The following is a 57,671-nucleotide window of genomic DNA, read 5'->3' as shown; positions in this document are numbered from 1 at the left end:
TGCACGAGCCACACGATGTCCTGGGTGAGCGAGCTCACCTGATCGGCCGTAAGCGCCACGCCGACGCTGAGGTTCATCGTCTTGGACACGTTCGAGGCGTTGTTCATCAGCGCCTGGTATTCGGCCAGGCCACTGGAGTAATCCGACAGGTACGCACGGCCGGTGAGCTGGGTCACCTGCTGGGTGACCAGCTGCTGTTCGTAGAAGCCGTCGCCCAGCCGCATCATGGTGCGCGAGGGATCGACGCCGAGGTGGTCGAGCAGATAGTCGCTGCTGATGAACTGGCTGTAGTCGGCGAAGCGTGCGTTCGTCTCGATCAGGTAGTTGCTGCTCGGCGCATGACCGAGCAAGGCGGTGAGATAGGCATTGCCCATCGACCCCACCGCGCGCGCCGACGCACCGCCGGCCGTGGCCGAGAGTACGCCGGCATCGACGCCATCTACGCCCACGCGCTGACCGCCGCCCGTGCTGCGCACGAGGTTGTCACCGGTCGGACCATCGACAGTGACCGTGCTTCCACCACCGCTGGCGCCAGCCAATGGCGCGGACGCACTGCCGCCATCCACGGCCACGCTCTGGCCGGCACCGGCCGCGCGTACCGAGTAGATGCCGCCCGTCGGCAGGGTCACCCCCGCCAGTGGCTGTCCCGCGCCTCCGAGCACCTGCGGCGCGTGACCGGTTGCAGGGTCCACCTGCGCGCCGATGGCGATGCCGCCACCGGCTTGCGCACCGCCCTTGTTCGCCGTCGACAGGCCGATCGCCTGCGCGTTGGGATCCAGACGCGCGTTGGATACGGAACGACCATCGCCCGTGACACCCCCGTTGCTGACATTCACACCCCCGATCGACACGCCCTGGCTGCCCGACATCACGGTGGGCAAGGCGTTGTAGTTGTCGTGGATGTAATGCGACGGATCGGTATCGGGGCGGCGCGTGTAGGACTCCTGCTCCTGGGTCGGCTGGCACAGGTCCGGCTCCCAGCCGCACCCGATGTGATGGGTCACGGCCACGGACTGGATCGTGCGGCCCAGCGCCAGCGACTGGTTGGCGACGTTCTCGTTGCCGGCAATCATGCCGGTGCCGCCGCCCGCGCCCGCCTGGTTGACCGCCAGGAAACCGGCCGCGGCGATCGTCGAGGTGTTGTTGGTCACCGACCCGTACAGCGAGATGTTGCCGCCGGCCACGATCTGCGACTGTGCGCTCGCCGCCACCACCGTGGTCTGCGAGATGGTGTGGTATTCGGTCCAGGTCTCGTATTCCTGCACCTTGTTGATGTTGTGCTTGTAGTCGGCAATCGGCAGCGGTTCGGAGGCGTCGTACTCCGCCTGCGTCAACGTATGGCTGTCGGTCTGCAACACCCGTCGAACGTTGTTGATCTGGTTCGCGGCAAGCAGGATGCTGCCCTGCGCCTGGATCGAGCCGGAGTAGTTATCCACCTGCCCGGCACGCGTGTCGAACAGGCCCTGGCCGTTGCGGCCCGCGCCTGCGATGTTGATGTTGCCGAGGCTGAACACCTGCGCATCGCGGTTGAGCAGGTAGTTCGTATAGATATCGACATTGCGCGTCGCCGCAATGGTGCCGCTCTGGTAGGCGGCGTTACCGGTCTGCGCGCCCATGTCGGCACCGTTGATCACGGTTCCCGCCTGCACCGTGACGTCGCCCCCCATGATGGTGCCGGTATTGTTCACGGTGCCGGCATGCAAGCCCACCGTGTCGCCCTGGATGCTTCCCGCGTTGGTGATCGTGCCACCCGTAGTGAGCTGGGTGTTCGCGGAGTTCAGCAGCGCGCCCGCGCTGTTGGTGATGTTCGCCGCACTGATCGAAAGGCCTTGTACCGCCTGGATGCTGCCGTTGTTGACGAACTGGCCGCCCACCGTGAGGTTGAAACCACCGTTCGCCTTGATGCTGGAGCCTGCGGCCTGGATGTAGTCGCCGACCAGGTGCATGCCCAGCGTGTTATTGGCAACGATCGTGCCCTGCCCGACGAGGTTGCGGATGTCGAGGGCGACATTGCCCACGCCACCCACGCCGTCGATGCCGGCTTGTACGGTGCCGCCGCTGTTCTCCAGCGTAAGCAGGCTGAGATTGAGCTGGCGCCCGGCGGTGATCTTGCCGCCCGCGTTGTAGACGGTCGCACCGCCGTTGTTGAAGGTGAACGTATTGCCGGCATACGCCGTGCCGTTGCTGTTGTCGAGCTGGCCGGTCGACAGCGTCATGTTGCCGGCGGCCACCAGCGTGCCGGCCTGACTGTTGCCGATCGACGACGCCGTGAGGTTCACGTCGCCCTGCCCACCCATCGTGCCGCCACGGTTGTCGATCGCGCCACCGGTGGCTACCTGCGTGACCTGTGCACTCGCATTGGCGATACGGCCGCCGATATTGGCCAGTGAACCGGCATTGAGCGTGGTGGCGCCGTTGCTTTCGATCCGGCCCGCGTTGTTGATGAGGCCGTTGACCGTGCGCAGGTCGAGGTTGCCGCGGCTCTGCAACAGGCCGCTGCTGTTGTTGACCGCGTCACCAACCTGCAGCCCGAGCGTACCGCCCGAGATCACGCCACTGACATTGCTCAGGCTTGCCGCATTGAGCTGCGCGGCCGCACCGGCCGCGATCGTACCGCCGCCGTTGTCGAGCGTGCTGGTGATACCGAGGTTCACGGTACCGTTGGCGGCCTGCACCGTACCGCCCGCGTTGGTCAGGCTTCCCGCGCCGACATGCGTCGCGCCCGACGTCGCCTGGAGCAGGCCGCCGCCGTTGTTCACCGCGCCCGTGACAGTCACGTCCAGGGTGCTGCCGGATATCGCACCGTTCGCCGTATTACTCAGCGACGCACCCGACAGCGACGTACCACCGTGCGCATTGATAAGGCCGCCGTCGTTGGCGATGCCACCGCCAGCCACGACCTGGGTCGTGCCATTGGCCGTGAGCGTGCCCTGTCGGTTATCGACGTCCTGGCTCACGTTGATATCGAGCAGGCCCGTTCCCGCCACCTGTATGTTGCCGCCGGTGTTGACCAGCCGGGTGCCGCGCAGGGCGAGGCCGGCGGCGTTGGTCGCGATCGTGCCGCCGGTGTTGTCGAGCACGCCGGTGGTCTTGATCGAGGTTGTCGCCGTACCGGTCTGCAGGAGCTGGCCGGCACCGTTGTCGAGGCTGCCGGTGGTCAGCGAGAGCTGTCCCGCCTGCATGCGTGCCGTGTGGCCATTGGCGCCGCGGTTGATCAGCTTGCCGCTGGTCTGCGCCGTCAGCACGCCGCCGATGGCGAGATCGCCACCCGTATGGTCGATGTCGCCCACGCGGGCCAGCAGCGTGGCATCGCTACCCGCGCGCTGCGTGCCGCTGGAAAGATCGAGCGCATCGGCCTGCACGTCCAGCACACCGCCAGCCAGCAGGCTGCCGTGCGCGGTGAGGGTCTTGCCGGCAAGCGTATGCAGCGTGCCACTCGTACCCAGTGAGCCATCCTGCTTCACACCCGCGCCGAGTATGCCGTCGACACCGATGGTCTGGGCGCGCACGGTCAGGTCGCCCGATGAGAGCGTGCGGCCGCTGTTGTTCAGGGTCGTAGCGTCGAGGGTGATACCGTTCGCGCCGAGGGTACCGTTCTGGCTCAGGATACCGCCGCTCTTCAGCGCAGCATCCTGCACCACGATATCGCCGGCGGTGGTCAGGTCGCCCGTGGCCGTCAACGAAAGGCTCGTGGCAGCCAGCTGACCGCTCTGGTGTAGCGCGGCGCTGGTCGAGGCATCGAGGCGCCCCGCAGACGACACCGTACCACCGAGGGCGAGATCGCCCTGCCGCGAGAGGATGGCGATGTCACCCTGCTGCGTACCAAGCATGCCGGTCGTCGCGACACTGCCTGCGCGAACGTCCATGCCCTTCGCAGCGACAAGGTTACCCGCGTTCTGCAAGGCACCTGCCACGTCGATAGCGAGGGTATCCGCTCCATAGGTCTGCGCCGCAGCGCCCTGATTGAACGCGGACGCACCGAGAGTCAGCGCCTTGCCGGCGTAGATCGTGCCCTGGTTGTCCAGGGTGCCGCGCGCGGCGAGCGCCAGTGTATCGCCCGTGGAAAGACTGCCCGTCGCTGCATTGGCGATGTTCGTGCCGGTCAGCGTCATCGCCGAGCCGGACGCCAGCTTGCCGGCATTGGTCATATTCCCGTCGGCATCGACGCGAAGCATGCCGCCCGCCTGCGTGGCTCCTGCCAGGGCCACGTTGCCATGCCCGGTCAGCTGCAGATCCTGGGCACTGGCCAGCACACCCTTGCTGTCGATACTTCCGGCCACGACGCTCACCGGGCCGTTGCCCTGCAACGTAGCGGATGCCGTCTGCGTGAACGCGCCCCCGATGTCGAGGGTCGCGCCTTCCTGCGCGCCGACCGCACCGCTGTTGTCGAAGCCGCCGCCGGCATGAACGCCGAGGCTCTTTCCTGCGTAGACGGTGCCGTTGTTGTGCAGCGCCGTTGCGGTGCCGAGGGTCATGCCTGCATGACTGGACGTGTCGCCGGCCAGGGTCAGATCCGCCGCCGATGAAAGATCCACCGCCGTTGCGCTCAGCGAGCCGGTCTGAGCCAGCGCGCCGGCCGAGGTCGCATGCAGGTTGCCCGCTGCGACGGTCGTGCCGGCGAGCGTGAGGTCGCCCTGCGTCGTCGTCAGGTCCACATCGCCCTGGGTAGTTCCCAGCTGGCCGGTGCTGCGCAGGCTGCCGGCACCAATCGTCACCCCATTGCCGCCGACGATACTACCTGCGCTGTCGAGCGCGCCGTTCAGGGTGATGGTGAGCCCGGTGTTGCCGGTGGCCTGTGCCTGTGTACCCTGGGCGAAGCTCGACGCGTCGAGCGTGAAGAGCTGGCCGGCGTAAAGGATGCCATCGTTGACGACATCCTGCGCCACGGTCACGGCGAGATTACGCTGCGCGCTGATTGCGCCATTGGCGAGGTTGGCCGCATGCGTGCTGCCGAGCATGACGTCTCGCGCGGCAACCAGGGTCGATGCGTTGCGCATTGTGTCGCCGGAGAGGCGCGCGTCACGCGCGGCCTGTACGCGCCCGGACAGATCGATCGACCCCGCGTTCAATATCGCATCGTTGCCCGCGTCGAGCGTCCCCTGCGAGGCAATCGACGCCGCATGGATCTGCAAGTCACCGCCGGCATGCACCACGCCAGCGGTACCGACGGCGACTCCCTGTGTCGCCGACAACGTTGCCTGGGTAGCGGACGACAGCGTCCCGTCCACGGTGAGGTTCGTGCCCGCCTTCAGTGTCGCGTCGGCGTCGCTGTATGTACTGCCCGACAATTGCACCGCACCCGAGGCATCGAGCGTCAGCGTCTTCGCGCTCAACGAACCGGTCTGGGCCAGGTCGCCGGCCGACGTGGCCTTGAGACCACCGGCCGATACGGTCGTACCGCCAAGCGTGAGGTTGCCTTGCGTCGTCGTCAGCGCGACATCGCCTGCGAGCGTGCCGAGTTGTCCGGTGCTGGCGAGGCTGGCCGCCGTAACGGTGAGGCCCTGTCCGGCGACGAGGCGTCCGGCGCTGGAGAAGGCTCCGGCCAGTACGAGGTCGATGGCCTGCGCGGCACTGATCTGTCCGTTCGCACCCTGACCCAGGCCATTCGTGCGCAACGAGAGGTTTGCGCCCGCATACAGGCTGCCGTCGTTCGTGAGATCGCCGCTGCCGGTCACGGCAAGCGCACGGGTGGCGGACACCGCACCGGTGTTTACGATCGTCGCCGCGCCCAGGGCCACATCGCGCCCCGCGATGGCTTGCGCGCCGTTCGTCAGTGTCGTCGTAGCGTTCAACGCCAGGTCGCGTCCTGCCTGCAGCGTGCCGCCGAGCGTCGTCGTGCCAGCCTGAAGGCTGAGATCCTGGCCCGCATCGAGCACGCCATGACTTGTCAGCGTGCCGGCCGACGCGCTCAGGTTCGTACCGCTGTGGATCGTGCCCGACGCGTCCAGCGTGGTGCCCGCATGAAACGAGAGGTCACCATCCGTATAGACGGTACCCGTGGACGTGAGCGACTGCATGGCATTGAATGCTGACGTGCCGGCGGCGTAGATCGAGCCCGCCAGGGCCATCGATCCGGCCGCGCCCATGTCGAGCGAAGCCCCACTGAGGGTGCCGTCGACGACGAGATTCTGCGCCGACCGGGCAATCAGCGCACCCGCGCCGGACGTAGTGCCGGTCAGGCGAACATCGCCCTGCGTGGAGGTGACGCCTACGGTACCCAACGTCGATCCCAGCGAGCCGCTGGAGTCGAGGCCCGCGGCAGTGACGTTCAGCGCCGTACCCGCAACGAGGCTACCGGCGTTGTGGAGATCCCCACGCAGGGTCAGTGTTGCGGTATCCGCGCCGGTCGCCGCGGCGGATGCGCCGAGCGAGACCGTGTTCGCATCCACGGTCAGGGCATGACCCGCATACAGCCTGCCGTTGTTCGCCACGTCACCTGTGATGGTCAGCGCGAGGTCGTTCGTGGCGGACAAGGCGCCCGTGTTCGTCAGGGTGGCCGCGTTGACACCGATGTCCCGGCCGGCGACGACCTGCGCATCGTTGTCCAGCGTACCGCCGGTGGTCAGCGACAGATCACGGCCGGCCTGCACGGTACCCGCCGTGTGGATCGCGTCCGCCGAAAGGCGCATGTCCCTGCCCGCGTCGATCTGCTTGCCGCTATCGATCGTGCGCGCCTGCACGCCCACGTCGTTACCCCCGTGCAGCGTACCGGTGTTGACCACGCTGCCGTCCGCGTTGAGCATCAGCGAACCATCACCATACAGCGAGCCGCTGTTGGCCAGGGTGTTCGATGTATGCACGGACGCGTCGCCACGACTGTAGATCGAACCGGTATTGGACAGCGCGACCGCATCCACATCGAGCGAGCCGGCGGTAAGTTGCCCCGTTTGCTGGAGGTTGCCGCCGCTGCGTGCGCGCAGTGCGCCGGCGATCACGGTGTTGCCCCCGAGGGTCATGTCGCCGGCGCTGGTCAACGCCGCATCGCCCTGCCGCGTACCCAGCTCCCCCGTACTGACGAGACCTTGCGTCGTCAGACTCAAACCGTTGCCACCGACCAGGCTGCCGCCATTGACCGTATCCCCGGATATCAGTGCCTGGACGTTGCCGCCGCCGTAGATCCGTGCCGTCGCAGCCTGGGTGAGCGCCGCCGCCGTCAGCGAGATGTCGCCGCCGGCATACAAGCTGCCCTGGTTGGCGAGCGCCCCTGCCGTGGTGACGGCAAGGGCGCCGGTGGCGGAGAGCACGCCCGTGCTTTCATTGCCGATGGAGGCTGCCTGCGCATCCAGACGACCGCCTGAGACGACGCTGGCCCGGTTGGCGAGAACGCCCGCACCTTGCAGGGAAAGATCACCACCAGCCTGCACGGCGCCGTCGAGCGTGGTGTCGCCACGGCTCGCCAGCGCCAGCGCACCGCCGGCATCGATGACTCCGAGGCTACTCGCGGAACCTGCATCCACCGACAACGCGTTACCGGCGTGCAGCGTGCTCGTGGCCGTCGTTTCCAGCGCGCCACCTGCCGAGGCGCGGCCGACGCCGGCCGCATAGATGATGCCGTCGTTGCGCAGACCCGTGCCTGTCGAGATATCGAAGGCCTGCCCGGTGTAGACCACGCCACTGTTACGCAGCGCACCGGACGTCGCGAGTGTCAGACCACTGCCGGCATTGAGCCGGCCGGATTGTTCGATGTCACCGTAGGCGCGCATGCTCAAGGCGTTGGCGGCAATGACGCTGCCGTGCAAGGCCAGCGCGCCCTGCGTGGTCAGGAGCACATCGCCCGTCTGTGTGCCGAAGGTACCGTCGAGCGTGACCGGGCCGGCCGCGTCGAGACCGAGCCGGTTCATCGCAACCGTCTTGCCCGTCAGGCGCACTTCGCCCGCGCTGCTCAGCGTGAGGTCGCCGGCTTGCGCGGCGATGACGCCACTGCTGACCACGCCGACGCCGGCCTCGGTACCCACCAGGCGGATCTTCTCCGCATACATGCCACCCAGCGCCGCGACGTCGATCGCCACGCCCGTGCGCGCCCCGGTCGCCTGACCCGCGCGGACGCTCGCATCGGTATAGCCCGCGTCGTTGCTGCCGGCGATGACGCTGAGGTCCTTCGCCCAGATCTGTCCGTTGACCTGGACCGCGCGGGCGATGAGGTCGGTGCGGTCGACGGCGGCGGTGTCCAGGCCACCACTGCCGATGGCGATGCTGCCACCGGTGACGTGGAAGGCATCGAGGCTGCCGCTGCCGCCGAACACGGGCGTGCCGGTGGTCAGGGTGAAGCGCTGGCTGTTGATGATGCCGCAGCCGTCGCAGGTGATACCGTAAGGGTTGGCGATGACCACCGGCGCGGCCTTGCCGCCCACCTCGACGTAACCGCGCAGGCTGCTCGGCAGGCCCGAGGTGACCTCGTTGAGGATCAGCGAGGCTTCGCCGTTCTTCAGATTGTCGTTGCCGGCAATATAGCCGCCGAGCTGGGTTCGCGAGATGGACCCGCTGTTGTTGAGGATCAGGCCGCGCTGATCAACGTCGAAGCGGCGGTACTTGTTATGCGAGACACCCGCCGCGTTGGGCGCGACGATATCGACGACGGGAACGCCGTTGGCGGCCGAATCCATCTTCGGCTGATGCGTGCCGGCGGCGGCATCGGGAACCACCTGCGCCCAGGAAACCACCGGGATACCCACCGCGGCCAGCGCCACGGCCAGCGGCACCGCGCGCAGCAGCACCTGTCCAGTGATTCGTGCGCCCTGCGGGCGGCCATTCGTATCCGTGTTCGTCTTCATGACATGTTCCCTGGATCGCCGTTCGACGGCGTCGTCCTGCGAATATTCAGAACTGGTAGATCAGCTGGAAGCCGGTCGCTGGCTGCTCGGTATCGAAACCATGTGGCGCGTGGAGCCGCCGTCCCGCGAAGAGATCCCAGCTCAGGCCCCGATAACTGCCGCGCACACCGACCACGGCGCCCGCCAGCTGCTTGTGGCTGGCCTGCGATCCTGGGCCGGAGATCCGGCCGATGTCCGCGCCGATGTACGGCGCAAGGATCCCGATGGGAAACGTCAGCGTATTGCGCAGGTAGCCGCCCCGCTCTCCGGCGAGGGTCTGCTCGCCGTCGAAACCGCGTACCGAGTAGCGGCCGCCGATGGTCAGCAGTTCCGCGGCCGGCAGATGGTCCGTCGAATGCTGCAGGCGAAGGCTGCTGTCCCAGATCACCGGCTGCCTGCCGAACTGCAAGGGCTGGCTGAGCGAGATGTCCAGCGTGGTCAGGCCGTAACGGTTGGTCGGGAAACCGATCTCGGGGTCGTACGCGTTCCACTGGCTGCCGAACCACGGCGTGCCGCGCTGGTAGCCCAGGCGCGCGTCCAGCTGTGCCTGGCCCAGGTAATGACGATGCACCAGGGCCAGTTCGGCACTTGCCACGCGCTGCCGCTGGATACCCACTTCCACGCCCTGGATGTAGCTGTGTGCGCTGCGCGTCGCCACGCGCGCCTCGATCGAGGTCTTGCTCGATGTGCCGCGCGTGAGCAGGCGCTGGATGGTCACGTCGCTTGACGTGGAGGTGCCGGTGGAGCGAAACCGGGTCTGGAAGCCTTCGATCCACTGCCGGTAACGGTACGTGGACACCGAGCCACTGAACGTCCACCAGCCCCACGGCACGCTATAGGTGGCGTTTTCGCTGAAGGTGCTGCCGCCATCCGCGTGCGTGGCCAGCGCGTGGCCAGCGCCGATCGAGAAGAGATCGTTCCAGCCCAGCGGATTGTCAAGCGACATGTTGAGGTTGCCCTGGTAGCGCCCGGTACCCTTCAGCCCGGCGTCGCCGGCATCGAGCACGACATGCCAGCGCCGCGTGGTATGCACGGTGAGCACCACGTCGGATTCCCCGACTTCCCCACCCGGCGCGATATCCATGCTGACGTCCTGCGAGGGCACGCGCTTGAGTTGCTCAAGCCCCTGCTCGATGGCATGCAGGTTCAGCAGATCACCCTCACGCAGCGGAAACGCCGTGCGCCAGTTCAGGACGGGCGAGCCCTCCGCAAAGCGGATGCGCCGGACCGTGCCCGGTACCAGCAGCATACGCAGCGTGCCCTGGGCGATGTCCTGCGCCGGCACGCCGACGCGCGTGGTAACGAAACCACGGGCGATCAGCTCATTGGAAAGGCGTCGCTGCAGGGCCTCGAGCCCTGCACGCCCCACGCACTGGCCAACGAAGCGATCGAGGTAGCGCTGCGCCCAGCCGAACTCGTCGGCCCGTTCGCCCTCCAGACGGAGCGCGTGCAGGTCGAAGCACGGTGATTCCTTCGGCAACGGCGCATCGAGCCGCTCGACGGCCGTCGGCGGCAAGGGTTGGAACGGCGTCTCCTGGCGCTCCGCCTCTTTCTGGTCCAACCGCTGCGCACGGCGCAGTGTTCCTGCTTGTCGAGGGTGGTCTGCCCCAGCGCCACCCCTGCTACGAGTACGGCGCCACCGACCAGCAGCGTCCGCCCCATGGCACGCCAACGGCGCGCCCCCTGAAAACCCATGCTGCCCACTCCACACTTCCGAATGTGCGGGAAGCCGACGCGAACGCGGCTCCTCCATGACTGGAACGCCCCCCTGTACAGGCGATCAGGGATGACATCGGCTGCCCTGCCGAAAACTTTAGGGCTGGAACGAAAAAAGATTCATGAACCGTCCGGTCGAAAATCGACCGTGAAACGGAGTATCGCCGGCCATGACACGGAGAGTGCTCTACGGGTACCCGATGTGCCCACCCCGGTGTGACGCCCGTGCCACTCCCCGAATCCGAAGAACGGAATCAATGAAGCATAACGATTTCGAACTTTGGTACAACAGCGATCCCTTACGTGGTGTCGCTTAAACCTCACGAAGCGGAGACTGCTCGCTTGCATGACACCAAAGACGCTTTGACGCAGGACGCTTTGACGCACGGCGCATTGACGCAGGATTGTGCCGTTCGCTGATCGGTGAGAGCACCATAGCGCGGACGACGATGGACAGGCAGTCACTTCGCCCCCACGAAGTGACGCTCACCTCTCCACCGCTTCCATGTGCTCAGTCCCCATAGGTGCGCAAGTGATTCTCCCCGATCAAGCGCTATTCCTCGCCCGGTGGCAGTTTGCCTTTACCGTGTCGTTCCACATCATTTTCCCGGCCATCAGCATCGGCCTGGCGAGCTTTCTGGCCGTGCTCGAAGGGTTGTGGCTGAAGACGGGCAAGCCTGTCTACAAGCAACTGTTCTTCTTCTGGTCAAAGATCTTCGCTGTTGGATTCGCCATGGGCGTCGTCTCCGGCGTGGTGATGAGTTACGAGTTCGGCACCAACTGGGCCGGATTCTCGGCGGTGGCCGGACCGGTCACGGGCCCCCTGCTTGCCTTCGAGGTCATGACGGCCTTTTTCCTGGAAGCCGGTTTCCTCGGCATCATGCTCTTCGGCTGGACACGAGTCGGGCCGCGCGCCCATTTCTTCGCCACGCTCATGGTCGCCACAGGCACGCTGATCTCCACGTTCTGGATACTTTCCTCGAACAGCTGGATGCAGACGCCGCAGGGCTTCGAGCTGGTAAATGGCAAAGTCGTGCCGGTGGACTGGCTGAAGATCGTGTTCAATCCTTCGTTTCCTTATCGCCTGGTGCATATGGCGCTTGCCGCCTTCATCGTCGCGGCGATGATCGTGGCGGGTTGCGCTGCATGGCACCTGCTACGCGGCCGCCGGGACCGCGCCATCCGCAAGTCGTTCTCCATGGCGCTGTGGATGCTGCTTCTCGTCGTGCCGCTTCAGATCGCGGCCGGCGATGCCCACGGCCTAAATACCCGGAAGTACCAGCCCGCCAAGATCGCTGCCATCGAAGGGCTTTGGGAAACAGAACGAGGGGGTACGTCTCTCAACCTGTTCGGCTGGCCGGACATGGCGCAGGAAACCACGCACTTCGCCCTGAAGGTGCCCCATCTCGGCAGCCTCATCCTCACGCATACCTGGGACGGCGAGATCCAGGGCCTGAAATCGTTCCCGAAAGAAGACCGGCCTTTTTCGCCCCTGGTCTTCTGGAGCTTCCGGCTCATGGTAGCGATGGGGCTCTTGATGCTGTTGATTGCGGTGCTCGGCCTGTGGCTCCGTCGCGGCAAGCGCCTGTACCACGCGGCATGGTTCCAGCGCCTGGTGCTTCTGTCGGCCCCAGCCGGCCTGGTCGCGCTGCTGGCCGGCTGGGTGACCACCGAAGCGGGACGACAGCCCTGGGTCGTCTACGGCGTATTGCGCACCAAGGATGCGGCATCGGCGGTTACCGTCAATCAGGTCGGCACCTCGTTGCTGACCTTCGTGGTGGTGTACTTCATCGTATTCGGTACAGGGGTCTACTACATGCTGCGCCTCATGGCGAAGGGCCCCGAAACGCTCGATCACGAAGCCCATAGCGAAGAAGAAGGCACGGGTGCGGGACACGATCGTTTTGCGCACCGCCCGCTATCCCGTCCTACCGACGCCATCGACGAGTAAACCCCATGTCTATCGATCTGCCCATGGTCTGGGGCGCCATCATCGCTTTCGGTGTGTTTCTGTATGTGGTGCTCGATGGCTTCGACCTGGGCATCGGCCTGCTGTTTCCCCTCTTCAATCGTCAGGGAGAGCGGCAGGTCATGCTCAACACCGTCGCGCCGGTGTGGGACGGCAATGAAACCTGGCTGGTGCTGGGTGGTGCCTGTCTCTACGCCGTGTTTCCCGTGGCGTATGCCGTGCTGCTATCGGCAACTTATCTTCCCGTCGTCGGGATGCTATGCGGCCTGATCTTTCGAGGGGTGGCCTTCGAGATTCGTGCCAAGGCCCGGCGCACGCAGCACCTTTGGGACATGGCCTTCATCGCGGGCTCTGCAGCCGCCACGTTCTTCCAGGGCGTGATCCTCGGCACCTTGCTGCAGGGTATTCCCATCGCGGACGGCAGATACGCGGGCGGCCCGTTTGACTGGGTCAATCCGTTCAGCCTGTTCACCGGCCTGGGCCTGCTGGTCACCTACGCCACGCTGGCGTGCGGGTGGCTGATCATGAAGACCGATGGCGAGCTTCACCGGCGAATGGCGTTGCTCATGCGCCCACTGGCCGCGCTGCTGGCAGCACTTATCGGGGCCATCAGTATCTGGACCGTCATCGGCCAGCCGGCCGTGGCCGCCCGCTGGTTCGCCCTTCCCAACCTGTTTTTCTTCATGCCGGTGCCCGCGCTGGTGCTCGCCGCCGTCGCAGGCATCTTCATAAGCCTTCGCCGGGGAAGCGAGCGAGCGCCTTTCATGCTCACCCTTGCCATCGTATTTCTGGGCTACACCGGCCTCATCGTCAGCATCTTCCCGAACCTGGTTCCTCCTTCGCTGGACGTCTGGTCCGCTGCGGCGCCAAGGTCCAGCCAGGTGTTCACACTGATCGGTGCGGCCGTCATCATCCCGGTGATCCTGTCATACACCGCCCTGTCCTACTGGGTCTTCCGTGGAAAGGTCCGGCACGACGACGCGGGGTATCACTGATGCCAACACTATCCAGATGGCGGCGAGCCCGATGGTTCATCGGGCTCTATGTGGCAGGCGTAGTGGCAGTCGGTGCGGTAGCTCTACTTTTCAGGCTACTGATGCCCCGGTGATCACCCCTGGCGATTCCGTGGGCAGGTGCCTGCCCGGCATACGGTCTTGACGTTTCGCTAATGCCAAAAGACCGACGCTAACGCATCTATCCCGCCATGAAGGTCATGTCGCATGTTTCCGATCGAGATTTCCAGAAAAGCCATGGCGAAGACGAAGTGGCTGTTTTTCTGCATTCCGCTTTATTTAAGCGGGTGTGCCACGATAACCTCCCTCGACCCGATTCCCGGGCCCTTGCAGATCAAGACGGTGGATGCGCTCGGCGTTCACTCCTCGTCCGAGCTTACGTTTGTCGACGTGGAAAGCGACGCCCCCGGCAGCATACGTCCCCAGACACTGCACTATCGCGCCATCAAGAAGCGGGACGGGAGTGCTTTCGACTGTACGTCCCAGATGTTCCCCGGCATGGCGGGCGAAGAGGCGATATACACGCCGCCCAAATGCACTCCGGTAGACTCCGGAACGAGGCCCGGACGCTAAGCTGATCCTCTGGGCCCACCATCGATAGCGACTGAACGGCCTTGCTACGTGAAGCGGGTCTTCATGCGGGATGCACGTTCTGGCCCTGGTCTCGACCTGCAAAGTCGGTTCCACCTATCACAGAGGATCTTCCATGGATAAGAACCGCACCGAAGGCACCAAGCACGAGGTCAAGGGCGCCGTGAAGGAAGTCGTGGGCAAGGTTACGGGCAACAAGACCAAGGAAGTCGCGGGCAACCTCGAAAAGAACGCCGGAAAGGTCCAGAAAGAAGTAGGCAAGGCCGCCGACGAGGCACGCAAGGGTCGCTGACCCTTCGCCATAGCGGTCATGCAAGGGAGCGCCCATGGGGCGCTCCCTTGGTTTATCCGTCGCCGTCATCCTGTCAGGCATCCAGCCTCGACGCTTCCTGCACGGCGGCGACCCGATTCTCCCGATTCTTCCACCAGGGCACTATTTTCGATGAGCACGCTTCCCACGCAAACCGCCCCCATCACCGAGGGCCGTCCCTTTCCGCGCGGCGCCTGCTTCGATGGTGAGGGCACGAACTTCGCCCTGTTTTCCGCCCACGCTACACGGGTCGAGCTTTGCCTGTTCGATGACGATGGCAAAGAGACCCGGATCGAACTTCCCGAGTACACCGACGAGATCTGGCATGGTTATCTGCCCGGTGTCCGGCCTGGACAGTGGTATGGCTATCGTGTCCATGGCCCGTATGAGCCGGAGCAAGGGCATCGATTCAACCCCAACAAGCTCCTGATCGATCCGTATGCCCGGGAACTCGCCGGCGAGCTGACCTGGTGCGACGAGCTCTACGGTTACACGGTGGGCCATCCCGACAAGGACCTGAGCTTCGATGAGCGCGACAGCGCGCCTTTCGTCCCCAAGGCCGTGGTGGTCGACGAGGCGTACGACTGGGAGGGTGACGAACGCCCGATGCTCCCCTGGGACGAGACCATCATCATGGAGACCCATGTCAGGGGCTACACGATGAAGCACCCCGACGTGTCCGATGCCCTGCGTGGCACGTGCGCGGGCCTGGCCTCGCCAGCTGTCCTGGAGCAGATCCGCGGCCTGGGCATCACGGCCGTGGAGCTGCTGCCCATGCATGCCTATCTGGACGACCGCCACCTGCTGGAGGCTGATCGCCGGAATTACTGGGGCTACAACACCCTCGGTTTTTTCGCGATCAAGCGCCGGTATCTGTCCAATGGGCATCGCGACGAGTTCCGTGACCTGGTCAAGGCCATGCACAAGTCTGGCCTGGAGGTGCTGCTGGATGTGGTCTACAACCACACGGCCGAAGGAAGCGAGCTGGGGCCCACCCTCTCGTTCCGGGGCATCGACAACCTGTCCTATTACCGCCTGGCCGAAGATCCCCGCTTCTACATCAACGACACCGGGACAGGAAACACGCTCAACGTCAGCCACCCGCGAGTGATCCAGATGGTGATGGATTCGTTGCGCTACTGGGTGTCGGACATGCATGTGGATGGCTTCAGGTTCGATCTGGCCACCATCCTTGGGCGCGAGCCCACCGGCTTCGACCAGCGTGGCGGAATTCTCGATGCCGTTGCACAAGATCCCTTGCTGGCAAGCGTCAAGATGATCGCCGAGCCATGGGACTGCGGCCCGGGCGGCTATCAGGTGGGACACTTCCCTCCCGGCTGGGCCGAATGGAACGACCGTTTCCGTGACGATGTCCGTGCCTTCTGGAAAGGCGACGAGGGCAAGCTTCCCGACGTCGGCAAGCGGCTTACCGGATCGGCCGATTTCTTCGACAAGCGCGGTCGCCGGCCCTGGGCCAGCGTCAACTTCATCACGGCGCACGATGGTTTCACGCTGCACGACCTGGTGAGTTACGACGGCAAACACAACGAAGCCAACGGCGAAGACAATCGCGATGGTTCGGACAACAACCATTCGTGGAACTGCGGTGTCGAGGGTGATACCGATGACGCGGGCATTCTCGCCCTGCGCGAGCGACAGATGCGCAACCTGCTGGCCACGTTGTTCCTGTCCAAGGGAACGCCCATGCTGCTGGCTGGCGACGAGCGTGCACAGACGCAAGGCGGCAACAACAACACCTATGGCCAGGATAGCGATATTGCATGGATCGACTGGCAGCGCGATCCCACCGCAGGGCGACTGAGCGAATTTGTCCGTGAACTGGTCGCCTTGAGAAAAGCATTTCCCCTCCTGCGCAGGGGCCGGTTTCTGGACGGCAGGTATGAACAGGAGACAGGCATTCGCGACCTGGTCTGGCTCGCGCCTGACGGACAGGAGGCGACCGAAGCTCACTGGACCGACCCGGGCGCCCGCTCGATAGCCGTGATCATGGAGGGGCGTGCCCAGCAAAGCGGTGTGCGCCGCCAGGGAAGCGATGCAAGCCTCCTGCTGCTCGTGAACGCATGGTCCGAGGGTGTGGCCTTCCGGCTACCTGAAGGTGACTCCGCCGCCTCCTGGTCGGTCGTACTGTCGTCGGCACCCGAACTGGAAAAGGGTGTAACGGCGGAAAAAGGTGGTGAATTCATTTGCCCTCCCCGGTCCATCGTGGTCATGACCAATGGCCTGCCGTGACTTCAAGCATAAGAAGGATGCGACAACCCCGACTACGCTGCGGAGAACCTGAGTAAAGGCCTGAATCGTCGGGCCGGGCGACGTCATGAGCGTCCAGGGGCGGGAGGCTTTCATGCAGATACGCAACAGAACCTGTGGGCTTGTTGCGCTGTTCATCGTGTCTTCGACATCGATAGCAGCGCAGGACGCGCCGATGACAAAACCCCACGTCATCGACGATAGTCGATACACACAGGCGCAGCAGCGTATCCAGATAGAGCCGGGCCGGAGCTTGAACCTTTTCTGCACGGGCTCAGGGTCACCCACGGTCATCTTCGATGCTGGCCTGGGTGACGAAACCAGCACGTGGGGCCTGGTTCAGCCGGAAATATCACGGCTGACACGCACGTGCTCCTATGATCGTGCGGGCATCGGTTTCAGCGATCCGGCCACGCGACCCAGCACCAGCGCAAACATCGTCGACGATTTGCATAAGCTACTGGCCAGGGCTGATGTCCGTGGCCCCTATGTATTGGTAGGTCACTCCTATGGTGGCCTCAACATGCTGCTTTTCGCGAGCCGCTATCCTTCCGACGTGGTGGGCATGGTGTCGGTGGACCCGGCCAATGAACTTCAGGCCACGGCCATGCGCCAGGCTTTCAGGAATTACGACAAGGACGTTCTCGCCCCCTTCATTGCCCAGCACGAAGCCTGCATAAAGCAGGCGGAGACAGGTTTCGACAAGGAATCCGAGCTTTACCGGAAGTGCATCGGCAAGACCGATCCTTCCATGTCGAGCGCGATCAATGCAGTGCATGACATACAACACGCCCGGCCCGCCTACCAGAAGGCCGTTACTTCGGAGCTGAAAAGTGTCCGGGGCGGCGCCAGCGAGGATCAGGTCCGCGCTGCACACCGCACCTTCGGTGACATGCCCATCATCGTTCTCACCCGGACCATGGGCAACGATGCCAATATCCCACTGGGGCCAAACGAGACGAAGGAGTCACGGGACACCCTGCGACGCAACTGGATCGACATGCACGAGGAACTCGCATCGCGGTCCACCCGGGGACAGAATCGCAATATCGCCAATACCGGGCATTACATCCAGCTGGACCAACCCGGTGCCGTCATTACCGCCATCAAGGACGTACTGAGGCAGGCGTCGTCGGATATCGACCTTGACGGGCATCTCAGCGCTCCAGTCCGAATCCCTCGTCGATCCATCCGGTGATGCCACCAATCATCTCCTTAACCGGCCTTCCCAGCCTGGCAAGCTTTATCGCCGCCTTGTTGGCACCGTTGCAGTGCGGCCCGGCGCAGTAAACGACGAACAGGGTGTCAGCGGGATATTCCGCCATGCGTTGTTCCGTCACCGTATGAGCGGGCAGATTGATGGCGCCGGGTACATGACCTGCCGCATAGAGTGTCGGCGTGCGTACATCGAGCAGGACGAAATCCCTGGCTTCGCGGTTCGTTGCATACCAGACATCGGCGCAATCGGTCTCGAATCCCAGGCGGGCCTCGAAATGGGCCAGGGCATCCTGGCTGGCGGCGGCGGGGAAACGTTGAACGACGGTACTCATCGGCAGGCTCCTGCAGGAAGGTGATACCAGTGTCGGCACTGGCGCCACCTGGGTGTTACTGGCAAGAATGACTACCACCATGAAGAATCCGCCAAAACGCCGCCGCTCGATCCCCGGACCACCCAACCGGAACGTGGCCGCCCTCGTGTACGACGGGCTATGCGCCTTCGAATTCGGCGTCGCCGTGGAAATGTTCGGCCTGGCGCGCCCCGAGCTGCCGGACTGGTACAACTTCGAAGTGTGTGCCGTAGACCAGGGGCCCATGCGCGCCGCCAGCGGCCTGCAGGTCACGGCGGAGGCAGGGCTCGACCGGCTGAAGAACGCCGGCACCATCATCGTCCCGGGCTGGCGTGGCATGGACGCCATCCCGCCTGCCCCACTGCTCAAGGCGCTGCGAAACGCCCACGATCGTGGAGCCCGCCTGTTGTCATACTGCTCGGGTGTGTTCGTGCTTGCGGCAAGCGGGTTGCTTGATGGCCTTCGCGCAACCACCCATTGGCGGTATGCCGATGCCCTTGCGCAACGCTATCCATCCATCCGCGTCGAGCCTGACGTGCTCTATGTCGACGAAGGACAGCTGTTGACTTCGGCAGGGAGCGCCGCAGCGCTTGATCTGTCCCTGCACCTGATCCGGCGCGACTACGGCCCCGATGTCGCCAACTCCGTGGCCCGGCGTGCCGTCGTACCCGCCCACCGTGACGGGGGGCAGGCTCAGTTCATCCAGACACCCGTACCGATGCATGGGGACGGGCTGAGCAAGTTGCTCGGCTGGATGCGCAAGCATCTTGATGAAACTCTTACCATCTCTGTACTTGCCGATCGTGCTCATATGAGCGAGCGCACGCTGCTTCGCCGCTTTGAAGAGGCCACGGGTTGTTCACCCAAGCAATGGATTACACAGGAACGCCTGAGCCGGGCCCGCCAGTTATTGGAAGGTGGCGACCTGAGCGTCGATCAGATAGCTCAGGCGTGTGGTTTTGGTAGTGCCGATACGCTCCGGCATCATTTTCGACAGCATATGCAGCTGAGCCCGGCACGCTATCGGGAGCGATTCGGGGTGTTTCATGGTGCGTAGGTAGAGGAATGTTGGTACCGGGGTATTGCGAACGAATGGTCGCGCGCAGGCGCGCTCCTGCAGGGGCACAAAAAGAGCCGGCCCCGTGAGGGGCCGGTTCTGGTTCGGGCGGTGATCGGGGATTACAGCGAAGCGCCGAAGGTCACCATGAACGCGCGCGGCTGCAGCAGGCCGTAGGTGGGCGAGCTGCTGTACAGCTTGCCTTCCGGGGTGGCCAGGAACTGCGACGAGCTGACGTACGAGAACGCCTTGTGGTCGGTGATGTTGCTTACGTTGAACTTGATGTAGGGGCTCTTCAGCCAGTCCCAGTTATTGAAGCGGTAACCCGCATCCAGGCTGAAATTGGTGAAGCCGCCGACACGCTCGGTATTCATGTAGTCGCCATAGAGCGAGCTGGTGACGCGCGCGCTCAGCGTGGCCCACAGATGGCTGCCGTCGTCGTAGGCCAGGCTGAGGTTGCCGATGTTGCGGGCGGTATCCGGCATGGTCTTGCCGTCGGTCGGGTAGATGCCATCGCCGCTGCCGCCGTTGATATCGCCGACGATCTTGGCGCGGGTGTAGGTGTAGGAAGCGTACGCCGTCCAGTCCTTCGCCAGCTTGTAGCTCACCTCGCCGTTGAAACCATCCATGCTCATACGATGGATCGACGTGTAGAAGGTGTAGCCGGTGGTCTCGTCGAACGCGCTTTCCTGCTTGTTGTTGTAGTTGCTGTGATAAACGTCGGCGCTGACCGAAAGCGCATCACCGTAGAAGCGGTAACCGATGTCGGTGTTCCAGGCCGTTTCCGGCGCATTGGCCTTCTGCTGGTTATCCAGCGTGTTGAGCAGGGCCACCGTGTTGGGCGGTGCACGGAAGGTCTTGCCGCTGCCGATGTAGAACTGGTTGCGGTCGTCAAGCTGGAACTTGATGCCGGCCGTGGGCAGGAGCTTGTTCCAGCTCTTGTCCACGTTGCTGTAGTTCTGCTGCTTGGTAAGGGAGCCTGCCGTGGAACCCGGATACTCCCACACGTAGCCCGTGCGGTTTTCCCACAGGTAGCTCAGGCCAGCGGTGAAGGTCCACTGGTCGTTCGGGGTCCAGTTGTCGGTGACGAAGCCCTTCTTGATTTCGGTCGTGGTGTATTCGTCATACACCTTCTGCGGCACGCCATTGGGGTACTCGATGAAGTTCGAATTGCCCCAGATGTCGCCCGGATTGCCCTGGCTATCCACCGAGCCATAGAGATCGGACTGGCTCTTGCGCGAGCGCTCGTACCAGAAGCCGTATTCCAGGCTGTTATCCAGGCCGAAGTCCTGGTTGAACTTGGCGATCACGCCCGGACGGAAGGTGGTGGCGGCTGAGTAGGAGTACACCACGCCGCTGGTGTTGTTGGTCACGCGGCCATCGCCATTGACGTCCTGGTTGGCGTAGCCGAAGCGATCCAGGGGCGAGGTGCTTTCGTTCACCGTCGCACCGGCGCCACCGCCGCCGCTGCCGTACCAGAAGTACGGAATCACGGACAGGCGCAGGCTATCGGACAGCTTGAACTCGCCGTCCAGGCTGGCCAGGTAGCTGGAGAACGGATTGGTGCGCAGGCCGTAATAGAAGGTGTTGTTGCTGATGGCCGCCGGCGACGAGCCCGGCAGCCAGGTCGGGTTGTAATCGTAGTGGTAGCCGTTCTGGGCCACCTGGGCCTTGGTCAGCGAACGATAGTTGATGTTGTTTTCGCGGTTGTACTGCAGCGACGCGCTGATGGAGTTGTTGTCGTCGATGGTCCAGATCGACTTGCCCTCGACCTTGGTCACGTTCATGTCGCCCTGACCGCGCCACTTGTCGGCGCTGTTGTCGGAGTAGGAAATCCAGGAACGCACCGGGCCGGTATCGCCCGTGTTGAGGCGGATGAAGGTACGGCGGTAGTCATTGCTGCCGACGGTCTGGGTGAAGTCCACGCCCGCCTGGTGCGACGGGTCGATGGTGGCCCAGCCGATATGGCCGCCGCTGGCGCCCGAGTCCGGCATGTCCACATCGGGAATGCCCTGCAGCACGGTGATGTCGCCCATGTTCTCCGTGTCGCCGTACTCGGTGGCATACACCGAGTAGCTACCCGTATCGGTGATGGGTGCGCCGTTGACGGTCATGCCGATGTCCGATGAGTCGAAGCCGCGGATGCTGTAGTGGCCGTTGGCCAGGCCCGTGACGTCATCGGTGGCGGCATTCACGCCCGGGATGCTGCCTATCATCTGCGTGAAGTTGGCGCCCGGCGAAGCCTTCTGGATCGCATCGCGGGTGATGGTCGACACGGCCTTCGGTGCCGTCTGCACCGACATCAGGCCGCCGGCCAGCGAAAGATTGTCGGCCTGCACGGTCACGGCATTCATCTGCTGGACGCGCTTGGTGTCGTTGGAGGTAGTGGTATTGGACGTGCTTGACGCACTCGAACGCTGAGCACCCGCATCCTTGTTGGTGGTCGACTGATTCGCCGGGTTGTTGGCGTCCTGTGCTACCGCAGAACCAGCGGTCATACAGAAAACGACGGCAATCGCCATATAAAGGTGGTTTCTTTTCATCTCTATCAATTCCACAGGAGCAAAGCGGGTGATCAGCCGCCTGCATGAAGCAGGCAGCGAGCAGTTTTGTGAATTCGGGTGTCGCGTTCGAAACGCTTTTCGATAACGCGAGAGTCAGCGCGCAATTACCTGATCAAAAACGCATTTAATTGACCGTCAACGCATGAGATTGCTATTTAACGTAAATTTACGCGTTTCCTCCGGGCGTAAAAAAAGCCCGACCAGTAAAGATCGAGCGAACTTATGAAAACCGCGAGTTATCGTTGAATCACGCAGTGGTTGCCGCGTGACAATACTCAACGGTTCAAGCGTTGCATAGATTTTTTACAAAAATGTTTCCGATCGATCACGAAGATGCCGCTGCGCGTGGCTTTTGCAGGGGACCTACATGCGTCGAGCTACCGATGAAAACGGCGACCCACGTCATCCATGCTTTGCCCCACTTCATCTATCGCACTCCACGGGTCGCTCTTGAGTCGGGCAAGCCGCTTCGGCATGGAATGAATATCGAAATCGCTTCCCGAGCGCAGCTTGCCCAGTTCATCCCAGCGAAGCGGTGTTGCAACCGGCGCTCCGGCACGAGCTCTCAAGGAGTACGACGCGATTGCCGTGGCGCCCCGACCATTCCTCAGGTAATCGATATAGATTTTTCCCTTGCGTAGCGACCTGGTGGCTGTCGCGACGAACTCCGTAGGCTGGGTGCCTGCCATGGCTTCGGCGAAGCCTCTGGCAAACAGCTTGACGGTATCCCAGTCCGAGGCCGGTTTCAGTGGAACGACAACATGCAGTCCCTTGCCACCCGAAGTGCGCACGAATGACACGAGGCCGAGTGCATCGAGCAGCGAACGCACCGTGCGGGCCGCCTCCACCACCCTTCCCCAGGCCACGCCATCACCCGGATCCAGATCGAAGACGATGCGATCGGCCCGATCCGGATCGGCAATGTGCGCTCCCCAGGGATGGAATTCCACGGCACCGAACTGCACCAGCTCGATCAACCCCTCGGCATCCTGCGGATAGAGATATTCCGCGTGGCCGCCTTTCTTCTCGGCGATCCGGGTAAGCCCCGCGCGCTTCAGGCCTGAAAGTGCGTGCTTCTGGAAGAACATGGCGCCATCGATACCATCGGGGCAGCGCACGATAGAAAGTGGCCGATCCACGATGGGCGGCAGTATCCAGTCCATCACTGCCCGGTAGTAATCGACCACCTTCTGCTTCGTGATGCCATCGCCGGGATAGACCAGGCGCTCGGGGTGCGTGATGGCGATCATGGGTGTGTCCTCCGCGGCATCGGTCGTTTGCAGATCGTCGGGCGACTTGTCGAATCGCAGCGCCTTGAGGCTCGCCTGGCGAAGCAGGCCACCGCCGCTATAGCCACGGAAGAACACTTCGGCCACCACGGCAGGCTTGACCCACTGCTCACCCTGAAGCAGGGGATCGACGCCATCCAATGGAACCGGCGGCGTTTCATGTCCTTTCCTTGCGAAATCCCTGCCCAGCTCGCGCAATAGATCGTCGGAAAAGCCGGTGCCTACGCGTCCCACGTAGTTCCAGCGCTTTCCTTTTCCCGGTTTTGCCAGCAGCAGCGAACCCAGCGCGAGACGGGAGCCTTTGGCACGCGTGAATCCGACCACGGCAAATTCGTCGCTATCCAGCCGCTTGATCTTGAGCCAGTCATCACGGCTCCCCGGATCGTAGATTCCCTCAGCCCGCTTGGAAATGATGCCTTCCAGCTGGTGAGCGATGGCCTGGTCGAAGACCGCAGGCCCATCGCCGGCATGATGGCTGCTATACCTGAGCTGCGCAGGCGCATGTTCGATCACGCGTTCCAGGAGCGCCTTGCGCTGGATCAGGGGAACATATGCGAGATCCTTTCCCAGCAGATACGGCATATCGAACATCACATAGGCTAGCGGTGCCTGGCCTTCCCCGGCGAGAGTCTTCTGAAGAGCATTGAAGTCGCTTCGGCCCTTCGCGTCGAATGCCACCAGCTCACCGTCGAACCGTGCGCTGGACAAACCAAGGGCCTCGATGGCCTGGACGATCTCCGGCACGCGCTCATTCCAGAAAAGGCCGTTGCGTGACCAGACGGCGACACGACCGTCGACCACCGTGGCTGTCAGGCGATATCCATCCCACTTCACCTCGTGAATCCAGCCATCGCCTTGCGGAGGTGCATCCCGCAGGCGGGTCAGTTGCGGCGCCAGGAACCGGTCCGACGGCGAAGCATCCCTGGCGCCGTCGAGCACGTCCAGTTCCCTGGCCAGCGCATTCCATGAACTCTGCTTTCGAGGCAGCCTGGATGTCTTTGTGCTTCTGCGAACGGCCGCCCTGCCCTTCCCGGCACGCTTCGTGCTCGCCCGCATCCTGCCATCGAGCAGGTCATCGGCCTCGAGGTCGCTGGCAAAAGCATCATCGGCCTTGATCAGGAACCAGGTGGGCTGGCGTTCGCGTTTACTGCTGCGGACGAGGTGCCAGCCGCCTTTTAGCCGCTCACCAAACAGCTCGAAGGTCAGGTGCCCCTTCGCGAGCTGGGCTTCGACATCGCCGGCCGAAGTCCAGACGCCTTTGTCGAAGATATCGACATGCCCCTTGCCGTAGCCCTCCTCGATATCGCCTTCGAAGTCGGCATAGGGCACCGGGTGGTCTTCCACTTCCACGGCCAGGCGTTTCACGGCAGGGTCGAAGCTTGGCCCCTTGGGCACCGCCCAGCTTTTAAGCGCGTCGCCCACCTGCAAGCGAAAATCGAAATGACGCGTCGATGCATGGTGCAGCTGGACGACGAAGATCGCCCTGTGACCGCGACCACCAGCACGGTCTGGCCCAGGTTCATTCGTGCGGTCGAAGTCACGCTTGCGACGGTATTCGTGCAGGCTCATGCGTGTGCCTCATTCGTCGCTAGGACGACACCCGGCTCTTGCGCTTCGCCGTTTTCGCCGGTGATGCCCGTCCCGGACTCCGACGTGACCTCGCGGCTTTTCCCGAAGCGGTCTTCTTCGGGCTGCTGCCCGTCTTTCCGCCCAGGCTCTTCTGAAGCAGCGCCATGAAATCGACCACGTTGGTCGCGGCATTCCCGGGCAATGCCGCCTCTTCCTCCTTCTCCACCACGCCGCCTCGGGTCTTGATCCGTCTATCGATGACCTTGCGCAGCCGATCCCTGAAATCATCCCGATAGCTACCCGGCTTCCAGTCTTCCGCCATCGACTCAACCAGCTTCTGTGCCATGTCCATTTCCTTGGTGGAAATTCGATAGGCAGCAGGCTTCTTGTCCGGGATGGCGTATTCCTCCGGATCGACCAGCTCCTGTTCGTAGCGCAACAGGATGAGTACCAGCGCATTGTCCTTTGGCACCACGGCGGACAGGTATTCACGCGTGCGGATCACCACCCGGGCGATGCCGATCTTGCCGGTCTTTTTCAGGGTTTCGCGAAACAGGACATAGCCCTTTTCGGCCTTCTTGCCGGGCACGAGATAATACGGCTTCTCGAAATATTCGGGGCCAATGGTGTCCTGGTCCACGAACGCCTCGACTTCGACCGCTTCCTTACCCTCGGAAGACGCCGAACGAAGATCCTCGGGCTTCAGTACGACGTAGCTGCCTTTCTTGTACTCGAAGGCCTTGACGATGTCCTTCCAGGGCACTTCCTCACCCGTCTCCGCGTTGACCCGCTCATAGCGGATAGGCGTCTTGCTGCGGCTGTCGAGCATCCGGAAATGCAAGTCGACGGACCGTTCGCCGGGCATCAGCGAGACGGGCACGTTGAGCAGCCCGAACGAGAGCGTTCCGGTCCAGATAGGACGGGCCATATCGTTCCTCCCAGGCAGCGGATCTGCCATGGCAAGGACGCAGCGTAGGGGCGCATCTGTGGGCAGTTTGTCCACGCAAGGTCAACGTAGCCGGCGGGAAGGGCCAGAACGAGAGGCGCCGCCAGAGGCCGCCCCTCGTCGCGCAGGCCAGATGTGACTTACGCCAGCATGCGCACCTTGGCTTCCCGGGCGAAGAATCGCGTCTTCGCACCATTCACGAAGGCATCGATCGCACTGGATGCAAAGACGCCATCATCCGGCTTGACCCCGGCTGCCTCCAGCAAGCGGCGACCACCCGCATCGACCACCATGGCCTTCAGATGTCCGAACGCATCGCGCATGAAGTCGATTGCGGCGGATTCGTTCTCCAGCTCCCCTGCACCATCGGCCGAAAGGACCACGGCCACGGCGTCGAAAACGATGGAAGGCGTGCCTGCCAACTGGCCATCGGCAGCAAGTTTCTTGCCGTCGGACAGCTTTGCCCCACCCAGTTTCGGCGCCACGATCTTCACCACAGCACCCGCCGCCTCCGCTGCCTTCCTGACCTTGTTCACGGCGGCGCCATCGGAACCGTCACTCACCAGGATCCCCACGACACGCCCCTCCAGCGTTTTCTTCATCTTGCCGATGATCTGCAAGGCCGGTGACGGCGGCATGTCGACCGGCGGCACCTTCGCCGCAGGCGCCGGAGGCAGGCTGTCCAGGGCCAGGCCATCGGCCACGCGGCGTGCCAGTGCTTCGTCAACGTGGCGAAGGTGGCCTACCACGGCTTCACGGACATGAGGCGTCTCGACCTTGGACAGTTCGAAGACCAGCGCCGAGGCCATATGCGCCTGTTCGAAGGCGGTCTGGCTACGGAAGAACAGCCGGGCCTGGCTGTAGTGATCGGCAAAGCTCTCCGGACGAATACGACTGCGGGCTCCTTCCTCCCTGGCCGGGAAGGTGCGGAAGCCACGCTTTGCATCTTCGCGGGGGGAATCCGCCTGGAGGGAGCTGGGCTCGTAGGCGACCCGCCCCTTCGGAACATCCCGCTGCATATGGCCATCGCGCTGGTGATTCGCGAAGGGGCACTTGGGTGCATTGATCGGCAACTGGGCGAAGTTGGGAGAGCCCAGGCGGGAGAGCTGGGTATCCAGGTACGAGAACAACCTGCCCTGCAACAGCGGATCGTTGCTGAAATCGATGCCGGGAACGATATGCGAGGGGCAGAACGCCACCTGCTCGGTTTCCGCGAAGAAATTATCCGGCCAGCGATCGAGCACCATGCGGCCGATGACTTTCAGGGGCACGAGTTCTTCGGGAATGAGCTTCGTAGCGTCCAGATGGTCGAAGGGGAAGCGTTCGGCCTCTTCTTCTGTGAACAACTGCACGCCCAGTTCCCATTCCGGGTGATTGCCGCCTTGAATGGCTTCGAAAAGATCCCGGCGATGAAAGTCAGGGTCGGCACCTGCCAGCTTCACCGCCTCGTCCCACACCGTGGACTGAAGCCCCAGCTTCGGCCGCCAGTGGAACTTCACGAAGGTGCTCTTGCCCTCTGCATTCACCAGCCGGAACGTATGGACACCGAAGCCTTCCATCATCCGTAACGAACGGGGAATCGTCCGGTCCGACATGGCCCACATGATCATGTGAATGGATTCGGGTGTAAGGGAGATGAAGTCCCAGAAGGTGTCATGGGCCGTGGCGGCCTGGGGGAACCCACGATCGGGCTCCATCTTTACCGCATGGACCAGATCGGGAAACTTGATGGCGTCCTGGATGAAGAACACGGGAATGTTGTTGCCAACGAGATCCCAGTTGCCTTCCCGGGTATAGAACTTCACGGCAAAGCCACGCACGTCGCGCGGAGTATCCACCGAACCCGCGCCGCCCGCCACGGTCGAAAAACGAACGAACACCGGCGTTTTCTCGCCAACCTCGGTCAGGATGCTCGCCGATGTGTGTTTCTTCAGGGATCGGGTCAGTTCGAAGAATCCGTGTGCCGCTGAGCCCCTCGCATGCACGATCCGCTCCGGAATCCGCTCATGGTCGAAGTGGGTAATCTTTTCACGGAGCACGAAATCTTCCAGCAGCACCGGGCCCCGCTCCCCCACCTTCAGGGAGTTCTGGTTATCGCTGATGATGCCGCCTTCATTGGTGGTTAGCGGCTCGTGCTTCCCACCGGCTTGCTGGTGAAGCTCGTCACCGTCGCCCCGTGGGTCGCTTGAAGTTTTCGGAGCGGACTTACCCAGCCCCTTCGCTGGCGCTGGCGTGGCTTTCTTGACCATGGCGAACCTCTGCTTGGTAGACCCCGGGACCATGCGCTGGACGGCGTCAATACCCTGTGCAACCTGTGCAGATTTCATGTTCCCTTACGATAATCGCCATGAAACGGTCCATGCCGCCATCACATCCAGCTCGTCGATGGCTCCAACGCCATGGCGTTGGGACTCATGCCGAAATTGCACATTCAAATCAGGGGCATCGTCTTTTTTGCCTGCCACACTGTGATTCGCCCGATAAGCGCGTGGGGACGCGCACGGGTAGTCATCGCATCAGGGATGCAGCGCCAGCCGATGAGCATCAACCCGCAGGCCAAGGGATCCCGGCACCTTTTCGCTCGCCCTTGATTCGTAATTTCATGCGATTCGAGGCCAGTCAGTCGTATTCCAGAGGGGACGTTGCGCGTGAATGAGGACTCATCGACCAGATCCTGGTCCGCCTGGCTTACTTCACTGGTCCTGGTGGCCTTGTGGGCACTGGTCTCATGGACCAACCTTTTTCCACCCTCAGCTTTCCCCTCTCCCTGGTCGGTTGCCCGCGGATTCATGGAGGAGGTCACCACGGGCCGGCTGTTCACCGATCTCATTGCTTCGCTGTTTCGCGTCATATCGGGATTCACCCTGGCCGTCGCACTGGGCATACCCGCCGGACTCTGGCTCGGTGCCAGGGTGCGCGTGCGCAGCGCACTGTTACCGATAGTGAATTTCTTTCGCAGCCTGTCGCCGCTGGCCTGGATTCCCTTCGCGATTCTCTGGTTTGGCATCGGCGATGCCCCGGCTGTGTTTCTCATCTTCATGACAACGTTCTTCCCCATGGTGCTCACCGCGGCCGCCGCGGTGGCGAACGTGCCCTCGCTCTATCTGAAGGTCGGCAATGACGTCGGATTCTCGCAGCGGGAAATGTTCTGGGCCCTGATCCTGCCCGCCGTCGCGCCCCAGCTGATTACCGCCTTGCGCATCACGGCGGGCCTGGCCTGGGTCATCGTCGTCGCGGCGGAAATGATCGTAGGGCGCGATGGCCTGGGTTTCGCGATCTGGGATGCACGCAATGGCCTTCGAATGGACCTGCTGGTATCCGGCATGATCGTTATCGGCGCCATCGGTACCCTGCTGGATGTTCTTCTTCGTCAGCTTGCCCGCCACCCGGGCGTGAGGTGGGCATATGACCGATAAATCGATTGATGCGCGGATAGGCTCTCATGCCTTCGGCAACATAGAAGTATTGCGCCATATCCAGCTGGAGGTATCGCCCAACGAGATCGTGGCTATCGTCGGCCCCTCGGGCTGCGGAAAGACGACCTTGCTCAATCTGCTCTCCGGCACGCTGAACCCTTCGAACGGCACGATATCCAGGGAAGGACCCACCCGGACCGTCTATCAACAGGATGGCCTGCTTCCATGGCTGACGATGGCCGGCAACATCGATCTGGGTCTGCGGCACCTGACCGACAGCAAGGCAAGATCCTCCGCGCTCGAAGAAGCATTGGCCATGATTGGCCTGGAAACCTTTCGCGATCACTACCCTTACCAGGTGTCGGGTGGCATGCGTCAGCGGGCCGAGCTTGCTCGCGCCCTCGTAAGTCAGGCGCGCATCCTGCTGCTGGACGAACCCTTTTCAGCGCTGGACTACATGACACGGCTGCACATGCGACATGAGTTCGTCCGCCTGATGCAGAACATGCCGCGCACCGTTCTGCTCGTTACCCATGACGTCGAGGAAGCGGTCGAACTGGCCGACCGGGTGCTGGTTCTCACCCGGCGCCCCACGACGATCCTGGATGAACTCCGGATGCGAAGCCCTCGACCGCGCCATGTTACCGACCCGGAAGTGGTCGCCACCGTTGGCCGGTTGCTGTCCCTGCTCAACCTCGAAACCCCGTTCACGGCAACGGGTCCGCACGCGGACCATGCGGACCGTATCCCCATCGCCCTCTCATAGCCCAGGACATCAACATGGCCGCTCGTTATGCCACCCGCTGGCTTGCCGGGGTCGTCATCGTCATCGGTACGCTCGCGGTCATGCGATATGAACCATGGCATGCCTGGGCCGCCGAATCCGATAGCGAGCACCTTGAACGCGTTCGCGAACAACTCACCGTCGGGTTCCTTCCGGTGACATGCCACCTCACCTGCCCTGTCACCGACTACGCATCGCGAAAGAGCAAGGAGTTTCGTTACGACGCCCAGCGTTTCAACGACTTTCCCACCGTCGCCGAAAGCATGAAAAGTGGTCGCCTGGAGGCCACGTTCATGACCGTGCCCCTGGCCATGAAACTTCGCGAGCAGGGATTGCCGGTGAAGATCGTCTACCTGGGGCATCGCGATGGCTCCACCGTGATGGTTCGACCTGACCTCAGTATCCGTGGACTTGAGGATCTGAAGGGACGTCGCTTTGCAATTCCCAGCAAGTACAGCAATCAGTTTCTCGTGATACGGAAACTCATGGTCGATCGCGGTATCGATCCGGCGTCGATCGATTTCGTCGAACTGCCTCCGCCCGACATGCCAGGTGCGCTGGCGGCAAAGGCCATTGATGCATATTTCGTTGGCGAGCCCTTCCCCGCCAAGGCAGAGCTCAGTGGCGAGGGCCGCATCCTTTACCACGTGAAGGATATCTGGCCAGGCTTCATCTCGTGTGCACTGGTGGTGCACGAGCGCCTTATCCACGAACGACCCAACGTCGTCGCCAACCTGGTGAGAAGCATTGCCGAGAGCGGCGAATGGGCGGAAACCCACCGCCTGGAAGCCGCCCATGTCGCATCACCCTATTTCCGGCAGGACGAAGCCATCGTTCGCCACGTACTTACCAGCCCACCCGGGCGCGTGAGTTACCGGATGCTTTCTCCTTCGGATGCCGATCTGCAACTGATCCAGGACATGGCACTGGAAACAGGCATGCTGGACAAACCCGTTCCGCTCTCAGAACTGCTCGATCGCCGCTTTATCCCCAGGGATATCGCACAGCGGGATATCGTTCCGGAGCTGGCCCGCAACCAGACGCCTGCAGCGGACTAGCCGGGACCGATGGCGACGCTCGTCTGCTGGCGTGCGCGATAAGAGCGCCTGTCTCGCGCCAGCATGAGCGTACAGGCGCAGCTTGCCAGCACCGAAATGGCGACGAGTGCACCGAGCCTGACGTTCGCGGGCACCTGTGAAAACACGAGCACCCCGAATCCTGCACCCACCACGATACTGTCGATGATGATGGCTGGGCCGACCGCACGTCGTGCGCTTGCCACGGGATCGGCCACGCCACGGCGGCGCTCGCGATCCGCGTATTCCAGAAGATGCAGCGGGAAATCGATACCGATTCCCAGCGTGATGGAAATGAACATGGACGTGGCGACGCCCACCGGGATGCCCAGCCACCCCATCGTGCCCAGCACCGCCAGGCAAGCGACCGTCACGGGTAGTACGGCGAAGCATGCCGCGGATACACGACGTAAGATGACAAGAAGGAAAACAAACAACGCGAGGATTCCAGATCCCACGGAAACCAGCTGGCTCCGCACGTTGGCGGCGATGGTTGCCTGACTGACCGCTACATCGCCACCGAAACGTATCTTTCCTCCCATAGGGGCCAGCAACGTACCTGCCAGCTCGCCGGCATGCGTCATGATGGTGGCGGTCTGGCGATAATTGGCATCCTTGAGATAGATGGTAAGCAGGCCGCGCTGCCTTTCTTCGTCGACCACTTCACTGCGACGGTCCGCACCGCGCCCGACGCCCATCTGGTGCCACAGGCGCTGTATGCCGCGACGGTCGTCGCGAACGACGTCGCTTCCTTCGGCGCGACCATTCATGAGATAGCGCACGCCTGAAAGCTGACCATATGGACCCGTAACCCCTCCCACGCCCGCAGTGACTCGCAAGGCATCTTCCATCCTGCCGATGGCCTGGATGACCCCGGGATCGTGCAGGGCCTGCGTATGCCCGGGGAAGTCCAGCTCCACCTGAAGCAGATGGGTGCCCAGCATGGACCGGTTGACGCGCTCCATACTCTGGTGGAAGGCACTCGCCCGGGAAAAACCGCTTATCCAGCCATCCTGGACCTGGAGCCGGAGTACACCCAGCGCGAGCACGAGACCAACGGCCAGTGTCCACAGGGGCGCCATGCGGGCATGGGTACACCGGTCGATCCAGCCCATCGCCCCTTCCATGTACACCGCGGGAAGACGGCGATCGAGGTGTCGGACGCCCAGCGCACGATAGAGCGCAGGCGTCACAAGAAGAGACCACGCCAATGAAAACAATGTACCCAGGGTGGCCCACACGCCGAACGAAACCACGGGCGGCAGATCGGAAAGCACAAACGAGGCAAAGCCGATGGCCGTCGTCAGTACCGTGATCGCCACTGGCCGCTGCACGTGAGACATCACTGCCAGGGCCAGTTCGGCATCACCTGCCGGCCGACACCCGGGAATGTCTCTCTGCAACGCGACGAGCATGTGCACTTCGCTGGCGACACCCATCGTGCAGAGGATCACGGGGAGTACGGCGGTGGTGATATACAACGGCGTCCCCGACCACCCCATGAGCCCGAACGTCAGCAGGAGGCAGGCACCCACCTGGGCGAAAACGACGGCAATGGCGCCGGCACGCCGGAACGCGAGCCACAGTATCCATACAAGCAGAGCGCCGCATACCGGCAGTTGCCGGGCCAGATCGGTGAGCAGGTGATTGCCAAGCTGGCTTTCGGCAACCGGCGCACCCACGATGTGCAAGCGATCGTGCCCCGTGTCCATGGACGCAACAATCGCCCGGATCCTGTCGTAGAAACTATCCCGGTCGGCACCCCGGGGAACCTGTACGACAATGCTCGCCCCCGAATAGTCGGGGGCCACGAGCGTTCCCTTGAGGATGGGCGTTGCCTCGATATCCTCACGCAGTTCCTGCATGGCGGCGACGGTGTCGGGCACTGTCGAAAGATAAGGCGACAGGTCCATCGAGGCGACGCGATCGCGCGACTCGGTGGCAAGGCTCTTGACGTCACGACGAGTAATATCCGGCTCGTCGAGCACGGCCAGCGTGATTTTCCTGACCAATGCCAGTGATGCCGTATTCAGAATTCCTTCCGGCCCGGGGCTCTCCACGAATATGACGATGGCATCCGCCTGGGAGAAACGCTCCTTGATCTGGGCATCGATGGCGACGGCCGGATCATCCGGTGGGACAAGGGCATGACCGTCAAGGCGAAGGTCCAAACGCCACAGCCCAGGTAACGCCATGAGCAAAATCAGCCCCGCGGCCAGAAGAACGACCCGGTACCGTTCAATGCCGAACCGCACCGGCGCGTAGACCGTTCCGGAAGCGCCGGATGCGGACTCCCGTGTCACAGACGCCTCAGTTCATCTGCACGGGCTTGAACACCTGGATACGCCCGTTCATGCCGTCGGTCACGAAAAGGCGGCCGCTGGAATCGAAGGCAAGATCTTCGGGAAAGTTGAACTCCCCGTTGCCAGGCCCCTGCTTCCCGAATGTGCCCATGGAGCGGCCATCCGGAGCAAAGGCCTGCAGGCGGTGATTGCGGCGGTCGACCACCCACAGGTTACCCTTTGCATCGAGTGCAATGCCCTTCGGCTCGGCAAAATGACCCGGCTCCTTGCCAACCGACCCGATTGAGGAGAGATACTTCCCCTGTGCATCGAACACCTGGATACGATTGTTCCCGCTATCGGCTACATAGACATGCCCGGCGCGGTCAATGGCAAGGTAAGTCGGCATGAACAGCATGCCATTTCCGTTACCTTGCCTGCCCCAGGTGGCAAGAAATTTCCCTTTCGCATCGAACTTCTGGATACGATGATTGAGCGTATCCGCCACCAGGATGTTTCCATCACCATCGACGGCGACACCGGTCGGCATGTCGAACTGCCCGTTACCCGTTCCGTGGGAACCGAACTGCATCACGGGAAGGCCAGGCCTCTCCAGAAAGGTCGTGGTACCGATCGCCGTTTTCTGGATGCGATGATTGGCGGAATCCGCCACGATGATATTGCCTTCCGGGTCGACCGCCACGCCACGCGGCTCGTGGAACTGTCCCGCATCCTTGCCGGCCTCGCCCCACTTGTCGATAAACATCATGTCCCATGTATACGAGCGGAGCATGTCCCTGCCCCCATCGGCCACGACGATTAGCGTGCGGTTGATACTCTTGCGATCGTAGGCTGCGATACCACGCACGGCCCGGAACTGTCCGGTGCCCGTTCCGGGCTGCCCCCAGCCGTAAAGGTATTCCAGAATCGGTTTGTCCGCCGCCACGGCCACGACAGGAACCGCCATGGCGAACGCCATGCCTGCAACGAGCCACGGAAGGAATCGGATCGCCTTTTTACGCATCGCACGTACAGGATCTGCCATGTCGTTGCCTCCATCGTTATGGGATGCCGGATTAATGAGTCGGATTACCTTCGATGACCGTCTGCTTCAGCACGCGTTTCAGGCCTTCGATGCCCGAACGTGTCACGCGCGTATAGGAAAGGCCGAGCCACTGGAGCCGGGTCCAGCCCTCGAATGTACGCAGTCCTTCATCGCTCACCTTCGTATAAGTGAGGTTGAGTCGCCGCAATCCGGTCAACGGCGCAAGGTGACGGACACCTGCGTCAGTCACCGCCACGGAATGCACGTCGAGCGACGACAGGCCGCAGATCTGCGCCACTTCGGCAAGCCCCTGGTCCGTGACGTTTGCGCCCAGCCTGACCTTGTATAGCCCGGCAACCTCCTTCAGCGCGGCCAGCCCGGTATCCCCACCCTGCCAGCGCCCGTCCGTGCTTATCATCAGCTTACCGGGGCCATCTGACTCGTCGCGATACTCGATGGATGCACCCTGCGTCCGCAGGGCAGCCAGTGCCGCTTCGCTGCGCCCGGAAGAAACCTCTGCACATCCGCGGGCCTGCGCGACCACGGCGGGCAGCAGGCACGGCACCAGGACAATCCATCGCCATAGCTTCATCGCGCCCCCACTTACTCGTTACCGCGCATGGCCGATGTCCGCCACGCAACCGCTTACGTGTCCGTCGCAATCGGACGACGAACCGGCACGATTACCCGTAATCTCCGTTTCGGTCACCCGGGCCTCGCCAAAGGCATAAAGACCACCGCCGGCATCTACCGCATCGTTATCCACGATGCGCGACTTGCGAATATCCAGGGTGCCGTAATTCATGATGCCCCCGCCGCGCTCACCGGCCTTGTTTCCGATGAGGGTGGCCTGCACGATCGTCGTGTCGCCCAGCAACCAGAGCGCACCGCCGCTGGCATCGGCCTGGTTTCCCTCGAACACGGTACGCTCGATGCGCGAATATCCTTTTCCGAACTGTGTATGGGTCTGGATGGCTCCGCCGACGCCACCCGTACCGCCGACCCTTCCCTGGGCAAGTGCGGAATTTCTCCGGAAAACCGAATCCTCTACGAGCAACGTGCCGTCGCTGCGAATGGCGCCACCATCATCACCGGAGTGGTTATCTTCCAGGGTGCAGCCGATCACGCTGAGCGAGCCCATGTTCCAGACAGCCGCCCCGTCGAAACCAAGCCCCGTCGCACCGCCCCGAAGCGTGAGATTGCGCAGTGTAAGATTCCCTCCGGGAAGGACGCGCAGCAGGCGGAATGCCGGCTGACCTGCAGCCCGGGCACGCTCCAGGATCGCTCCATGTCCGTCGATCTCGACGCGCGTCGCCACCGCGGGGAGCCCGTTTCCTCCTTCGGCGTCGTGATCCGGCTGCTCCAGCGTGTAGATCGATTTGGCCGCAAGGTGAATGACGTGGCGCCCCTGACGGGCATTCGCGGCAGCCATCGCTTCGGCAGGCGAGCAATAGCTTCGCCTGGCTGCATCCGCGCGGCACCCTTTATGGGGAGGGCCGACACGAAACTCATCCGCGAGCACGCCGGTCGCCATGCCGGCACATGCGCCCGCTGCCAGAAGGCACGCAGCAAAACGACCAAGACAGGTGATGCTTTTCATCCGTGGCCCCAGGTACCCGTGTCGAATTTCACCGGCATGCCGCCACGCCGGTGCTTCATGGCGCGTGACTCAGCGCAATGCCCTGGTATGGACTTCTCCACCACAGGGGACAGCCTTCATCGGGAACGACTCCGACTTGCTGCCATCCAGCTTTTCGATACGTGCCGTCAGGAGACCCTTGCCCGCGTCAAACGCGTAGAGGATGCGCTGTGGAAAATCGTTGGCGGCGTTCTCGAACACCACCTCGGTGGCCGAGGCTTTCACCAGCTTGAACGAGGCGGCACTCTTTGCATTGGGCAGAGGCCGGTATTCGACCCCATCGGGCGTCTGGACAAGGCGAATGAACTCGAAGAAGTCGGTTTTCCCCTTGCTTACGACCTGGCTGTTGCCGAGCATGGACCCGGCTTGCGGTGCCGTATAGGTTTCGCGAATGTTCGCGCCTCCTGCCTCCCCTTGCCAGCATCCGGCCAGGAACGCCGCGTTATCGATCGTGAATGTTCCACCGGCTGCAGCATGGCCGCTGGTCGACAGCGCCAGGCAGGCTGCCGCTATCCATTTCGCGGACCGGGCCGCCTTTTCCGAACCGATAGGCACACTATGTCTCCTTGTCCGGGCATCCCGCAGGAGGGATCGCCGTTACTGCCAAAAGGCGGACGTGGCACAAGGCCACGCCCGCCACCTGAAACATCCCGGCGATTTACCGATCGACCGGCGTTGCGGCCGTACGAGCTGCCTGGATGGTCTCGATGCCCTTGTCGAACACCGATTTTTCGATCTGTGACATGTCCTCACAGGTGCCGTCGGAGAATTCGACGCCCCCGGCCTGGCCGACCGCCTTCCTGGCGGAGGCACTGGTCAATGAATCGACCGGAACGGTAAACGGCTTGGAAAAAGCCACGCTGATATTGCGCGGCGGGATCTCGAACACATTCTTGGCGAAAGCCACGCCAGGCCGGTTCTTGGCGACCAGCTTGTTGCCGATGTAGATGTCGTAGATCGCGTTGTAGACGATCATGGCGGGGTAATCGGCTTTCTCGGTCAGGGAAATCACCAGGCTCTTGGGCTGTACAGGAACGTCGGAGAGCTTGAAGAACACATCGGAATCGAGATAGTTGCTATGGCCGATCAACTCCCATTGGGCGATGGTGAATTCCACCTGCCGATGCCCCAGTCCATTCGTACGAGGCGCTTCGCGCTCCAGACGCATGAATGCCGTGAGCTTGAGGATCTCCACCGGCTCGGCCTTGCCTGCGGCGTATAGCGGGATGGTGATGATCGATTGCTCGTATTCCGTGCCTCCCTTGGCCGGATAGCGATTCGCATCGGGACGCTGTACGTCCACTGCCGCCGTTGCGACGGGGAGGGCCAGCATGCAGGCCAGGGCAAAAGCACCTTTCAGGAACGCTTGGTTCATCGTGGCATCTCCGGTCATGGAGGTTGCAGACAGTGGCGAGTGTGGCTGCAGCCTAGCCATGCCTGCCGCGCGGTGCTTTCTTCCATCTTGATGATCTTGCGATTTGATCGCTTTATTTTGCGATATGCGGGTTATTTTCCCGATTGCGGAGCCCAAAGCGTTTCATGTAGCCTCCGCGAACGCAATATTTTGCGATCTTGAAGTGCTTACTTCATCACGGACGTTGGGAAACGTCCATCCTCGGGGGAGGACGGTCATGGGATCGATACCACGCAAGCTTCTGCGGATTTCCTCGGAGGAAATCCGTGTTGCACGTCGCGGATTTCGCGTGGCGACGCCGCAGGCGCGCCAACGCATCGAGGACATCGGCGCATGCTTCCTGCACGGGTATCACCACGCACTGGACGCTGCGGATACGCCGTCACTGCTGGAACAACTCGAGGCCATGCCGCCGAAAATGAAGGGGTTTGGCTACGAGGGCGCCGCCATGGCGCTTTACCTCATGGACAGATTGCACATTTTCGGCGGAAACCGGTTTGCGTCCTTTATCGAAAGCCGGGGCGGCGATCACATATACATGGCTTACGTCGGTGCGGGCTGGGCGCACGCCCGGTTGCCATTCGGCCTCGGAGCGGGACTGAATCGGCTCGATCCCCTGTTGCGCTGGCTGGCTCTCGACGGCTACGGGTTTCACCAGGGATTTTTCCACTGGCCTAAAGCCATCGAAACGCCGCGACAGGTACCTGCACGGGTTCGCGGGTATGCGCGCAGGGCATTCGACCAGGGGCTGGGTAGAAGCCTATGGTTTGTCGACGGACAGGACGTCGAGGCACTGGCGTCATCGTTATCGCATTTTCCGGCACACCGGCATGCCGACCTGTGGGCGGGTGCCGGCCTGGCTGCCACCTATGCCGGCGGTGCCGACATGGATGCCCTTGCCTGGTTACGCCAGCGCGCAGGAAGACATGCACCCTGGCTGGCACAAGGCAGCGCATTCGCAGTGAAAGCCCGCGTACGCGCGGGCAACCTCGAACCGCATTCCGAAAGCGCATGTCTTGCGTTGTGTGGCGTGGACGCCACCACCGCATCATCGGTGGTCGAGCAGGCGCAACGCGATCTTCCGCCTGACCGGGTCGACCAGCCGGCCTACGAGACGTGGCGATTGCGTATTCGCGACAAGCTCATGGCCCTGCGGCCCGACCACGCAGGACATCTTGTCGCCTGACCTTGTCTGCGCGGCATCGCCGCGTCCGTCATTGATCGTGATTTCTCTCCCATGGAGATGCACATGGAAATGGAAGGCGATAGCACAGCGATGCGGTCCTCCCGGAGCGGCAACCATGCGGAAGCCGTCAGGCGAACGATCCGGCACATGCGCGTCCGGCTGGACCACAAGGTAGACCTCGACGAACTGGCCGCCGTGGCGTGCATGAGCCCCTGCCACTATCTGCGGGTATTCCGGGGACTGACCGGCATTCCTCCCGCACGTTTCCTGGGCATTCTTCGCCTGGAGCTGGCCAAGGATCTGCTGATCCGCACCGACCTGGCCGTTTTCGACATCGCACTCGATGTCGGCTACACCAGCCTGGGTACGTTCACCAGTCGTTTCGCCCAGCTGGTGGGCATGTCACCGGCCCGCTTTCGCGAAACCTATATCTCGATGATGTCCGGTGCGGCGATGCCGGCCCAGGTGCCGCCGGCGCCAGTGGCCAGAGGTTCCGGCGCGACCTACGTGGGGCAGATCGATCACGATGAAGGTGACATCAACCTGTTCGCCGGCGTCTTCGGGTCGCCGATTCCACAAGAAGCACCGCTTGCCTGCACGATTCTCGCCGGCAGCAGGCATTTTTCATTACCCGTTCCCGAAGGCATCGGTCCTTTCTACATACTGGCCGTGGCTCTCAAGCACGTTCAGCCCGGCGAAGCGTTCGACAACCGCGCCTTGATCGCCGGGGTGGCGGCGTGCGGTCCGCTCAGGCCCACCGATACCTCGATACCGCTGCAGCTGCACCTTCGGCCGGTTGACCTGCTCGATCCACCCATTCTTGTCGCGTTTCCCCTGCTGATGAACCTCCGCATGGCCGCATTGCCGGCAACGGCCATGGAGGCCGCCGCACCCCGTCATCCGGCGCCGCTGTCATCGCCCGAGAGCGTCAGGTCATGAAGAAACGTTTGTACGCAAGAGGGTTCGCGACAAAGTCCCTCGCGATGATCCTGGTGACAACATCCTGGCTTCTCGCGCGGCCTGTTGCCTACGACGAGGGACAACGCGCATCGCTGGCGAAACGTTTTGCATTTTCCTCGTTCATTCTGCCCCTTCCGGACAATCATCCGGCAATGCGGGCGCAGCGCGATGTCCATCCCAGTCTTGCGGGCATTTCAGGCTGGATCTCCAGCGTTGGCGCCAGCGTCGCACTGGGCGACTTCGATGGTAACGGCCTGCCCGACGACGCTTGTTATGTCGATCCGCGTACCGACCAGGTCATCGTCGCACCTGCTCCCGGCACGCCCGCACGTTACACGCCGTTTGCGCTGGACGCCCGCCCGCTGAATTACGACCCGCTGACCATGGCTCCCATGGGCTGCGCCCCGGGAGACATGAACGAAGACGGCCACGTGGACCTTCTCGTATATTACTGGGGGCGAACTCCAGTAGCGTTTCTTGCGCAGCCGGCCACCTCCTTCCCACGACGCCTGGACGCCGGCAGTTACCGCCCCGTCGATATCGTGGCGACGTCCGAGCGCTGGTTCACGAACGCCGCGATGTTTGCCGACATCGATGGCGACGGTCACGCCGACCTGGTGATAGGAAACTACTTTCCCGACGGGGCTCATATCCTGGGCCAACACGCGAATATCCAGGGCATGCAGGATTCGATGTCGAGGGCCTATAACGGCGGACGAAATCGCGTGCTTCTCTGGGCTTCAGCCCGCAAAGGCAGCGTCCCGGACGTCAGCTATACAGTCACCGAGCCCTTCCCGGCAGAGCATGCCACTGGCTGGACCCTGGCCCTGGCAGCGGCGGATCTCGATGGCGACCTTCTGCCCGAGCTTTATGTGGCCAACGATTTCGGACCAGACACCCTCCTGCACAACCGGTCGACACCCGGCAAGCCGTCGTTCGAACCGGTATTCGGCCAACGACACTTCACCACGCCACGCTCCAAGGTGCTCGGCAGGGACTCATTCAAGGGCATGGGCGCCGATTTCGGCGACCTCGATGGCGATGGCGAGCTCGACCTTTTCGTCAGCAATATCGCGCAGGAATACGCGCTGGAAGAGAGTCACTTCGTTTTCATCAATACCGGCCAGAAGGATGCACTTCGTGCCGGCCGTGCGCCCTTTGACGACCGATCCGAATCCCTTGGCATGTCACGGAGCAGCTGGGGATGGGACGCGCGCTTTGGCGATTTCGATAATGACGGAAAGCTGGAGGCATTGCAGGCCGTGGGCTTTCTGAAGGGCGACGTGAACCGCTGGCCGGAACTGCACGAGATCGCCATGGGTAACGATTACCTGCTGCGGTTTCCCACCGCCTGGCATCGTTTCAAGGGCAACGCGGATATCAGTGGTCAGCAACACAATCCCTTTTATGTAAAGGGAGAAGACGCACGTTTTCATGACATCGCCGACCTGATTGGCCTTGGCGAGCCGGGTGTATCACGCGGCATTGCCATCGCAGACGTCAACGGTGACGGACTGCTGGATTTCGCCGTGGCCGGGCAGTGGCAGGATTCGCATTTCTATCTCAATCGCGCCGCGAACACCCCCGGATTCATTGGCCTTCATCTAAGGCTTCCCCTTGAGCCGGCACCCACCGACGCAAGGCCTGGCCATCCGTCCAGCGACCGACCGGACCGGGCTGCCATTGGCGCCCAGGTTCGCATCGTTGCTGGCAACGGGCAGATCCAGACCGCTCAGGTGGATGGCGGAAGCGGCCACAGCGGCAAGCGCAGCCCCGATCTTCATTTCGGACTGGGGCACGATGCGCCGGCTGCCGTTACCGTGCAGGTCCGCTGGCGCGATCCCGACGGCAACGCACATGAACAACAACTCCAGCTCCGGCCCGGTTGGCATACCGTGACCCTGGGCTGGCCTGGCACAGGAAACCTGGTTGCTGCAAACCCCCAAGGAAATCGCCCATGAATATCGCCAAGACATCCGGCACCCCGGACCTTCGCTTGGTCGCCTTGCAGCGCTTCGCCCTCGCCATCACGGCATTGAACGTGCTTGGTCACAGTTTTCTCGGCTTCGAGCAATCCTGGGCCCAGCCGGTCGTAGCACTGGCTTGCGCATATGCCGCGGAACTAGGGCTGGAGGCGTTCGACGCCCGCATGGGTGGACGTCCGGCCAAGTTTCTCGGCGGCCCTGCCCGCCTCATGAACTTCCTGTTGCCGGCCCACATCACGGCGCTGGCCGTAAGCATGCTGCTCTACGCCAACGAGTTGCTGATGCCGGTGGTTTTCGCCACCGTGACGGCGATCGCATCGAAATGGCTATTTCGCGTGCGCATCGGCGAGGGACAGCGGCATGTCATGAACCCTTCGAATATCGGCATCACCATCACGCTGCTGGTCTTTCCTTTCGTTGGCATCGCCCCTCCCTACCAGTTCACGGAAGGCCTGGCCGGCTGGCACGACTGGATACTGCCCGGTGTCATCATCGCTTCCGGCACATTTCTCAATGCCCGGCTTACCCGGCGACTTCCGTTGATCCTCGCGTGGCTTGGCGCGTTCGTCCTTCAAGCCATCCTGCGCAGCGTCCTCCTCGACGCATCGCTGCCTGCGGCACTGAACCCGATGACCGGCGTGGCCTTCCTGCTGTTCACCTATTACATGCTCACCGACCCCGCCACCACCCCTGTGTCGCGCGGCGGACAAATAGCCTTCGGTGCCGCCGTTGCGGCGAGCTACGGCATGCTGATGGCGTTCCATGTCGTCTTCGGTCTGTTCTTCGCCCTGACGATCGTCTGCCTGTGCAGGGGCATCGGACTCGCGGTGGCATCGCGCAGGGCTGCGGCCGCGCAGCGCAAGCTCCCCGCGCCCGTGCCCAATGCGGTACCCGAAGCGACATGAGCACGCCAGCCATTGCAATCGTCGGCATGGCTTGTCGCTACCCCGGCGCAAATACTCCGGCGCAGCTGTGGGAAAACATACTGGTGCAGCGACGGGCGTTTCGACCCATTCCGCCGGAGAGACTATCCCTTGACGATTATGCGCCGCAAAAAGGTGGCCCTGATACGACCTACGTCCGCTACGCGGGCCTGCTCGAGGGCTATCACTTCGATCGCGCAGGACATCGCATCAGCGCAGCGAGCTATCACGCGGCCGACCTCTGCCACTGGCTGGCGCTGGACGTCGCGCGGGATGCGCTGAACGACGCAGGCTTCGCTGACGCCGCGATATCACGTCGCAGCAACACCGGCGTGCTGGTGGGCAACTCTCTCGCGGGTGAGTTCTCCCGTGCGGGCCAGATGCGCCTTCGGTGGCCCTACGTCCAGCGCCAGATCGATGCCGTGCTCAAGGCGGAGGGCTGGGAGCCCGACCGACGCGCTGCCTTGCTCCACGCACTGGAGCGTGACTACAAGCAGCCGTTTCCCGTACCCAGCGAGGAAAGCCTCGCCGGAGGTCTGTCCAACACCATTGCCGGGCGCATCTGCAATCACTTCGGGCTGCATGGTGGCGGATTTACCGTGGATGGCGCCTGCGCATCGTCCCTTCTGGCCGTGGCGCAAGCCTGCTCGGCCCTGGTGGCGGGCGATCTGGACATGGCCCTCGCAGGAGGCGTCGACCTTTCGCTCGACCCTTTCGAACTGGTGGGTTTTGCGCGGACCGGCGCGCTGGCCATCGACCGGATGCGCATCTACGACGAGCGGCCCACGGGCTTCCTGCCCGGTGAAGGATGCGGCTTCGTAGTGCTCATGCGACATGCCGACGCCATCGCGCAGGGCTGCCACATTCACGCCGTGATCCGGGGATGGGGCATTTCTTCCGACGGACAAGGCGGACTCACGAGACCGGAATCCAGTGGACAGCAGATGGCCATGGCGCGTGCCTGCGAGCGTGCAGGTATCAACATCGCGGATGTGCCGTATTTCGAAGGCCATGGCACCGGGACGGCGGTGGGCGATGCAGTGGAATTAACCGCGCTTACACAGGCAAGGAAAGGCACGGGCCGGAGGCCCGCCGCGATCGGCTCGATCAAGGCGCTCATCGGCCACACTAAGGCTGCATCCGGCATCGCCGGCCTGATGAAGGCTGCCCTCGCCGTCAGGCATGGCGTGATTCCGCCATCGGCGGGTTGCGAAAAACCCCACTCACTGCTGCAGGAGGGTGCTTTGCGCGTGGCCCGCCGGGTCGAGTCCTGGCCCGATGCCCCCCGCATGGCGGGTATCAATTCGCTGGGATTTGGCGGCATCAACGTTCATGTGATCATAGAGGACCCCGCGCCAGCACCGTGCAGGGTGCCTCATCCGCATGACAGGCGCCTGGATTCCACCGCGCAAGATACCGAGTTGTTCGTTCTGGATGCTGACAATACGGACGATGCGGTGCGTCGCCTCCGGGAACTGGCTGCACTGGTCGCAAGGCTGTCGCAGGGTGAATTACCCGACCTGGCTGCATCCCTCGCCACCACCTCGGGCACGCGACCGCTACGTATAGCGATTGTTGCGGCCAATCCCGGTGAGGCAAGCGAGTGTTTCGAGGCGGCCGCACGGCGACTCGAAACGGGGTCCGACATCAAGGGTGTCGAACAGCACGGCAATATCTATATCGGAACGCAGTTACACCCTCCCCGCATAGGATTCCTTTTTCCCGGTCAGGGCTCTCCGTCATGCGTGGACGGAGGCGACTGGTGCCGGCGCTTCCCGGCAGTTGAAGAGGCTTATAACAGTGCGCCCCTTCCCGCAGGCGAGGACCGCGACACCGCCGTGGCGCAACCTGCCATCGTCAAGGCATCGATGGTAGCGCTTCAGGTGCTGGCACGCCTGCGTATCGAAGCAACGATCGCCGTAGGGCACAGCCTGGGAGAAATCTCGGCGCTTGCCTGGGCAGGTTCCCTAAGCGCGGATGCCGCACTCCGGATTGCCCTCACGCGCGGACAGATCATGGGAACGCTTCAGGGCCAGGGTGCCATGGCCAGCGTAAGTCTTTCCGCGAACGACCTCAGGCCGTGGCTCAAGGATACGAGCCTGGAAATCGCTGCGATGAACGCGCCATCGCAAACGGTGCTGAGCGGACACCAGGCAGAGCTGGAACTTCTTCTCGGCAGATTGCGCGAGCAGCGTATTGCCGCCCGCCGCCTGCCTGTCTCGCACGCCTTCCATTCGCGCCACGTCGCGGCAGCCGAAGCGCCGCTGCGGGCATTGCTGTCCGGGGAATCCCCTGCATCTCCTCATCGGGACATCGTTTCAACGGTCACCGGCACACACATTGACGAACACACAAACATCATCGACCTGCTGTGTCACCAGTTGACGGTGCCCGTGCGTTTTCTCGATGCGCTGCAGGAGGCGGACGCATACGTGGATCTATGGATCGAGGCAGGACCAGGAACCACACTGGGGCGCCTGGCTGCGGCGGGCTCCAATAGTCCCGCGTTCTCCGTCGACGCCTGTGGCCAGGGTGTGGCAGGCCTGCTGGGCACGGTAGCTGCCACGTTCGTCGCCGGTGCCCGTCCGGATCTGGAAGTACTTTTCCAGGACAGGATCATTCGCCCTTTTGACTGGCTACCGCGCCAGTTCCTCGCCAATCCCTGCGAGCGGGCGCCCGTAGCGGACACGCTACTGTCCGTCACGACCGGACCCGAGGCCACGGACACGACACACCCTCCCCTGGCACCCACAAGCGACGCAGGAAGCATCACCGGGCACCTGTGCGACCTGCTCGCCCTACGGACCGAATTACCAAGAGCATCCATCACGCCGGACAGCAGGTTGCTCTCGGATCTACATCTGAATTCCATCGTGGCCGGTCAGGTCATCGTCGAAGCGGCGCGCGCCCTCGGCTTGCCCGCGCCGCACTCGCCCATGGATTTTGCCGACGCCCGTCTCATGGACATCGCGGCGGCATTGTCCCTGAGCGGGCCCGCCGGCACCGAATCTCCCGCCCTGCCAGAAGGGCTGGGGCACTGGTTGCGTGGCTTTCGGGTCGAATGGCAGGAGCGACCTCGCCTCCAGCGATCAGGAACCGCGCATTCGACGTCCTCGTGGAACGTGGTCGCACGGCCTGGGGCCTTTGCGACCGCGCTCGCCGAACGGCTGTCTGCCCAGGGAACCGGAACGGGCATCGCGTTATTGCTTGAGCCTTCTCAGGGAGAAGACGAGCAGGACGATCTGTTCGTCGCGGCGGCAGGCCTGCTGGGTGCGGATCGTGAAGCGATGTTCCTTGTGGTGCAGGGCGCACCCGGTGCCGCCGGATTTGCACGATCCGTGCACCTGGAACGTCATGGAACAACCGTGGTGGTGCAGGTGCCGCTCGATCATCCCGAGGCTTTGCAGTGGGTACTCGACGAACTTTCTGCCGCGGCGGGATTCACCGAGGCGAGATATGACCCCACGGGCCGCAGGGAACAGCCGGCATGGCAGTTGGTTGACCTTCCAGAGACAGACAACCTCCCGGACACGCCGGTCACCTGTCTGCCCGCCCCCGACGAAGTGCTGCTGGTGAGCGGCGGTGGTTACGGCATCGGTGCCGAATGTGCGCTGGCGCTGGCGCTGCGCACGGGTTGCGCGCTGGCGCTACTGGGAAGGAGCCGGCCGGGTGCGAGCGACGAACTGGATCGGCACCTTGCGCGCCTGGATGCCCACGGCGTGCGTTGGCGCTACTACGTCGCCGATGTCACCGACGCCCAGGCCGTGGCTTCGGCTGTTAGCCGGGCCCGTCACGAACTGGGACCGGTTGCGGGCATCCTGCATGCCGCCGGCATCAACCAGCCCCGGCTTGTCCAGCAGGTAGACGCCGCGTCGCTTCGCGGCACGCTGTCGCCCAAGCTCCACGGCATGCACCATCTCATAGCCGCCTGCGAAGGGAGTGTGCCACCCCGCCTGCTCATCGCTTTCGGCTCGATCATTGCCCGCATCGGCCTTGCCGGCCAGGCCGAATATGCCCTGGCCAACGAACGAATGGCGTATGCCATCGAGCGCCTGGCAGAGCAGCTTCCTGAATGCCGGTGCCTCAATATCGAGTGGTCAGTCTGGTCAGGTACTGGAATGGGCGAGCGTCTCGGCGCGCTTGATTCACTCATTCGCCAAGGCATCGTTCCCATCGCGCCCCGCGAAGGTATCGCCATGCTGGAAACCATTCTCGGGACAATGCATGGCCCGGTATCCGTCGTGGCGTGCAGTCGCTTCGGCATGCCTTCCACGATCCGCTTCGCGAGGGATGAACTGCCCTTCCATCGTTTCATCGAACGAGTGAATCTTCATATACCCGGCGTGGAACTGATCGCTGACGCGGAGCTATCGGTGGACAGCGACCCCTATCTCGCACAGCACGCCTATGCTGGCGAGCAACTCCTGCCCGCTGTTGTCGGCCTGGAAGCCATGGCACAAGCCGCGCTGGCGCTGGATCGACGCACCGGCGCCAGGAGCCGGCACCGGTTCGACGATGTGAGCTTCCCCCGTCCAATCTCTATCCCTGCAACAGGTTTTACAACCTTGCGTATCGTGGCGCTGCGCAGGCCGTCAGGTATCGTGGATATCGCCCTTCGCAGTTCCCATACGGGGTTTCAGGTCGATCATTTCCGGGGATCGTGGCTTCCTTGCGACGAGGCCGATGCATGCCTGCCCGGTGTACGGGTAATGTTTGACCAGGCGCCCCTTGCGATCGAACCCCGCACGGATATCTATGGCCCATTGTTGCCGCACGGCGCGAGCTTTCAGCGATTGCAGACATACCGGCAGCTCAGCGCCGAAGCCTGCATCGCAGACATTGCATCCGGCAACACCCGCGAGTGGTTCCGCCGCGACCTTCCCGACACGCTCCTGCTGGGTGATCCGGCCATGCGGGATGCGGCCATCCACGCATTGCAGGCCTGCATACCCCATCACACGGTACTTCCCGTTGCGATAGACCGCATGGATATTCGTTCCGTCCGGCAAGGACCGCGGCAGATAAAGGCGCGAGAACGTGCACGTGAAGGAAAAACGCTCATATACGACCTCGAATTGCGTGATGCCAGCGGCGATCTGGCAGAAAGATGGACGGGGCTCAGGCTGCGGATGGTGAAGGAGCAGGCCGCCCCCCAGCACTGGCCGTTACCGCTTCTGGGGCCCTACCTCGAACGACGCGCCATGGATCTGCTTCCCGGACCTTCCATGCATATGGGCATGGAATTGGGGCGCCGGGGAGATGCCCACCGGCTATCCGCCGCGATGCTCGATGGCCTTGCGAGCATCACCCGTCACCCGGACGGGAGGCCGCTCGCGGACAAGGGCTATGGCCTGTCCCACGCCTATACCGGCGGGCTGATGCTGGCAGTCACCGGTCGGCGCCCCCTTGGCTGCGATCTCGAAACCGTAGCACCGCGCACTCGCGACATCTGGCACGATCTGTTGGGTGCTACACGCCTGGCACTTGCAGAACAGGTCGGATCCGCGCTGGACGAAGATCTGGACACGGCTGCAACGCGCGTCTGGACTGCGATGGAAAGCATGAAAAAAGCAGGACTTCCGACGTCGGCACCCATCACCATCGATCCCACGCATCACGACGGATGGTTGATTCTCCGCTCAGGCACGTTCGCTATCGCAGGCACGGTACTGGCCGTGCAATCCAGCGAGCGCCACGTCGCCATCGCCATCGCCACGGAATTGCAAGCATGATGCCGGCATCGGATGCACCTGCTTTCGAGATGTTCCATACCGTCGGTTTTGCGGAGACCAACCTGGTCGGCAATGTGTACTTCACGCGGCATCTCGAATGGCAGGGCCGCTGCCGGGAAATGTTCCTGCACGAGCACTGCCCGACGATCCTGGCCTCGCTTCGAGACGACCTGGCCCTGGTAACGCTCCATTGCAGCTGTGACTATGTCATGGAGTTTTCAGCATTCGATCGCGTGCTGCTTCGGATGCGTCTGGATGACCTGGCTCACAATCGCATTGGCCTCGCATTCGATTATTACCGATGCGGAGCCGACGGCCGTCGTGCCCATGCGGCTCGCGGACGTCAGGTGCTTGCCTCGATGCGCCGACAGGACGGCGAGCTTCGACCCACCCCCGTGCCCGAGGCGCTGCTGCAGGCTCTCGGGCCGTACCGCGTCAGCCATCCGACCTGAGGTCCGATAACCGGTTGCCCGTGCTGGCATAGCCACGTAATCTCGACCGCTCCCGGTATGCGATAAGGGTGACGAGCATGACATGGAAACCCCAGGGCTATCCCTCGATGAGCCCTTATCTGATCTGTGCGGACGGGCATGCGCTGATTGCCTTTATCGAACAGGCTTTTGGTGGTGTATTGCTTCGCTGCTACAACCGACCCGATGGTTCATTGATGCATGCGGAAGTCAGGATCGACGACAGCGTGGTGATGGTGGGTGGTGCCGCGACCGATGCGAATACGTATGTCCCGCATATCCATCTCTATGTGCCCAATGCACGTGCCACATTCCAGCGTGCCGTCGCTGCCGGCGCCACCGTCGTCCAGGAAATGCAACGCAAGGAGGCAGACGACGATCTCCGTGGAGGCGTCCAGGACTTCTCCGGCACGACCTGGTGGATCGCTTCACAGTAAATTCCTGCGCATGCGTACCGGAGACACCCTATCCGGCACACCTGTCCGGCGTGCCGAATATTCGCGGCATTTTCGGTAAGCCGATACCCGGCAACCTGTGCGCAAAAACAGAATGAAAACCCCGTCATTCTTGTTCGCACCCTGCACGCGTGTTACTGCTTTATAGCAGGACTATTCGTGCAACGCCGATCCATCCAGGATGCGTAGACCCCAGGGACCGCAGCGCACGCAAGCGTAATGGATGACGTGCTGGAAGGGCCCGGCATTCCCGCCGGATCGTTCAATCAGGGGCAGGTATCAGGGTATGAATATCCGTATTGTCACAGCGACCATGGCGTCGCTGGTCGTCGTTGCGTCCGTCATCGGAATACGAAGCCAGGCGATCGCCCAGCCACTGGACGAACGTGCAGTGGATGCGGCCAGCAACGCCATTACCATCAATAGCGTGGTGCCCAACGAACTCAATCCGCAGAATGGCGGTGCACCAAGGGCCACGATGTCGCAGGCAGCCTATTTTGCGTGGCAGGAATTCATTGCACTCAACTGGCCCGCGGTAAAGCAGAACGGTGGCCTGAACCAGCGTGACACACCCGACACCAACTGTCGTTTCGGCGACCCTCGATGTGCCGGCCCGCGCGTGTGGGAAACCTTCCGAAGCAAGGTCGAGATCTTCCCCGGAAAGGGCCTTCCTCCAGGCTATACCACGTCGCCCAGCGCCTCTTTCGGCTACGACACACTCCCTAGCTACAACTACGACAACCCCGTGCCGGCGTGCATGTCTCCGTCCACGTCGACTGCATGGGTCAATCTGGACGAAACCGACCAGATCACGCTCGACGACATGTATGCGGGTGCCGCCCCCCAGCAAGTACCCGGCAACTCGTCACCGCAGTTGATCCGCTTCACGGCCAAGGCCAATCGTACGGAGTACACCTACGTTGCCCTCAATAAGTGGTGGCAGGCCATACCGGCCAGTGTTGCCAACGCCACGCAGAATTACCTCACCACGAACAAGAGCAGCCCGCCACCTGGCAGCAGCTCAATGGTCAGCCTGCCGCTCAACACCGTGGAACTGAAGGCGGGATGGCGCGAACTGACGGCAGCAGAGCAGGCTTCCGGGCGCTTTCACATGACGACAGTGCGTTCGTACGAAAAGAACGCAAGCCAGCAGACCTGTTACCGGGAAGCCACCTGGGGTCTCGTGGCACTGCACATCATCCAGAAGACACGTTCAGCGCCCTACTTCATCTACGCCACCTTCGAGCAGGCCGACAACATCCTTCGTCCTGATGGTCGTCCGCTAGAGGATGAGAACGGCGCCATCATCAATCAGCCCCAGCCCTGCCCGGTGGGCCAGAACTGCGCCACGTCGCCGCAAGTCACTCTATTGGACAGTTCGGTGGTCAACGCCAACCAGGTGCCGCCAAGGGTCGACCTGGTGCCGGCATCCGCGCAGTACTGCACTGGCTCCGTGCGCAATCCTCCCAGGAACCAGCTCTACTACCAGAATGCGCAGGACAAACCCGGGCTGCCGTCGAAGGGGTTCATCTGCATCAATTATCGCGACAACCTGATTCCCCTTGCGGTTATCCAGGCCAACCGGAGCGCCCACGCGGCGATGGCCACTTATAACCAGCAGAACGGCCTGAAGACCTCGCCATGGTCGTACTACAAGCTGGTCAACGTGCAGTACCAGGCCATCGACAAGAACTACGCGGGTGTCTACAAGGGCAATGACCCCAACAGCGGCGCCAACCCTGCCAGCTATCACCTGGCGAATATCGTGGTGGAGACCAACCGCCCGTTGCAGCTCTTCAGTGGCGGTCTCGTCGGCTCTGGCTTCACTGGGGTGAACAGTGATTACGAAGCCCAGTTCAGCCGTGGCGGCACAGGTATCCATCGCAACGTGTACTACGGCGGTGCCGGCTACAACATGGGCGGCTGCATGGGCTGCCATGGCAGCCAGGGACAGCACGCCTCGGGCGACTTCAGCGTGATTCTCGCCAATGGTGCCGTACACCAGCCGGAAACCCCCAGTGCCGCCAGTCCGCAGGGCGCCACCGAAGTCGTGAGAAACCGCAAGCTCAAGTAGCCCCCGCCGTCGCCGGGGTCGCCTTTGCGGGGCTCCGGTACGTCTCGTCAATGCATAGCCAATAAGGAGCCATTGCCATGACCAACCTCCGCGAACAGCTTGACGGCCACGCCAAGGCCGTCACTGCAACCGTCAGCTTTGCCAGGGACATCGCCCCCCTGTTCAATGCCACCGACATTGCCCATATGAAACAGGTGACTCATGGAAGCCTCGACCTGAGCAACTACGGCAACGTAAAGATCTGGGCGCAGCAGATCTACTCCAGGGTCAGCAGCGGTGACATGCCCCCTGCGCCTGCTCCTGCGTGGCCGCTATCTAACGTGCAGCTCTTTGCTGCATGGATCAAACAGGGAACGCCTCCCTGATTTCGATCTGAAGATCAGGCTTGCTTTGCTACAGGAAGGATGCGCCGGATCACGACACGATGATCCGGCGCACGAACATCGCGAGCGTGGTCAGGAAGACGTGTAACGAGGTTCGTCATACAGCCCCAGTTCGCTGAGCCCTGGCTGGTGTCCCTGCATCCATAGACGCACCCGCTGCGCAGACGTCTGCTGCAACTCGTGGAACTGCCACGATGCGGGCGTACCGCCGCTGGCGATGTCCGCCCATGTGCCGTCACGCCAGATCTGGAGCTTATAGGCGGTGATGCGACTCGCGCTACCGTAATCCTTGTCGTCACGGGGTTCCACGATGGACACCGTATTGAACGACACCGGTGCGTCGAACCGCACCTCGATCCAGGCCTCGTCCTTGCCCTTGTCGGCCAGCCAGTAGGTGCGTGAGTTGTCGTCGAAGGCGAGATCGGGCCCCACGGCCTCGTCGCTCGCACTGGCCCATGCCGGCCGACCTGCAGCGAGATCGGGCGTAGTGATGGTGACCTGGCGCTCGATGCGGGACACAGGACCGGACGGCTTCCACAAACGCCCTATCTCGGCCAGGCGCGCCACCGCGTTGTCGTCGAAGCGGCCGTCACGATTGGGGGCAACGTTGAGAATGAGATTGCAATGGTTCTCATTGAAAGGCTTGAGCCAGTCCTCCACGATGATCCTTGCGGACGCAAGTTCTGCCGTGGGGTATGACGTTTTCCAGAACCAGTCGCTTTGCAAGGTGGTGCCGGATTGAGATGGCACCTGACTGTCGGCGGGGATCTTCTGGCCCGCATGCTGCTCGTACTGCTTGATGTCGGTGTAGTAGAGCGCCGAGCCAGGGTAGCTACCCGCGTTGTGGTCGGTAAGCAGGCAGTCGGGCTGCAACGACTTCACCAGATCGTAGATCTCCCGGTATGGCAGCTCGGCATAGGAGATACGCGACCAGGACGCATTCCAGCCATCCAGGATCAGTGCGGTCAATGGACCATAATGCGTCAGGAGCTCGGTGATCTGCGCCTTGATCAGCGCGATCTTTTCCGGAGTAACGGTGCGCGCACGGATATCCTGCCGGAGATCCAGGATCGAAAAGTACAGGCAGACCTTGAGGCCCGCCTTGCGAAACGCATCCACATAGGCCCGCACCACATCGTGCGGATAGGACGACTGCATGACGTTGGCACTACCGGTCTTCGTCGGCCACAGGCAGAAGCCGTCGTGATGCTTCGTGGTAAGGCAGCCATAGCCCATGCCCGCGGAACGCGCAGCTGCCGCCCATTGTGCCGGATCGAGATGCCTCGGGTTGAACAAGGCAGGTGACAGCACGGGATCACCCCACTCGCGCTGCTCGAAGGTTGCCATGTTGAGATGGATGAACATGCCGAAGCGAAGATCCAGGAAGGCCTGTTGCAGGTCGCGCAACCGCGATGGCTCCACCGCCACGCCACGCGCCGTCTTCGGCGCCAGGGCAAAGGCCTTCTGCACCGGCCACAAGCTACTTCCCACGGCGCCCGCAAGCGCCAGCGTCTTCGCAAACTCACGTCGATTCATCATCGCCCCCGGTGGTGACATGGAAGTCCGGATGATTACCGTATTTCCAACCGGGGACACAAGCGATCCAGCAGCTGGATACTGAAACGTCGAAGTTATTTGCGCACCATGCCCCCGGGGCCACACGACTGACCGGATGCCGCACAACAGTTGTCGGTCAGGAATCCCACCAGACGATCCACCGTTTCCAGTACGGGGCTGTAGTAAATGAAACGCCCCGCCTGGCGACTCGCCACCAGACCGGCATTGAGCAGCTCCTTCAGGTGAAACGAGAGCGTGGCAGGAGCTACGCCCAGCGTTTCGCCAATGACACCCACGGCCAGTCCCTCCGGCGCGTGCTCGACAAGCAGGCGGAAGATAGCAAGGCGGCTCTCCTGGGCCAGGGCGGCAAACGCCCTGATGGCATCGGGAGCGGTCAGATGAGTTGCATGGGGCTTGGGCTTCATAGGGCCCAAGCCTAGCAAAGTTGCCCTATTCATTTCCATGTTTCTATAATTATCGAATCATTGAAACGTGGAACATCCATGGCCAGCGATACCCCGCACCTGACCCACGACCTGCCCGCCCCACTCCACGATCATCTCGCTCCGGCAGAGGATTCCGGGCATGCGCCGCGAATCCTCCTTCTCTACGGTTCGCTGCGGCCACAATCCTTCAGCCGGAAACTCGCCCTGGAAGCAGAACGCATCCTGCGTCACCTGGGCGCCGAGACGCGCGTATTCGATCCAGCCGGCCTGCCGATGCTGGACAGCGTGGGGCCGGAGCATCCCAGGGTGCAGGAGCTACGGGCCCTGTCGCTATGGTCGGAGGGGCAGGTCTGGGTCAGCCCAGAGCGCCACGGCACGATCACGGGCGTGTTCAAGAACCAGATCGACTGGCTCCCCCTGGAAGAAGGCAGCGTACGCCCGACCCAGGGCCGCACCCTCGCGGTGTTGCAGGTCTGCGGTGGCTCGCAGTCGTTCAATGTGGTGAACACCTTGCGCGTGCTCGGGCGATGGATGCGGATGGTCACCATACCGAACCAGTCTTCGGTACCGAAAGCGTGGCAGGAATTCGACAGCCACGGCCGGATGAAACCCTCGGCCTACTACGATCGCGTCGTAGACGTGATGGAAGAGCTGATGAAGTTCACGTGGCTGGTGCGAGGCCGCTCCGACTATCTCGTGGATCGTTACAGCGAGCGCAAGGGCGCGGCCGAGGCACGCGCTCTTGCCGAAGCCGCAGCCGTTGTCGAAACGACGGTATCCCACGCCAGTGGAGCAGCATCATGAGTCTGCACGCAACGATCTATCACAACCCTGCCTGCGGCACCTCGCGCAACACGCTTGCCTTGCTGCGTCACCTGGGTATCGAGACCGTCATCATCGAATACCTGATAACGCCACCGGACCGGGAAACATTAACCGGACTGATCACCGCCGCAGGCCTGACGGTGCGGCAGGCCGTACGCGAACAAGGAACACCCTTCGCGAAACTGGGACTCGACCGTCCCGATGTCGACGATGAGCAGCTTCTCGACGCCATGCAGCTCCACCCCATCCTCATCAACCGCCCTTTCGTGGTTACTGAGCAGGGAACGCGGCTATGCCGTCCGTCGGAGGTCGTGCTTGAAATCACACCTCCGCTGACCACCCCTTTCATCAAGGAAGACGGCCAGGAGATTCAGCCAGGCTGACACCTGGCCAGACAGGGCTTGCAGGGGATCGAGCCTCCCGCCGGCAGGTCGCTTGACAGTCAGTGTGTATCGTACACACAATGAACTCTGCAGATCTGGTAAGACTGTTGAGGGCCCACGGCTTTTGCCTGGTGAGCATCCGGGGTAGCCATCACAAGCTACAGAATGCCTCCGGCGTGACGGTGATTGTCCCTCATCCCAGAAAAGACCTCGGAAAGGGGCTCGTCGCCGCTATTAAAAAGCAGGCCGGCATCGCCTGACGTTTTCCCGATAAGGGTATGGAGCCAAGCATCATGCGTTACCCCATAGCAATCGAACCGGGCACGGATGGTTCTGCCTACGGCGTGATCGTGCCCGACCTTCCCGGCTGCTTCAGTGCAGGCAATACGCTCGATGAAGCGGTGGCCAACGCGGAAGAAGCCATTCTTCTGTTCCTTGAAGATGCCATCGAGGAAGGAACCATGCCCCCTGCGGCTTCCACACTTGAAGCACTGCGTTCCCGGGCAGACTTTTCCGGCTGGACATGGGCGCTCGCAAACGTCGATCTGGCGAAGCTGAGCACGAAGGCCGTGCGCGTCAACATAACCGTGCCGGATCGCCTGCTCACTGCCATCGATAGCTACGCCGAACGTCACGGCGAGACGCGCTCGGGGTTCCTCACTCGTGCGGCCATGGAAGCCATGAGAGCGGCCTGACGCATCGTCATGCCATAGCGACCTGAAAAGGCGGCTCCATATATCCGTCGCCGGTGTCCGCTGCTGCCCACAACAAGCCATCTTCATTACAACGTTGCCGTCATGTTGCAACGCAGCTTGCTTGTGCCCAGGCGCCCCGTAACTATTATCTTAAAATACTACAAATGGGGCAGACGGCAGGTTCCGTCGGGTAGGGGCACAGGTCGATTCGCGGGGATCGTTACATTCGTAACGGTTCATGGGGGCGACAGACGGAAACGCCGTAGGCATGTCTGACACGTATTCCACAAAGATTGGAAGGTAGTCATGCAATTAACGAAGATGGCCGCCGCGCTCCGTGGAGCGCTGGTTGCGATGGGTGTTGTCTGGACGATGGGTTATGGCGCGCCGGGACACGCGCAAGCAGCTGCGCCCGCCTCCTCGGGCGAAGCGACGCCATCCGCGGGACAGGAAAAGACGCCTGCTTCCGCGCAGAAGAAAAAAGATGATGCCGCCGCCACCGACGACAAGAAGGTGACCGAGCTGGGCGGCATCGCCGTGACGGGCCAGCTGGCTGCGCTCCAGCGCGCGCAGGCCATCAAGCAGGATGCAGTCAACGTCGTCGACTCCATTTCGGCGGAAGAAACCGGCAAGTTCCCGGATGCCAACGTCGCCGACGCGCTTCAGCGCGTACCTGGCGTCTCGGTGAACCGTAGCGGCGGTGAGTCCAGCCAGATTGCCGTGCGCGGCTTTGGCCCCGACTTCGTGGCCGTCACCGTCAACGGGCGGAAAATGGCGACGGCCTCCGGCTCGCGTGCCTTCAATTTCGATGTACTTCCTTCCGAAATCATCAGCGTCGCCCAGGTCAACAAGACCTCGTCGGCCGATATTCCCGAAGTGGACATCGGTGGCGTCGTCGACATCCAGACCGCGCGTCCGCTGGACTTCAACGGCTACCATGGTGCGTGGAGTGCCGCCGGGGTGAACAGCAACCTCACTGGTGACTGGAAAGGCAAGACCACACCGAAGGCCTCGGGCCTGTTCGGCTGGACCAATGCAGACCACACCTTTGGCTGGATGGCATCCGCGACGTACTACAAGCGCAAGGATACCCAGCTCAATACGCAGGCCAATTCCTGGTATGCCAACCAGGACATCTCGAAACTGTCGAACCTGAGCAACCCCAACTACACCAACGTGGCAGTGCCCGAGACCCTGGCAAGCAACGTGCTGGACGAGACCCGTACGCGCAAAGGTTTCAGCGGTGCCATCGACTGGAAGCCCATCGACCGGCTCACGGTGCAGCTGGATACCTTGTTCTCCAGCTACAAGGTGGACTCCCTGGAGCACGAGTTCGGCCAGTACGGCAACACGGCCGACATCAATTCGCTGACCACCGACAGCAACAACACCGTACTCAGCTACACCCGCAACGGTTCCGGCCCCAACGTCATGGCGAACGACTATGTCATGTCGTTCATCCCCAGCTACGAAAAGAGCTACCAGAACGGCCTGAACCTGGGTTTCGACGTGGATGACTCCACCAAGCTCAGCCTCGACGTATCCAGCTCCAAGGCCTGGAACAAGCAGAGCCCCAACGGCTACTTCCTGGTGATCGGTGGCAAGAACTTCGGCACCAACCCCACCTGGACCAACGGTGGCGACAATACGCCGCCCAGCTACAGCAACATTCTTTCGTCCACCGACGTAAACAACCTGAAGGCGCATTGCTGCAACGCCGGCTCCGGCACGAATGTGACCAACAAGGTCAACCAGTACCAGATCCGCCTGGACAAGAGCTTCACCGATGGCGTGCTGTCGAAGCTGGAATTCGGTGGCGAGTACAACGACCAGTCGGTCAAGTCGGTGAACTGGAGCACGCCGAACAGCCTGCTCTGCAACGCTTACTGCGGCTACAACATCACCGTTCCGCCCGATGCCGTGGGCGCGTATATCTACAACGCACCGGACAAGATCAGCGGCGTCTCGTCGCCGGGCCTGCCCTCGCAGTGGGTGCAGTACGATCCGCGTGCTTATCTCGCCTGGCTGGCTTCGCCGGCGGCGTACAACCAGCTTCCGGCCGACAAGAAAGCCGCGCTGGTCGCCGGCCTGGCCGCCAATGGTGGCACCCTTGGTGCGGCACCCGATCCGGGTAGCTACAACAAGGTAACGGAGAAGGAGAAATCATTCTTCGGCAAGGCTGTGTTCGAAGGCACGATGTGGGACAAGGCCTGGGCACTGGACGTGGGTTTGCGCTACGTCAACGTCAACTCCACCTCCACGGCCATCAAT

The 57,671-nt window shown here is 62.6% G+C and carries 39 protein-coding genes (2 of these 39 running past the window's edge); 24 read left to right on the top strand and 15 right to left on the bottom strand.

Translation table 11 applies throughout. The features are described 5' to 3' along the window. Positions 1-8,771, bottom strand: partial view of a hemagglutinin repeat-containing protein gene (locus HBF25_RS13470; protein ID WP_166949217.1) — the 5' portion only. The gene continues 4,939 nt to the left of window position 1, outside the view; only the first 8,771 of its 13,710 coding nucleotides appear in the window; it begins with the start codon at positions 8,769-8,771; its stop codon lies beyond the left edge, outside the window. Between the two features lie 46 nt (positions 8,772-8,817). After that, on the bottom strand, positions 8,818-10,371 hold the full coding sequence (locus HBF25_RS13465; protein WP_243853215.1) for a ShlB/FhaC/HecB family hemolysin secretion/activation protein: 1,554 nt from the start codon (positions 10,369-10,371) through the stop codon (positions 8,818-8,820). A 687-nt stretch (positions 10,372-11,058) separates the two neighbouring features. Between HBF25_RS13465 and HBF25_RS13460 the strand changes: the two genes are divergently transcribed. From HBF25_RS13460 to HBF25_RS13430, 6 genes are all read left to right on the top strand, one after another. Next, the gene (locus tag HBF25_RS13460) at positions 11,059-12,477 is read left to right on the top strand and encodes a cytochrome ubiquinol oxidase subunit I (RefSeq protein WP_341778078.1); all 1,419 of its coding nucleotides are present in this window, start codon (positions 11,059-11,061) and stop codon (positions 12,475-12,477) included. A gap of 5 nt (positions 12,478-12,482) precedes the next feature. Further along, a complete protein-coding gene (gene cydB / locus HBF25_RS13455; RefSeq protein WP_166949214.1) occupies positions 12,483-13,490 on the top strand; it encodes a cytochrome d ubiquinol oxidase subunit II in 1,008 nt (335 codons plus the stop codon). A 225-nt stretch (positions 13,491-13,715) separates the two neighbouring features. Further along, a complete protein-coding gene (locus HBF25_RS13445; protein WP_166949211.1) occupies positions 13,716-14,081 on the top strand; it encodes a hypothetical protein in 366 nt (121 codons plus the stop codon). A gap of 133 nt (positions 14,082-14,214) precedes the next feature. Beyond that, positions 14,215-14,391, top strand: a complete 177-nt coding sequence (locus HBF25_RS13440) for a CsbD family protein (protein WP_166949210.1) — start codon at positions 14,215-14,217, stop codon at positions 14,389-14,391. 150 nt (positions 14,392-14,541) lie between these two features. Beyond that, entirely contained in the window at positions 14,542-16,659 is a 2,118-nt protein-coding gene (gene glgX / locus HBF25_RS13435; RefSeq protein WP_166949208.1) for a glycogen debranching protein GlgX, read from the top strand. Between the two features lie 112 nt (positions 16,660-16,771). Next, a complete protein-coding gene (locus tag HBF25_RS13430) occupies positions 16,772-17,875 on the top strand; it encodes an alpha/beta fold hydrolase (protein WP_166949206.1) in 1,104 nt (367 codons plus the stop codon). Here HBF25_RS13430 and HBF25_RS13425 read toward each other — a convergent pair. Further along, entirely contained in the window at positions 17,835-18,227 is a 393-nt protein-coding gene (locus HBF25_RS13425; protein ID WP_166949204.1) for a rhodanese-like domain-containing protein, read from the bottom strand. The genes HBF25_RS13430 and HBF25_RS13425 overlap by 41 nt on opposite strands. 79 nt (positions 18,228-18,306) lie before the next feature. On the opposite strand from HBF25_RS13425, the gene ftrA reads away from it, so the two are divergent. Beyond that, positions 18,307-19,302 carry a transcriptional regulator FtrA gene (gene ftrA / locus HBF25_RS13420; RefSeq protein ID WP_166949202.1) on the top strand — a complete coding sequence of 332 codons (996 nt, stop codon included), beginning with the start codon at positions 18,307-18,309 and terminating at the stop codon, positions 19,300-19,302. A 122-nt stretch (positions 19,303-19,424) separates the two neighbouring features. Here the strand turns inward: ftrA and HBF25_RS13415 are convergent, their stop codons facing one another. From HBF25_RS13415 to HBF25_RS13400, 4 genes are all read right to left on the bottom strand, one after another. Then, positions 19,425-21,800 carry a TonB-dependent receptor gene (locus HBF25_RS13415; protein WP_243853214.1) on the bottom strand — a complete coding sequence of 792 codons (2,376 nt, stop codon included), beginning with the start codon at positions 21,798-21,800 and terminating at the stop codon, positions 19,425-19,427. A 443-nt stretch (positions 21,801-22,243) separates the two neighbouring features. Beyond that, positions 22,244-24,724 carry a DNA ligase D gene (ligD, locus tag HBF25_RS13410; protein ID WP_166949198.1) on the bottom strand — a complete coding sequence of 827 codons (2,481 nt, stop codon included), beginning with the start codon at positions 24,722-24,724 and terminating at the stop codon, positions 22,244-22,246. A gap of 19 nt (positions 24,725-24,743) precedes the next feature. Continuing rightward, positions 24,744-25,652, bottom strand: coding sequence for a non-homologous end joining protein Ku (gene ku, locus HBF25_RS13405; protein WP_166949196.1), 909 nt, complete (start codon positions 25,650-25,652; stop codon positions 24,744-24,746). Positions 25,653-25,810: 158 nt separating this feature from the next. Next, positions 25,811-27,919 carry a catalase gene (locus HBF25_RS13400; protein WP_166949194.1) on the bottom strand — a complete coding sequence of 703 codons (2,109 nt, stop codon included), beginning with the start codon at positions 27,917-27,919 and terminating at the stop codon, positions 25,811-25,813. A 540-nt stretch (positions 27,920-28,459) separates the two neighbouring features. Between HBF25_RS13400 and HBF25_RS13395 the strand changes: the two genes are divergently transcribed. The 3 genes from HBF25_RS13395 to HBF25_RS13385 are packed head-to-tail and all read left to right on the top strand — an operon-like array spanning position 28,460 to position 30,928. After that, positions 28,460-29,086, top strand: a complete 627-nt coding sequence (locus HBF25_RS13395; RefSeq protein WP_166949192.1) for an ABC transporter permease — start codon at positions 28,460-28,462, stop codon at positions 29,084-29,086. Then, a complete protein-coding gene (locus HBF25_RS13390; protein WP_166949190.1) occupies positions 29,076-29,852 on the top strand; it encodes an ABC transporter ATP-binding protein in 777 nt (258 codons plus the stop codon). The genes HBF25_RS13395 and HBF25_RS13390 overlap by 11 nt, the downstream gene beginning before the upstream one ends. A gap of 14 nt (positions 29,853-29,866) precedes the next feature. Next, positions 29,867-30,928 (top strand): ABC transporter substrate-binding protein, encoded by a 1,062-nt coding sequence (locus HBF25_RS13385; protein WP_166949188.1) that lies wholly within the window; start codon positions 29,867-29,869, stop codon positions 30,926-30,928. Here the strand turns inward: HBF25_RS13385 and HBF25_RS13380 are convergent. The 6 genes from HBF25_RS13380 to HBF25_RS13355 form a co-directional block, all read right to left on the bottom strand. Next, entirely contained in the window at positions 30,925-33,117 is a 2,193-nt protein-coding gene (locus HBF25_RS13380) for an efflux RND transporter permease subunit (RefSeq protein WP_166949186.1), read from the bottom strand. The genes HBF25_RS13385 and HBF25_RS13380 overlap by 4 nt on opposite strands. A gap of 139 nt (positions 33,118-33,256) precedes the next feature. Beyond that, positions 33,257-34,273, bottom strand: coding sequence for a 6-bladed beta-propeller (locus HBF25_RS13375; protein ID WP_166949184.1), 1,017 nt, complete (start codon positions 34,271-34,273; stop codon positions 33,257-33,259). A gap of 31 nt (positions 34,274-34,304) precedes the next feature. Continuing rightward, entirely contained in the window at positions 34,305-34,838 is a 534-nt protein-coding gene (locus HBF25_RS13370; RefSeq protein ID WP_166949182.1) for a leucine-rich repeat domain-containing protein, read from the bottom strand. A gap of 45 nt (positions 34,839-34,883) precedes the next feature. Next, positions 34,884-35,807: a hypothetical protein gene (locus tag HBF25_RS13365; protein ID WP_166949180.1), complete on the bottom strand. Its 924-nt coding sequence runs from the start codon at positions 35,805-35,807 to the stop codon at positions 34,884-34,886. 135 nt (positions 35,808-35,942) lie between these two features. Then, positions 35,943-36,467: a DUF6265 family protein gene (locus tag HBF25_RS13360; protein WP_166949178.1), complete on the bottom strand. Its 525-nt coding sequence runs from the start codon at positions 36,465-36,467 to the stop codon at positions 35,943-35,945. 103 nt (positions 36,468-36,570) lie between these two features. After that, complete coding sequence (locus tag HBF25_RS13355; protein ID WP_166949176.1) at positions 36,571-37,287, bottom strand: hypothetical protein; 717 nt, start codon at positions 37,285-37,287, stop codon at positions 36,571-36,573. Between the two features lie 256 nt (positions 37,288-37,543). On the opposite strand from HBF25_RS13355, the gene HBF25_RS13350 reads away from it, so the two are divergent. The 9 genes from HBF25_RS13350 (at position 37,544) to HBF25_RS13310 (ending at position 51,476) form a co-directional block, all read left to right on the top strand. Further along, a complete protein-coding gene (locus HBF25_RS13350) occupies positions 37,544-38,512 on the top strand; it encodes a DUF1702 family protein (protein WP_166949174.1) in 969 nt (322 codons plus the stop codon). A 147-nt stretch (positions 38,513-38,659) separates the two neighbouring features. Further along, positions 38,660-39,451: a helix-turn-helix transcriptional regulator gene (locus tag HBF25_RS13345; RefSeq protein ID WP_166949172.1), complete on the top strand. Its 792-nt coding sequence runs from the start codon at positions 38,660-38,662 to the stop codon at positions 39,449-39,451. Next, on the top strand, positions 39,448-41,433 hold the full coding sequence (locus tag HBF25_RS13340) for a CRTAC1 family protein (protein WP_166949170.1): 1,986 nt from the start codon (positions 39,448-39,450) through the stop codon (positions 41,431-41,433). The genes HBF25_RS13345 and HBF25_RS13340 overlap by 4 nt, the downstream gene beginning before the upstream one ends. Then, complete coding sequence (locus HBF25_RS13335; RefSeq protein ID WP_166949168.1) at positions 41,430-42,362, top strand: enediyne biosynthesis protein UnbU; 933 nt, start codon at positions 41,430-41,432, stop codon at positions 42,360-42,362. Before HBF25_RS13340 ends, HBF25_RS13335 begins: the two co-directional genes overlap by 4 nt. Then, positions 42,359-48,112 (top strand): type I polyketide synthase, encoded by a 5,754-nt coding sequence (locus HBF25_RS13330; protein WP_166949166.1) that lies wholly within the window; start codon positions 42,359-42,361, stop codon positions 48,110-48,112. Before HBF25_RS13335 ends, HBF25_RS13330 begins: the two co-directional genes overlap by 4 nt. Next, a complete protein-coding gene (locus HBF25_RS13325) occupies positions 48,109-48,564 on the top strand; it encodes an acyl-CoA thioesterase (RefSeq protein ID WP_208392564.1) in 456 nt (151 codons plus the stop codon). The genes HBF25_RS13330 and HBF25_RS13325 overlap by 4 nt, the downstream gene beginning before the upstream one ends. Before the next feature lie 77 nt (positions 48,565-48,641). Continuing rightward, complete coding sequence (locus tag HBF25_RS13320) at positions 48,642-49,019, top strand: VOC family protein (RefSeq protein ID WP_166949164.1); 378 nt, start codon at positions 48,642-48,644, stop codon at positions 49,017-49,019. A 304-nt stretch (positions 49,020-49,323) separates the two neighbouring features. Next, on the top strand, positions 49,324-51,111 hold the full coding sequence (locus HBF25_RS13315) for a hypothetical protein (RefSeq protein WP_166949162.1): 1,788 nt from the start codon (positions 49,324-49,326) through the stop codon (positions 51,109-51,111). 77 nt (positions 51,112-51,188) lie between these two features. Beyond that, on the top strand, positions 51,189-51,476 hold the full coding sequence (locus HBF25_RS13310; protein WP_166949160.1) for a hypothetical protein: 288 nt from the start codon (positions 51,189-51,191) through the stop codon (positions 51,474-51,476). Between the two features lie 90 nt (positions 51,477-51,566). On the opposite strand, the gene HBF25_RS13305 is transcribed toward HBF25_RS13310, so the two are convergent. Both HBF25_RS13305 and HBF25_RS13300 read right to left on the bottom strand, forming a co-directional pair. Further along, positions 51,567-53,033 carry an alpha-L-fucosidase gene (locus tag HBF25_RS13305; RefSeq protein WP_208392563.1) on the bottom strand — a complete coding sequence of 489 codons (1,467 nt, stop codon included), beginning with the start codon at positions 53,031-53,033 and terminating at the stop codon, positions 51,567-51,569. Between the two features lie 92 nt (positions 53,034-53,125). After that, positions 53,126-53,476: an ArsR/SmtB family transcription factor gene (locus tag HBF25_RS13300; RefSeq protein ID WP_166949158.1), complete on the bottom strand. Its 351-nt coding sequence runs from the start codon at positions 53,474-53,476 to the stop codon at positions 53,126-53,128. 78 nt (positions 53,477-53,554) lie between these two features. Between HBF25_RS13300 and arsH the strand changes: the two genes are divergently transcribed. The 5 genes from arsH to HBF25_RS13275 all read left to right on the top strand — a co-directional run. After that, positions 53,555-54,301 carry an arsenical resistance protein ArsH gene (arsH, locus tag HBF25_RS13295; RefSeq protein ID WP_166949156.1) on the top strand — a complete coding sequence of 249 codons (747 nt, stop codon included), beginning with the start codon at positions 53,555-53,557 and terminating at the stop codon, positions 54,299-54,301. A gap of 2 nt (positions 54,302-54,303) precedes the next feature. Continuing rightward, positions 54,304-54,705: an arsenate reductase (glutaredoxin) gene (arsC, locus tag HBF25_RS13290; RefSeq protein WP_166949245.1), complete on the top strand. Its 402-nt coding sequence runs from the start codon at positions 54,304-54,306 to the stop codon at positions 54,703-54,705. 80 nt (positions 54,706-54,785) lie between these two features. Next, complete coding sequence (locus HBF25_RS13285; RefSeq protein ID WP_166949154.1) at positions 54,786-54,965, top strand: type II toxin-antitoxin system HicA family toxin; 180 nt, start codon at positions 54,786-54,788, stop codon at positions 54,963-54,965. A 33-nt stretch (positions 54,966-54,998) separates the two neighbouring features. Beyond that, positions 54,999-55,400 (top strand): type II toxin-antitoxin system HicB family antitoxin, encoded by a 402-nt coding sequence (locus HBF25_RS13280; RefSeq protein ID WP_166949152.1) that lies wholly within the window; start codon positions 54,999-55,001, stop codon positions 55,398-55,400. A gap of 306 nt (positions 55,401-55,706) precedes the next feature. Further along, a protein-coding gene (locus HBF25_RS13275) for a TonB-dependent receptor (RefSeq protein WP_166949150.1) crosses the window boundary here: on the top strand, positions 55,707-57,671 show its 5' portion. Its footprint extends 942 nt past the window's final position; the window shows 1,965 of its 2,907 coding nt (coding positions 1-1,965); its start codon is at positions 55,707-55,709; its stop codon lies beyond the right edge, outside the window.

The sequence above is a fragment of the Luteibacter anthropi genome, assembly GCF_011759365.1.
Lineage (GTDB): Bacteria > Pseudomonadota > Gammaproteobacteria > Xanthomonadales > Rhodanobacteraceae > Luteibacter > Luteibacter anthropi.
This window is presented reverse-complemented; position numbering and strand designations above follow the sequence as displayed.

Coding starts and splice junctions, on each gene's coding strand:
- cydB (WP_166949214.1), top strand. CDS start 12,483: ATGTCTATCGATCTGCCCATGGTCTGGGGCGCCATCATCGCTTTCGGT.
- HBF25_RS13445 (WP_166949211.1), top strand. CDS start 13,716: ATGTTTCCGATCGAGATTTCCAGAAAAGCCATGGCGAAGACGAAGTGG.
- HBF25_RS13440 (WP_166949210.1), top strand. CDS start 14,215: ATGGATAAGAACCGCACCGAAGGCACCAAGCACGAGGTCAAGGGCGCC.
- glgX (WP_166949208.1), top strand. CDS start 14,542: ATGAGCACGCTTCCCACGCAAACCGCCCCCATCACCGAGGGCCGTCCC.
- HBF25_RS13430 (WP_166949206.1), top strand. CDS start 16,772: ATGCAGATACGCAACAGAACCTGTGGGCTTGTTGCGCTGTTCATCGTG.
- HBF25_RS13425 (WP_166949204.1), bottom strand. CDS start 18,227: ATGAGTACCGTCGTTCAACGTTTCCCCGCCGCCGCCAGCCAGGATGCC.
- ftrA (WP_166949202.1), top strand. CDS start 18,307: ATGAAGAATCCGCCAAAACGCCGCCGCTCGATCCCCGGACCACCCAAC.
- HBF25_RS13415 (WP_243853214.1), bottom strand. CDS start 21,800: ATGACCGCTGGTTCTGCGGTAGCACAGGACGCCAACAACCCGGCGAAT.
- ligD (WP_166949198.1), bottom strand. CDS start 24,724: ATGAGCCTGCACGAATACCGTCGCAAGCGTGACTTCGACCGCACGAAT.
- ku (WP_166949196.1), bottom strand. CDS start 25,652: ATGGCCCGTCCTATCTGGACCGGAACGCTCTCGTTCGGGCTGCTCAAC.
- HBF25_RS13400 (WP_166949194.1), bottom strand. CDS start 27,919: ATGGTCAAGAAAGCCACGCCAGCGCCAGCGAAGGGGCTGGGTAAGTCC.
- HBF25_RS13395 (WP_166949192.1), top strand. CDS start 28,460: ATGGAGGAGGTCACCACGGGCCGGCTGTTCACCGATCTCATTGCTTCG.
- HBF25_RS13390 (WP_166949190.1), top strand. CDS start 29,076: ATGACCGATAAATCGATTGATGCGCGGATAGGCTCTCATGCCTTCGGC.
- HBF25_RS13385 (WP_166949188.1), top strand. CDS start 29,867: ATGGCCGCTCGTTATGCCACCCGCTGGCTTGCCGGGGTCGTCATCGTC.
- HBF25_RS13375 (WP_166949184.1), bottom strand. CDS start 34,273: ATGGCAGATCCTGTACGTGCGATGCGTAAAAAGGCGATCCGATTCCTT.
- HBF25_RS13365 (WP_166949180.1), bottom strand. CDS start 35,807: ATGGCGACCGGCGTGCTCGCGGATGAGTTTCGTGTCGGCCCTCCCCAT.
- HBF25_RS13355 (WP_166949176.1), bottom strand. CDS start 37,287: ATGAACCAAGCGTTCCTGAAAGGTGCTTTTGCCCTGGCCTGCATGCTG.
- HBF25_RS13350 (WP_166949174.1), top strand. CDS start 37,544: ATGGGATCGATACCACGCAAGCTTCTGCGGATTTCCTCGGAGGAAATC.
- HBF25_RS13345 (WP_166949172.1), top strand. CDS start 38,660: ATGCGCGTCCGGCTGGACCACAAGGTAGACCTCGACGAACTGGCCGCC.
- HBF25_RS13340 (WP_166949170.1), top strand. CDS start 39,448: ATGAAGAAACGTTTGTACGCAAGAGGGTTCGCGACAAAGTCCCTCGCG.
- HBF25_RS13335 (WP_166949168.1), top strand. CDS start 41,430: ATGAATATCGCCAAGACATCCGGCACCCCGGACCTTCGCTTGGTCGCC.
- HBF25_RS13330 (WP_166949166.1), top strand. CDS start 42,359: ATGAGCACGCCAGCCATTGCAATCGTCGGCATGGCTTGTCGCTACCCC.
- HBF25_RS13325 (WP_208392564.1), top strand. CDS start 48,109: ATGATGCCGGCATCGGATGCACCTGCTTTCGAGATGTTCCATACCGTC.
- HBF25_RS13320 (WP_166949164.1), top strand. CDS start 48,642: ATGACATGGAAACCCCAGGGCTATCCCTCGATGAGCCCTTATCTGATC.
- HBF25_RS13315 (WP_166949162.1), top strand. CDS start 49,324: ATGAATATCCGTATTGTCACAGCGACCATGGCGTCGCTGGTCGTCGTT.
- HBF25_RS13310 (WP_166949160.1), top strand. CDS start 51,189: ATGACCAACCTCCGCGAACAGCTTGACGGCCACGCCAAGGCCGTCACT.
- HBF25_RS13305 (WP_208392563.1), bottom strand. CDS start 53,033: ATGATGAATCGACGTGAGTTTGCGAAGACGCTGGCGCTTGCGGGCGCC.
- HBF25_RS13300 (WP_166949158.1), bottom strand. CDS start 53,476: ATGAAGCCCAAGCCCCATGCAACTCATCTGACCGCTCCCGATGCCATC.
- arsH (WP_166949156.1), top strand. CDS start 53,555: ATGGCCAGCGATACCCCGCACCTGACCCACGACCTGCCCGCCCCACTC.
- HBF25_RS13285 (WP_166949154.1), top strand. CDS start 54,786: ATGAACTCTGCAGATCTGGTAAGACTGTTGAGGGCCCACGGCTTTTGC.
- HBF25_RS13280 (WP_166949152.1), top strand. CDS start 54,999: ATGCGTTACCCCATAGCAATCGAACCGGGCACGGATGGTTCTGCCTAC.